Source organism: Micromonospora sp. NPDC051006, assembly GCF_044456245.1.
GTDB lineage: Bacteria > Actinomycetota > Actinomycetes > Mycobacteriales > Micromonosporaceae > Micromonospora.
Genome location: NZ_JBITFP010000031.1, coordinates 4,454 through 62,124 on the forward strand (window position 1 = coordinate 4,454; position 57,671 = coordinate 62,124).

The window sequence follows — 57,671 nt, forward strand, 5'->3', positions numbered from 1 at the left end:
GCGCCCCCCCCCCCCCCCCCCCCCGGCCCCGCGCCCCGCCCCCCCCCCCCCCCCCCCCCCCCCCCCCCCCCCCCCCCGCCCAGGTCACTTGCGGTTGGCGAAGGCCTCGTAGGCCCGGATCACCTCGTCGGTGGGCCCGTCCATCCGCAGCACGCCCGATTCCAGCCAGATCGTCCGTTCGCAGGTGTCCCGCACCGAGGAGAGCTGGTGGCTGACCAGGAACACCGTCCCGGCGCCCTCGCGCAGCTCGCGCACCCGCTGCTCGCTGCGCTTGCGGAAACCCTTGTCGCCGGTGGCGAGCGCCTCGTCGATCAGCAGCACGTCGTGCTTCTTCGCCGCGGCGATCGAGAAGCGCAGCCGGGCGGCCATGCCCGAGGAGTACGTGCGCATCGGCAGCGAGGCGAAGTCGCCCCGCTCGTTGATCCCGGAGAACTCGATGATCCCCGGGGCCTCCCGCTGCACCTCGGCCGGGGACATCCCCATCGCCAGGCAGCCCAACGTCACGTTGCGCTCGCCGGAGAGGTCGTTGAGCAACGCCGCGTTCACCCCGAGCAGCGAGGGCTGGCCCTGGGTGAAGACCGCGCCCCGGTTCACCGGCAGCAGGCCGGCGATGGCCCGCAGCAGCGTCGACTTGCCCGAGCCGTTGCTGCCGATCAGGCCGATCGCCTCGCCCCGGTACGCGGTGAAGCTGACCCCCTTCACCGCGTGCACCTCCCGGATCTCCGGCGCCGCGGTACGGGTGACCAGCCGGCGCAGCGCCGCCACCGGACTGGTGCCGCCGCCCGCGCCCTTGTGCACCCGGTAGATCACATGCGCGTCGTCCACCACCACCGTGGGGATCTGCTCCCGCACCTGGGGCAGCGTCACCGTCGCGTCGTTCGACGCCTCGTACTGGTCAACCACGGCCGTACTCCTGTTCGCCGCGCCAGAAGTAGAGGTAACCCCCGACGCCCATCACGATCGCCCAGCCCGTGGCGACCAGCCAGAGCTGGGGCAGGGACGAGTTGAGCACCGGCGCCTCCTCCAGCAACGCCACCCGGGCCAGCTCGATGTAGACCAGCATCGGGTTGAACTCGACCAGCCGAGTGGCCCAGCCGGGCAGGTTCTCCTCGAAGAGGGTGACGCTGTAGAGCACGCCGGAGCCGTACATCCAGGCGCGCAGCACGAAGGGCATGACCTGCCGCAGGTCGGCCAGCTTCGCGCCCATCCGGGCCACCGCCATGGTGAGCCCGGCGTTGAAGACCGTCTGGAGCAGGATCGCCGGCACCAGCAACAGCCAGGCGAAGGTGATCGGCTCGCCGGTCACCAGCACGATCGCGATCAGCACCACCAGCGAGCCGAGCAGCTGCTGGAACTGGGTGACCGTGACCGCCAGCGGCAGGCTGGCCCGGGGGAAGTGCAGCGCCCGGATCAGCCCCAGGTTGCCGCTGATCGCCGTCGTGCCGTTCTGCGCCGCGGTCTGGGTGAAGTTGAAGATGAACAGCCCGGTGCAGAGGTACGCGATGAAGTTCGGGATGCTCTTCTGCTCCAGCACCAGGCCGAAGATCAGGTAGTAGACCGCCGCGTTGGTCAGTGGGGTGAGCACCTGCCAGAGCTGCCCCAGCTTGGCGTTGCTGAACGAGGCGACCAGCTTCGCGTTCGCGTACGTGGCGATGAAGTGCCGGTAGTGCCAGAGTCGCCGGCTGTACTCGCCCAGGGACGGCGGCTCGTCGGCGACCCGCAGTCCGTAGCGGGCGGCCAGCTGCGCCTGGGTGAGGCCGGAGTCGGGATCGGCCAGCGCGGTGTTGGCCATGGATTTGGCGCTCCGATCTTTCGGTTCAACGGGATGCGCGCGACGATGGTGTCGGACGTGGCCGCGTGCGGGGGAGCGCCGCCTCGTCGCTGCGTGGACACTAGTCCGAAACACGTCGGGACGCAACCGTACCGTCGTTGCGCTACTCTGGTCGCCGTGACGTGCGGAAAGAGTCCCAGGTGACGACCGAGAAGAGGCGCGCGCCGGCCGGCGCGGCGGTGCTCCGCGACGACATCACCACGGCCATCCGCCGCGCGTTGATGCAGGAGCTGGCCGCGGTCGGCTACGGCCGGCTCTCCATCGAGGCGGTGGCCCGCCGGGCCGGCGTGAGCAAGACCGCGATCTACCGGCGGTGGAGTTCGAAGCCCGACCTGGTGCTGGAGATCGTCGCCGCGGCGGCCCAGGGCAAGGTGCCGGCGCTGGACACCGGCAGTCTCCGCGGCGACCTCGCGCTGCTCCTGCAGGTGGTGTCTCGCGCGCTGCGCCACCCGCTGGCCTCGCAGATCATCCCCGACCTGCTCGCCGAAGCCGCCCGCAACCCCACCATCGACAAGACCCTCCAGCAGGTGCTCCGGGCCCGCCAGCAGGAGATCGGCGGCCAGTTGGTCCGCCGGGCCGTGCAGCGCGGCGAGTTGCCCGCCGACGCCGACCCGGAGGTCGCCGTCGACCTGATCGTCGGGCCGCTCTACTGGCGGCTCGCCGTGGCGCGCACCGCACTCACCGACAGCTACCTGGACAACCTGGTCGAGGCGGTCGCCGTCGGTCTCGGCGCGAAGAGCGGTGTGCCGCACCAGCGGGAGACTGCGGTGGGGACGTGAATTTCCGGTTGCCGGCCGGCCGCCGCAGGACGAACACGCGCGGACGGAACCGGTAGGCTGCACCCGCCCATCCGGACACCCTCCGTGTCGATGCCAGGGAAGTCCGACCCTGAGCGCCTACGGAACGACGACAAGGACGGCTCGTGACGCAAGTCAAGGACGCTGTTGTGACGCCCGCGTCGGCAGAGCCCGGAACGGGCCCGAGCGCCGTGCAGCGGCAGGGTCTGACCCGACTGGTCAGTGCCGGGATCGCGGCCGCACCGGCCCTGCTCACCGACGCCGCGGTGCTGGCCTTCGCGCTCTGGACGGTGCTCTACCACGCCGCCTTCATCTTCAGCCTGGCCCCGTCGGTGACCTTCAAGATCTGGCTGGTCGGCTGCGTGCTGGTGGCCGGCGTGGCGCTGCTGCGGGCCCGCCGCCGGGCGGCGTCCGCCGCCGCCCCGGCCGCCGACTCGCCGGCCACCGCGTCGCCGGCCCCCCTCCCGCGCCGCTGGCTGGCCGTGGTGCTCATCGCCGCGGCCGTCGCCGCGGTCACCGCCGGGCTGGCCGGCGTCAGCGCCGGCGACGGCATCTCCTGGTGGATCCCGGCGGCGGCCGGCGCGGTCGCCGCGGTCGGCGGCATGCTGCTGCTGCGCCGCTCCTGGCTGGCCACCCCGCAGCCGGTCCCGGCCGCCCCCGCGCCCACCGCGCTCCAGTCGACGTACGCGCTGGTCATCTCCGGACTGGTCGCGATCTCCTCGTTCTTCCTGGCCCGCAACACCCCCGACGACGTCTACTACGTCGGCAAGTCGGTCTGGGTCGCCGAGCGTGACATCGTGCCGCTGCGGGACTTCCTCTTCACCGAGAACGTCGCGCACGCGATGGGCTCCCAGCCGCCGATCGCCTCGATCGAGGTGTTCGCCGGCGCGCTCGCCCGGGTCATCGGCATCCACGCCGCCTCGGCCACCTGGTACGTGCTGCTGCCGATCATGGCGGTGCTCGCGATCCTGGCGCTCTGGCGGCTGGTGCACCGGTGGGCGCCGCGCCGGCCGATGCTCGCCTTCACGGTGGCGGTCGCCTTCCTCTACCTGGTCGCCGGTGGCGACGCCGCGCTCGGGACCTTCCACCTGCCCCGGCTCTACGAGGGCAAGGGCATGTTCGTCTCGGCGGTCATCCCGCTGATGTGGCTCTACCTGACCGAGTGGTTCGACACCCGGTCGCGCCGCAGCCTGCTGCTCGTCGTGGCGCTCTCGATCACCGCGGTCGGCCTCACCACCACCGCCGCCATCATCCTGCCGATGCTGGCCGGGGCCGGCGCCTTCGCCATGCTGCTGGTCGGTCGCTGGAAGGACGCGTTGATCGCCGGCGCCGCCGCGGTGGCGTACCCGGTCGGCTCGGTGGTCGTCTCCCAACTGGTGTTCCCCGCCGTGGCCGCCACCGGCGCGGACGCCGCCTTCTTCGACGCCGAGTACACCTACCGGCGCACGCTGATGGTCGGCGTGGTCGGGGTGGTCTGCGGCCTGGCGCTCTGGTGCGGCCCCCTGCTGGCCCGGCGACGGACCCCCGCGCTGCTCGCGGCCGGCGCCACCCTGGCGCTCAGCGTGCTGCTCATCCCGGGCGTGCTCGAGGCGTTGAGCGCGGTGAGCGGTATCTCCGTGGTGCTCTGGCGGGTGCCGTGGCTGCTCGCCCTGCCGACGCTGATCGGGTTGCTCTGCACGGTCGACGTGCCCGCGCCGGCGCGGGCGCTGCGTCGGGTGGCGAGCGTCGGCATCGCCGCCGCGATGGTCGCCTCGTTCGCCCTCTTCGCCACCCCGATGTGGTCGCCGCAGAGCTGGGTGGAGGTGCACGACCGGCCCACCTGGAAGCTGCCGCAGCAGCGACAGGGGATCGCCTTCTGGATCAAGGACCTCGACCGACCGGACGGGCTGGTCCTCGCCCCGTCGGTGATCATGCGGACCTCGCTCGTCGTCACCAGCCGGGTCCGGGTCGTCCTGCCCCGCGACTTCTACCTGGTCGAGTACGACCTGAACTCCGATTTCGCCAAGGACCGGCTGCTGCTGTCGCGGTTCGCCGACGGGCGGACGCAGCCCACCCGGGCCGAGCTGGAGCCGGCGCTGCAGCGGCTGGATGTCGGGACCATCTGTGTCTACAACGGCAACACCTACGCCCGGGAGATGGCTCCGCAGCTCGGCTACACGGAGTTCGCCAAGCGTCGGGCGCCAGGGGCGGTGACCTGCTTCCGGCGCGACGGCTGAGTTCGGCTCGCCGCCTCCGGCCACACTGGAGGCGGCGTTGGCCGTCTTTGACCGGTATGGGGCGGGATACCCGAGCGACGCCCGGCTGTCCCTTCGCGTTAAGGTCGCAGTCACCTGCGGGCGGCTCGTGATCGATCAGAAACGGGCCCGTCGTCGATCTTCTAGGGGAGCGTACTCGTTGTTCGGCACGTTGACAGGACGGATCGGGGTGGCCGCTCGCGGCGCGCTGCTGGTGCTGTCCTACCTGGTCATGCTCGTTGCCGGCGCCCTGGGCTGGGTCGCCGTCTTCGCCGTCGCCGGGCTGGCCGCCGTCCTCGGCGAGTTCGCCCTGGCCCGCTGGTCGCCGGCGTCGGCGACACTGCTGGAGAAGGTCGGCCTGCACGGGTCGTACCGGCAGCTGACCCGGGACCTCGCGGCCGTGCTGCTGGTGACCGTGGAGGTGGCGCTCAGCGGCGCCGAGTTGACGCTGCTGCTGTTGCTGCCCGCAGCGGTCTGGGTGATCTCGGTCTTCGCCGGCGCCCTCTCCACGATGATCGACCGACGTAACCCGGTCTCGGCGCTGGTCCGCAACATCGAGCTGGGTCCGATGAAGTCGGCCCCCCGCCCGCCGGCCTGGGCCGCGGCCGTCGCCGGTGACCGGATGCCCCTGATGAACGTGCTGCTGGTGCCGGCCGCGGTGGCCGCCGCCGTGCAGGACGAGGTGACCCCGTTCTTCGTCGCGGGTGCGGTGGCGCTGGCCGCCACCGCGCTCGTCGGCGCCGTCGTCGCGCTCACCTGGCTGCGCGGCCGGGGCACCGGGCAGGGTCCGCTGCTGCCCGCCGTGCAGCGCTGGCTGGACACGTACCGCCCCGAGGTGGCGCTCTACTTCGCCGGGCCGGCCAAGGACGTCTACCAGGCGAACATGTGGCTCGCCCCGACCGAGGCGCTCGGCCAGCACGCGGTGGTGCTGATGCGCAGCCGGGAGGCCTTCTTTGAGCTCGCCGACACCCGACTGCCGGTGATCTGCGTACCGGCCGGGGTGGACTTCATGAACCTCGAGCTGGGCAGCGTGCGGGCGGCGCTCTACGCCGCGAACGTCGGCGCGAACATCCACATGCTCCGGGAGCCGGGCATGAAGCACGTCTTCGTCGGTCACGGCGACAGCGACAAGCAGGCCAGCGTCAACCCCTACAGCAAGGTGTACGACGAGGTCTGGGTCGCCGGCCTCGCCGGCCGTGAGCGGTACGCGCGGGCCGGGGTGGGTGTGCTCGACGCCGACATCGTCGAGATCGGACGCCCGCAGCTCGCCGGTGTGCACACCTTCGGCGCCGAGTCGATCGACCGGCAGTTCACCGTGCTCTACGCGCCCACCTGGGAGGGTTGGCTCGACGACGACCCGTACCACACCTCGCTGGTGCTGATGGGCGAGCGGATCGTCAAGGGACTGCTGGCCACCACGCCGGGGGTCCGGCTCATCTACAAGCCGCACCCGCTGACCGGCTCCCGGTCCAAGGAGGCCAAGGCGGTGCACGACCGGATCGTGGAGCGGATCCGGGCCGCCGGTGGGGACACCGACGCGAGCTCGCTGGACGGTACCCGGCACCTCGTGGTGACCGGCCGCGTGCCGGCGCTCTTCGACTGCTTCAACCAGACCGACCTGCTGATCAGCGACGTGTCCAGTGTGGTCTCGGACTTCGTGCAGAGCCAGCGGCCGTACGTGGTGGCCAACCCGGGCGGGCTGCCGGAGGACGAGTTCCGCCGGGAGTACCCGACCTCGCGGGCGGCGTACCTGCTCTCGGTGGACTGCGGCGAGCTGGAGAAGATCGTCGCGGTGACCCGGGCCGGGGACGACCCGATGACCGAGGCCCGCCGGGAGCTGAAGACCTACCTGCTGGGCCCGGCCGAGGCCAACCCGATGGACCGTTTCCAGGAGGAGATCGCCCGCCTCTGCCGCTGATCCGACCGTCCGGCGGTGGTCAGCCCAGCAGGGCGGCCACCGCCTCGGCGACCGGGGTGTCCACCGGCAGCGCCGCGGCCGCGACCACGGCGGCCACCGGCAGTGGGCCGTACAGGTGCGGAAAGAGCTGCCCGCCGCGCGACGGCTCCCAGCGCAGCCGATCCCCGAGCCGCTCTGGGTCCACGGTGAGCAGGGTGAGCCCGGTGGCCCCGGCGAAATGCCGTCGGGCCGTCTCCACCACCTGGTCGGCGCCGGAGAGGTGGATGAAGCCGTCCTGGCGGTCCACGGCCGAGCCAACCAGGTGTCCGGCCGCCCGGGCGTCGTCCCACTCGGTGGTCGGCAGCAGTTTGTAGATCACCTCGGCAGCGTACGTGGGGTCCGGGCGTGGGCGGGCCGGCGCGGGCCGCTCCGGACGGTTTCGGCGGTACCGGCCCGGCCGTCCGCCCCGGGCCGGCATGCTCACAGGTGGAGCGGGTCGCGGAGGGATGGGCGATGGCGAGCTACGACGACGACTGGACCGACAGCCAGCGCGCGCTGTACGACGAGTGCTACCAGGCCGGCGGTGACTGGGCCGAGGATCCCGACACCCCCTCGGACGACGTGCAGCACGTGATCAACCTGGCCGAGGCGGACGACGACACTCTCGGCGACTCCGAGATCGACTTCCCGCCCCTGGTCGACGCGGTCACCCAGGCCACCGGGGAGAACGTCACGAGCGTCCCGGTCAGCCACGAGGACCCGGCCTTCCGGGGCTTCGTGGACGGCGTCCGGGACGCCACCGCGGAAGACGTCTTCGGCCTCTGACCGAGCAGGGCACCCGCCCCGCGCCGACCACCCGGCCGGCCGCACCCGGACCGGCTTGCGTCGGTCCGCGCTGTCCCGGCCCCAGTTCCCGGCTTCCCGCGCCGGCTTCCCCCGGTGCCGGCTCCGGCCGTCGGGGCAGGGCCGACCCGGGCGCGAGCCCGGGGACGAGCAGGGCCGTGCGGCAAAGGGCGAGCAGAGGCCGACCCAGGGGCGAGGGAGGCACCGACCGAGGGTGCGGCAGAGGACGACCGGCGGCGTGGCAGCGGGCGAGCAGGGCCCTGCCCGGGAGGGCGGCGGCGGGCGGATGCGGTGGTCGGGCTCCTGCGGCAGGTCAGCCTCAGCCGGGCGGCCCTCCCGCCGGGGCCGCGCTTCTGCCACCATTCGCAGGACGACGGTTCGACGGATGGGGGGCACGGGTGCGGATCCTGCTGGTCGAGGACGACCGTCGGGTGGCCGCCGCGCTGTTGTCCGCGCTCACCCGGCGCGGCTACGAGGTCGAGCACGCCGCCACCGTCGGGGCGGCGCTCTCCGCCGCCCCGTGCGACCTGGTGCTGCTCGACCTGACCCTGCCCGACGGGGACGGCACCGACCTGTGCCGGGAGCTGCGCCGGCGCAGCAGCCAGCTGGGCATCATCGCGGTCACCGCGCGGGGCGAGGAGCGGGACCGGGTGCTCGGCCTGCGACTCGGCGCGGACGACTACGTGGTGAAGCCCTTCTCGATGGTGGAGCTGCAGGCCCGCATCGAGGCGGTGCTGCGCCGCGCCGCGCACGCCGTGCCGGAGCGGAACCTGATCGAGGCCGGCCCGGTCCGGATCGACGTCTCGGCCCGTACGGTCACGGTCAACGGCCGCGCGGTGGCGCTCACCCGCAAGGAGTTCGACGTCCTGGTCTCGCTGGCCCGCCAGCCCGGGGTGGCGGTGCCCCGGGACCGCATCCTGCTCGACGCCTGGGGCACCACCTGGACCGACCGGCACACCGTCGAGGTGCACGTCGGGTCGCTGCGAGGCAAACTGGGCGACCCCGGCCTGGTGGAGACCGTGCGCGGCGTCGGCTACCGGCTGCGGAGCGAGTGAGGAGGGGCCGGTGCGTCGTCGGCTCGTGATCAGCTATCTGCTCCTGATGGTGCTGGTCCTCATCGCGCTGGAGACCCCGCTCGCGCTCACCCTGGCGACCCGGGAGACCGATCGGGTACGCGCCGACCGGCTCGCCGACGCCACCCGGTTCGCCTCGCTCGCCGGGCCGGCGCTGCGTGGCGGCAGCCCCGGCCCACTCGACAGCGAGCTGCGCAGCTACGACGAGCTGTACGGCATCGGCGCGGCGGTGGTCGACCGGGACCGGCGCACCGTGGTGTCGTCGGCGAGCTGGCAGCGCGCTGTGGGCACCACCGAGGCGCAGGCCGCCGCCCTGGCCGGCCAGCAGTCCAGCGGCCCGGAGTCGGTGTGGCCCTGGGTGGACGGGCCGATCGTGGTGGCGGTACCGATCAACGACGGCGGTGAGGTGCTCGGCGCGGTCGTCACCGTCACCCCGGCTGCCGCGGTACGCCGCACGGTCACCACCTGGTGGCTGCTGCTCGCCGGGATCGGCCTGCTGGTCGTACTGGCCTGCGTGCTGACCGCGTTCGGGCTGGCCGGTTGGGTGCTACGCCCGGTCACCGAGCTGGACGCGGTCACCCACGAGATCGCCGAGGGCGACCGTGGCGCGCGGGTGCAGCACCAGCTCGGGCCGCCCGAGCTGCGCCGGCTGGCGGCCAGCTTCAACAACATGGCCGACGTGGTCTCCGACGTGATGGACCGGCAGCGCGCGTTCGTCGCGCACGCCAGCCATCAGCTGCGCAACCCGTTGACCGCGCTGCGGCTACGGGTGGAGGAGTTGGGCCCCAGCCTGACCGACCCGCAGGGGCGGACCGAGCACCGGCTGGCCCTGGAGGAGACCGACCGCCTCGCGTTGGTGCTCGACGCGCTGCTCACCCTCGCCCGGGCCGAACGGGAGGAGAACGAGCGGGTCACCGTCGACGCCGCCGAGGCGGCCGAGTCGAGGGTGGCCGCCTGGCAGCCGTTGGCCCGGCACCGGTCGGTCACGCTTCGACTGGTCACCTCCGGCGCACCGACGTACGCCTGGACCGTGCCGACCGCCGTGGACCAGGCCCTCGACGCCCTGATCGACAACGCGGTCAAGTTCAGCGGCGCCGGCGGGGAGGTCACGGTGACCGTCGCCCGCCGCGATGGCGGGGTCGCCCTGGAGGTACGCGACACCGGCCCCGGGATGACCGAGAGCCAGTTGGGGCAGGCGACCGAGCGGTTCTGGCGGGCGCCGGACGCGCAGAACGTGGACGGCGCGGGACTGGGGCTGACCATCGCCGCGGTGCTGGTCGACGCCTCCGACGGGCGGCTGACCATGCGTCCGGGCGAGCCGCGGGGCCTGGTCGCCGGCCTCTGGTTCCCGGCGCCCGACGAGCCGGCCGCCGGGCCCGACGAGCCGGTGACCGGGGACGACGAGCCGAGGTGCGGTTCCGGTGGGCCGGGGGCTGGAGTCGGCGGAGCGGGCTCGGGGGCCGACGAGGCGGACCCACCCGCGCCGGACCGGCTGCCGGCCGCCGCCGGTTAGGGCTTAGCCGCCCGGTACCAGGCGGCGGCGCCGGGATGCAGCGGCAACGGCGAGGTGGCGATCGCCGAGCGCGGGCTCATCCGTCCGGCCGCCGGGTGCGCCTCGGCCAGCTCCGAGCGGCGCTCCATCAGCAGCCGGGTGACGTTGCGGACCAGCGACTCCGGCAGGCCGGCGCGGACGATCAGGAAGTTCGGGTCGGCGACGGTGGTGACCGGCGCGACCCCGTACACCGAGCGGGGGATGTCGCGGGAGACGTAGACCTCGCCGTAGCGGGCCCTCAGCGGCTCGGTCCACGCGCCGAGGTCGATGATCCGGGTGGGGCTGCCGCCGGCCAGGTCCGCGATGCCCCGCACCGGCAGCCCACCGGAGAAGAAGAACGCGTCGATCCGGCCGCCGCGCAGCGCGGCCACCGAGTCGTCCAGGTTGAGCCGGGCCCGACGGACCCCGCCGTCGCCCAGGCCGGCCACGTCCAGCAGGCGGGTCGCGGTGATCTCGGTGCCGGAGCCGGGCGCGCCCAGGGACACCCGCCGACCGCGCAGGTCGTCGACCGTGTGCACCGGCCCGGCGCCGGAGGTGACCAGGTGCAGTTGGTCGTCGTAGACCCGGGCGATCGCGGCGACCCGCGGGTCCGCGTCGAGGCGGGCCGGGAGCACGTCGGCCTGGGTGAAGCCCAGCTCCGCCTCGCCGGCGGCGACCAGGCGGACGTTCTCCGCCGAGGCGGGGGTGACCACGACGCTGGCCCGGACCCCGGGCAGTTCCCGATTGAGGATGGCGGCCAACGACTCACCGAAGGCGTGGTAGACCGCGGTCGGGCTGCCCGTGGCGATGCGGATCTGCACCGGATCGCGGGGGGCCTCCCGGCAGCCGGTCAGGCCGAGGCCCGCCGTCAGCAGCACGGCCAGCAGTGCCGCGGGCGGGGCGGCGCGCCACCGGACGGGCCCGGGCCGGGTAGGACTCACGCGGAGCACTCTGCGCCGGACAGGTGCCCGGCCGCAACCCCCGCGTCGGTCGATCAGGCCGGCTCGCCGGCCCGGGCGGGGGCCAGCGTGCTGCGGTGCAGGATCAGGGCCCGGTCCGGGCCGTCGGCCACGCTGACCAGGAAGCAGCCGGTGCCCGGCCGCAGCGTGGCCGAGACACCGAGCAGGGTGGCGCTGCGGATCAGTACGGCGGCGAGTTCCCGGTCGGTGAGCCGGACGCCCAGGATGTGCCGGCGGACGTGTCGCCCACCGGCCAGCAGCGCCGACCGCCAGGCCGCCTCGGCGAGCCGGGGCACCCAGACCCGGCGGGCGGTGGACGCGCCGGGCACCGGCGCGGCGAGCAGCTCCCGGCGCCCCTGCCGCCAGCCGACCTCCAGCAGACGCGCGTAGCCCACCCGGTGTTCCCGCCGTACCCGGAGGCGGTGCACCTCGTAGCGCCGGCGCAGCCCGCCGACCGAAACCTCGTGTTCGACGGGGACGTCCAGCCGCTCCAGCAGTTGCCGCATCCGCTGCGCGGCGTCCTCGCGGTTGAACTCCACCACGGGTGCCGGGTAGTGCGTCGCGCCGCGCTGCGGTCGCAGCTCGGCCGGGCGGGGCATGCAGCGCAGCAGGCAGGCGGCCTCGAAGGCGTCGCCCAGGGTCAACCAGTCCAGCGGGGGCGGCATCGGCGGGCGGTCGGGCCGGTCGAGCAGGGCGGGTTCAGGGGCCAACGGTCGCTCCCTTGTCGGAGTCGGGGTGCCCCTACCGTGACGGGTAAGCCCGACGGGCGAAACCGATCCGGCCCAGCCTTGAGGAAATCTTGCGGCTGCCTCAGAGCTCGGTGACCACCACGTCGACCTGGCGTGGCCGCCCGGCCGGCGCCGGCTGCTCCACGACGGTGTACTTCAGCTCCCGTAGCGCGTCGAGCAGCTGCTCGGCGGTGCGCGGTCGGGCCCCGGCGAGCAGCAGGTCGCGGACCAGTCGCCCCTTGGTCGCCTTGTTGAAGTGGCTCACCACGGAGCGGACGGGAACCCCGTCAACCTCCCGCTCGTGCAGCACCCGGACGGTCACCGTCCGGGCCGCCAGCTCGCCGCGCGGGGCCCAGGTGGCCGCGTACGCGCCGGAGCGCAGATCCAGCACCGGCCGGTCGCCCGCCGCCGCGGCCATCGCCGGGGCCAGCGCCCGCCGCCAGTGCGCCGACAGCGCGCCCGGGCCGGGCAGCTTCGCGCCGATGGGGCAGCGGTAGGGCGGGATCCGGTCGGTGAGCCGGACCGCGCCCCAGAGCCCGGAGCTGATCAGGATCGACCGGCGGGCCGCCCGCTCCGCGGCCGGTGGCAGCGAGCCGAGGTCCAGCGCCTCGTAGAGCACCCCGGTGTAGATCCGCGCGGCCGGCGCGGTGGCCGCCACGGGCAGCCGGGCGTTGCGTCGCAGCTCGTTCCGCTGGCCCTCGCTGAGCCCGAGCGCCGCCCGGGCCGCCGCCTCGTCCGGCCCGCCGCAGAGCGTGACCAGCGCGGCCAGCACCTCCTCGCGGGCCGGGTTCAGCTCCGGCAGGGCGAGCCGGGACAGGTCCAGCCGCCGGCCGGTGCCGGCGTCGGCCTTCCCCTCCGACGGCGGCAGCAGGATGAGCACCGGTGAAATCTACCGCCACGGCCGCACGGGGATCTCCGGGTGGTACACGCGGTAACCGCCGATCTCGCGTACCGGGGTGGCGTCGAGGCGGTCGCCGAGCAGCCGGCGCAGCCGGAACTCCGCCACCGAATCGATCTCCACCACGTAGCCGGGCCGGTCGGCCCGCCCCACCTGCCGCCAGTACGGCGGGTACCGGTTCTGCCCCGGGCTGAGGTTGTCGGCGAGCACCCCGCAGACCACCTCCTCAGCCGTGTTGAAGACCAGCCGGTTGCAGGTCCAGTAGTCCCCGTACACCTCGCGTGGCCCGTCGGCGCGCAGCGCGGCGGCCAGCTTCCGGGCCCCCCGCTCCTCCTCCCGCGCCGCCGCGACGCCGGTGCCCACGAAGAGCACGGTCGCCGCCACGGCGGTCGCGGCCAGTCCCGCCAGCAGCGCGGTCGCCACCGCGCCGGCCAGCCGGCCGAGCGCGCCCACCGTCCCCCGCCAGCAGGCGACCGCCGCCAGCCAGAGCGGCCACAGCACCGCCGGTAGCGAGATCTGGAGCACCGACAGGTAGCGCGCGTTGCTCAGCGGCTCGGTGGCGGCCAGCGGACTGCGCACGTACGACAGCAGGGTGAGCGCCGCGCCGGCGACCAGCGCGAGGTGGGTCACCGGGCCGATCCGCCGCTCGGACGGCCCGCCCGCGGCGCGTCGGTACGCGACCAGCGCGAGCGCCGCCGCGACCACCAGCAGCAGCGGGTAGAGCACCCCGAACCACTCCTGCCACCTCGCGCAGCCGTCGACGGGGCAGAGCCCGGTGGCCAGCGGCACCCCTTCCAGCAGCCCGCCCCGCACCCGCGGCGGCCACCCCGGCACCGGGCCTTCACCGCTGCTGATCCGTCTCAGCACCGACAGCGAGTCCTCCCCGGGCGGGGCGTAGAGGTTGTCCCGGATCATCGGGGCTACCCCCACGACGAAGCCGGCCAGCAACAGCGCCCCGGCCCAGCCGAGCAGCTCCCGGCGGGCCGCGTAGACCAGCAGCAGCCCGGCCACCGCGAGGTACGGCACGATCAGCCAGTCGGACCACACGGACACCCCGGCCAGCAGGCCGAAGAGCCCGACGGCCAGCCGGCGGCGGCGGATCGTGCCGGCCGCCAACCCCACCGCGATCAGCAGCATCAGCAGCACCGCCGCCTTCACCTCGGGCCGGCCGCCGACCACCGTCAGCTGGTCCCGGACCACCCGCTCCGGGCCGACCGTGAGCAGGCCGACCACGAGCGTGGCGAACCACGGCGAGCAGATCCGCCGGATGAGCCGGTAGATCAGGTAGAGGAAGAGCGCGTAGAGCACGAGCATCGGCAGCCGCAGCACCGGCCAGCTCGGCCCGGCCACCGCGATCAGCGGCGCGGCCAGGTACGACTCCAGCATCCCCATGTAGCGCTGGCCGTAGAGGAAGACCGGATGCGACCGGCCCTGCGCGATGTGCAGCGCGGCCAGCCCGAAGGTGGCCTCGTCGCTGTTCGACGCCGGCACCGTCAACAGGGTCAGGACCAGCCGGTAGCCGACCCCGGCCAGCCCGAGCAGGAGTGCGACCAGCGCCGGCCGGTCGAGCCGCGGACGCCACCGCCCACGGTGCTGCACTGGTTGCGACACGACCACGCCCCCGTCGTCGTCCCGACCGGAGTGTTTCACGGCCTCGGGGGCGGCCGGGGTCGATCGGGGCAGACGGCCCGCGAAGATCGCCTCGCATGGCCGTGGCCGCGTTGGTGTGGCAGGGTGGCAGCGTGTCACCCACTCCCGCCGGCCAGCTGGCCGTCCCGCGCCTGCACCGTGCGGCGCGGATCGAGGACGCCGTGCACCAGCTCGTCGAGCGCCGCCTGCGGCGCACCGGCTGGCGGATCAACATCGTCGCCTACACCGGCTACGGTTCGCCCGGCTGGGTGCGGGTGATGTGCCGGGTGTTGCTGGGCCGCCCCGACACCCGGCAGCGGGGCCGGCTGGAGAAGGTCCGTGGCTGGCGCAGCTTCACCACCCTGCCCGCCAAGTACGTCACGGTGTACATCGAGGCCGGCGGGGTGCGGCACGAGGCGCAGGCGGACCGCAGCGGCTTCGTCGACACCATGGTCAAGGCCGACCTGCCGCCCGGCTGGGGCACCGTCCGGCTGACCGTGTCGGACGCCGAACCGGTCGACGCGCCGGTGCGCATCCTCGACCCGGACGTCCGCTTCGGCATCCTCTCCGACATCGACGACACGGTGATGGTCACGGCGCTGCCCCGGCCGCTGCTCGCCGCGTGGAACACCTTCGTCCTCGACGAGCACGCCCGCGCCGCGGTGCCCGGCATGGCGGTGCTCTACGAGCGGCTGGTCACCGCCCACCCGGGCGCCCCGGTCTTCTACCTCTCCACCGGCGCCTGGAACGTGGCGCCGACGTTGACCCGGTTCCTGTCCCGGCACCTCTACCCGGCCGGGCCGCTGCTGCTGACCGACTGGGGCCCGACCGCCGACCGGTGGTTCCGCAGCGGTCGGGAACACAAGCGGGCCACCCTGGCCCGGCTGGCCCGGGAGTTCCCCGACGTGCGCTGGCTGCTGGTCGGCGACGACGGCCAGCACGACCAGGAGATCTACCGGGAGTTCGCCGCCGCGAACCCGGACAACGTCGCCGGGGTGGCGATCCGTCGCCTCTCACCGACCCAGTCGGTCCTGGCCGGTAGCCTGCCCGGCCCGCACGACCTGCCGTCAGCGGTGGGGCAGAAGTGGCTCTCCGCGCCGGACGGGGCGGGCCTGTGGCAGCTGCTCCGCGACGCCGGCCTGGTCTGACCTGGGCCGAGGGCGCGCGGGCGGCGGCTCGGGCCACGCCGCCCGCGCGGCTCAGTCGCGGCGGAGCCAGACGACGCCGAGCGGCGGCACCTGCAGCGCGGCGGAGGCCACCATGCCGTGCCACGGCACGTCCTCGGCGTGCACCTCACCCAGGTTGCCCACCCCCGACCCGCCGTAGTGGTGCGCGTCGGTGTTGAGCACCTCCTGCCAGGCGCCACCGGCGGGCAGGCCGATCCGGTAGTCGTGCAGCGGCAGGGCGGAGAAGTTCGCCACGCAGACCAGCGTCGAGCCGTCCGGGGCGATCCGGACGAACGACACCGCGTTGTTGGCGACGTCGTCGCCGGCGATCCAGCGGAACCCGGCCGGCTCGGTGTCCTGCGCCCAGAGCGCCGGGGTGGCCCGGTAGGTCCGGTTCAGGTCGGCGACGAGGCGCTGCACGCCGGCCCGCGCCGGGTCGTGCAGCAGGTACCAGTCGAGCCCGCGCTCCTCGCTCCACTCCCGGTCGTCGGCCAGCTCGCAGCCCATGAAGAGCAGCTGCTTGCCCGGGTGCGCCCACATGTACGCCAGCAACGCCCGCACGTTCGCCAGCCGCTGCCAGGTGTCGCCGGGCATCTTCGCGGCCAGCGAGCCCTTGCCGTGCACCACCTCGTCGTGGCTGATCGGCAGCACGTAGTTCTCGCTCCACGCGTACGCCAGGGAGAAGGTGAGCTGGTGGTGGTGGTGCTGGCGGTAGACCGGGTCCTTCGAGGTGTAGAGCAGGGTGTCGTGCATCCAGCCCATGTTCCACTTGAAGCCGAAACCCAGCCCGCCGGCGGAGGTGGGGCGGGTGACCCCCGGCCAGGCGGTGGACTCCTCGGCCACCATCACCACCCCCGGGTGGTGCTTGTAGACGGTCGCGTTCGCCTCCTGCATGAAGGCGATCGCCTCCAGGTTCTCCCGACCGCCGTACCGGTTGGGGGCCCACTGGCCGTCCTGCCGCGAGTAGTCCAGGTAGAGCATCGAGGCGACCGCGTCCACCCGCAGCCCGTCGACGTGGAACTGCTCGCACCAGTAGAGCGCGTTCGCCACCAGGAAGTTGCGCACCTCGAGGCGGCCGAAGTCGAAGACGTACGTACCCCAGTCGGGGTGTTCGCCGCGGCGCGGGTCGGGGTGCTCGTAGAGCGGGGTGCCGTCGAAGCGGGCCAGCGCCCACTCGTCCTTCGGGAAGTGCGCCGGCACCCAGTCCAGGATCACCCCGATGCCGGCGCCGTGCAGCCGGTCGACGAGGTGCCGGAAGTCGTCCGGGTCGCCGAAACGGGAGGTGGGGGCGAAGTAGCCGGTGACCTGGTAGCCCCAGGACCCGCCGAAGGGGTGCTCCATCACCGGCAGGAACTCCACGTGGGTGAAGCCCAGCTCGGTCACGTACTCGGTGAGCTGCTCGGCCAGCTCCCGGTAGCCGAGCCCCGGCCGCCACGAGCCGAGGTGCACCTCGTAGACGCTCATCGGCTTCTGGTGCGGCTGGCGCCGGGCCCGCCGCTCCAGCCAGTCCGCGTCGGACCACTCGTAGCGGGAGTGATGCACCACCGAGGCGGTGGCCGGCGGCACCTCGGCGTACGCGGCGAGCGGGTCGGCCTTGTCCCGCCAGCGGCCGTCCGCGCCGAGCACCCGGTACTTGTACCGGGCGCCGACCCGGGCGTTCGGTACGAAGATCTCCCACACCCCGGTCGAGCCGAGCGAGCGCATCGGCCAGCCGTCGTCCGGCGCCCAGCCGGTGAAGTCGCCGACCACCCGCACACCGCGCGCGTTCGGCGCCCAGACGGCGAACGCCACCCCCTCGTCGAAGACCCGGGCGCCGAGCGCCTCCCAGAGCCGCTCGTGCCGGCCCTCGCCGATCAGGTGCAGGTCCAGCTCGCCCAGGGTGGGCGGGTAGCGGTACGGGTCGTCGTGCACGACGCCGTCCGCCTCGATCCGGTAGTCGAGCGCGGTGCCCGGCACCACGGTCTCGAAGATCCCGACGTCGTGCACCCGCTTCATCGGGTGGCGCTCACCGTCGACCAGTGCGGCGACGTCGCCGGCGCCCCGGCGCAGGGTGCGGATGGTGGTCCGGCCGTCGGCGGGGTGCGCGCCGAGCACCGCGTGCGGGTCGTGGATCTCACCGGCGATCAGCTGGTCCATCGGGCGTCGTCCTTCTGGGCGGGAGCGGTCGGGGCGGTGCCGCCGGAGAGGTCGTCGGGGACGGCTTCGACGGTGAGCTCCGCCGGGCCGGTCGGGGCGGGCTCCGGCACCTCGGGCGGGACCGGGCGGCGCACGGTGAGCACGTGCGCGGGCTGCAGGTACGGGTCGAGCCGCACCGCGTTGCGCTGCCCCCAGTCGTAGCTGGTCCCGGTCAGCTCGTCGTGCACGGTGAACCGCTCGTGCCAGTCGAAGCCGAGAGCTGGCATGTCCAGCGTCGTGTTGCCCCACTGCACGGTCCGCGAGTCGAACGAGCAGACCACGATGACCGTGTTGCCCGTCTCCGGGTCGCGTTTGGACCAGCAGAGCAGCGCCGGGTTGTCGATGTCGTGGAAGCGCAGGTTGCGCAGCCGGTGCAGGGCCGGGTTCTTCCGCCGGACCCGGTTGAGGTCGGCGATGAACGGGGCCAGCGAGCGCCCCCGCGCCTCGGCATCGGCCCAGTCCCGGGGACGCAGCTCGAACTTCTCGTTGTCCAGGTACTCCTCGGCGCCGGGGCGGGCCACGTGCTCGAAGAGTTCGTAGCCGGCGTACATGCCCCAGGAGGGGGAGAGCAGCGCGGCCAGCACCGCCCGGATCTTGAACATCGGCGGGCCGCCGTGCTGCAACGACTCGTGCAGGATGTCCGGGGTGTTCGGCCAGAAGTTCGGTCGCATGTAGTCGGCCGCGACGACGAGTTCCTCGCAGTACTCGCGCATCTCGGCCGCGGACGTACGCCAGGTGAAGTAGGTGTACGACTGACTGAAGCCGATCTTGCCGAGGCCGTGCATGATGGCCGGCCGGGTGAACGCCTCGGCCAGGAAGAGCACGTCCGGGTCGACCTGCTTGACCTCCCCGATCAACCAGTGCCAGAAGTCGAGCGGCTTGGTGTGCGGATTGTCCACCCGGAAGATGCGGATGCCCTCGCCGACCCAGTGCAGCACCACCCGGAGGATCTCGGCCCGGATGCCTTCCGGGTCGTTGTCGAAGTTCAGCGGGTAGATGTCCTGGTACTTCTTCGGCGGGTTCTCCGCGTACGCGATGCTGCCGTCGGCCCGGGTGGTGAACCACTCGGGATGCTCGCTCACCCAGGGGTGGTCGGGCGCGCACTGCAACGCCAGGTCCATCGCCACCTCCAGGCCCTGCTCGGCGGCGGCGGCGATGAAGTTCCGGAAGTCGCGCGCCGTACCCAGGTCGGGGTGGATGGCGTCGTGCCCGCCCTCGGCGGCGCCGATCGCCCACGGCGAGCCGACGTCGTCCGGCCCGGCGGTGAGCGAGTTGTTGCGGCCCTTGCGGTTGGCCCGGCCGATCGGGTGGATCGGCGGCAGGTAGAGCACGTCGAAGCCCATCGCGGCGACACCCGGGAGCCGGTCCGTGGCGGTGGCGAAGGTGCCGGAGCGGGCCGGCGCGTCGACCGTGGCCGGCACGGCGCCCTCGGAGCGGGGGAAGAACTCGTACCAGGCGGAGAAGAGGGCCCGCTCCCGGTCCACCCAGAGCCGGTGCTCGTCGCCGGTGGTGACCAGCTCCCGCACCGGGTGCGCCCAGAGCAGCTCGGCCAGCTCCAGCGCCGGCGTGACCCGACGCGGCAGCGGGCGGGCGGTGTCGCGCAGCGCGGCGGCTGCCGCGGCCACCCGGTCCCGCTCGGCGGCCGGCACCAGCGTGGTCGCGGCGTCGAGCACCCGCGCGCCCTCGGCCAGGTCGTTGGCCAGCTCCGCCGGCCCCTGACCGGCCGCGACCTTCTTGGTCACCGCGTTCTGCCAGGTGAGGTACGGGTCGGCGAACGCCTCGACGTGGAACGTCCAGGCGCCCACCGCGTCCGGCCGGATGCCGGCGTGCCAGCGGTCCTGCCCGGGCTCGCCAGGGCGCATCCGGGTGAACGGCCGGGCGGCGCCGTCCGGGCCGCGCCAGACCACGTTGCAGCCCAGCGCGTCGTGGCCCTCGCGATAGGCCCGGGCCGCGACCGGCACCCACTCACCGACCACCGCCTTGGCGGGGTAGCGGCCGCACGAGACGACGGGGGAGACGTCTTCGATCGGGAACCGTCCAGTCACCCCGCCAACCTACTGCGTGTGATCCGCTTCCGCGCGGCTCAGCCGGCCGCTCCCACCGACCGGTAGACCTCCAGGGTCCGCGCCGCGATCGCGTCCCAGGAGAAGTGCTCGACCGCCCGGCGCCGGCCGGCCAGACCGAACTCGGTGATCCGTTTCGGGTCGGCCAGCAGCTCGTTCATCCGCGCGGCCAGGTCGGCGACGAAACGCTGCGGGTCCAGCGGCCGGCCGGACCCGTCGCCGGCCTGTTCGATCGGAACCAGCAGGCCGGTCTCGCCGTCGGCGACCACCTCCGGGATGCCGCCGGTGGCGGTCGCCACCACCGCCGTCTCGCAGGCCATCGCCTCCAGGTTGACGATGCCCATCGGCTCGTAGACCGAGGGGCAGGCGAAGAGCGTGGCGTGCGTGAGCACCTGGATCACCTCGTGCTTGGGCAGCATCTCGGCCACCCAGACGACCCCGGAGCGGTTCGCCCGCAGCTCGGCGACCAGACCCTCCACCTCCGCGGCGATCTCCGCGGTGTCCGGCGCGCCGGCGAGCAGCACCAGCTGGGTGTCCGTCGGCAGCTCGCGCGCGGCGCGCAGCAGGTAGGGCAGACCCTTCTGCCGGGTGATCCGGCCCACGTAGACCACGCTGGGCAGCGCCGGGTCGATGCCGAGCCGGTCCAGCACGTCGGTGCCCGGATCCGGCGCGTACTGCCGGGTGTCGATGCCGTTGTAGACCACCCGGACCCGGTCCGGGTTCACCGCCGGGTACGCGGTCAGCACGTCACGCCGCATCCCCTCACTGACCGCGATGACCGCGTCGGCGGACTCCACCGCCGTCCGCTCGCACCACGAGGAGAGCTCGTAGCCACCGCCGAGCTGCTCGGCCTTCCACGGCCGCAGCGGCTCCAGGCTGTGCGCGGTGACCACGTGCGGCACCCCGTAGAGCAGCTTCGCGGTGTGCCCGGCCAGGTTGGCGTACCAGGTGTGGCTGTGCACCACGTCGGTGCCCGCGCAGCCGGCGGCCATCTCCAGGTCCACACCCATCGTGCGCAGCGCGGCGTTCGCGCCGGTCAACCCCGGCGGTTCGGCGTACGCGGTGACCCCCGGCTCGCTGCGGGGCGCTCCGAAGCAGTGCACCCGGACGTCGGTGAGCCGACGCAGCTCCCGGGCCAGGTACTCCACGTGCACCCCGGCTCCGCCGTAGACCTCCGGCGGGTACTCGCGGGTGAGCAGATCGACGCGGAGCTGTCCGGTGGCCGGGGAGGAGTCGGTCATGCCCGCACCCTAGTGCAGAAGTGTGCCCGTACGAGTGGTGAAGTCGGACGGCTATGGATAGCGTCTGAGCATGGCTGCCAAGGTGCTCGCGATCGTCCTGGCCGGCGGAGAGGGCAAGCGCCTGATGCCGCTGACCACGGACCGGGCCAAGCCGGCCGTCCCGTTCGGCGGGATGTACCGCATGGTCGATTTCGTCCTCTCCAACCTGGCCAACGCCGGCTATCTCAAGATCGTCGTGCTGACTCAGTACAAGTCGCATTCACTGGACCGGCACATCACCAAGACGTGGCGGATGTCGACGCTGCTGGGCAACTACGTCACCCCGGTGCCGGCGCAGCAGCGCCGGGGACCGTGGTGGTTCGCCGGCTCGGCCGACGCCATCTACCAGAGCTTCAACCTGATCAACGACGAGCAGCCTGACTACGTGATCGTCTTCGGCGCCGACCACATCTACCGGATGGACCCCCGGCAGATGGTGGAGGACCACATCGCCTCCGGCGCGGCGGTGACGGTCGCCGGCATCCGGCAGCCGCTGTCGACGGCCGACCAGTTCGGCGTCATCGAGGTGGGCGAGGACGGCCGGCGGATCCGGGCGTTCCGCGAGAAGCCCACCGACGCGGTCGGCCTGCCCGACGCGCCGGACGAGATCTACGCCTCGATGGGCAACTACGTCTTCACCACCAAGGCGCTCTGCGAGGCGGTGGAGCGCGACGCGGCCGACAAGACCAGCAAGCACGACATGGGCGGCAGCATCATCCCGATGCTGGTCGAGCGGGGCGAGGCGAACGTCTACGACTTCCGCGACAACGAGGTGCCGGGCAGCACCGACCGCGACCGCGGCTACTGGCGCGACGTCGGGACGCTCGACTCGTTCTACGACGCGCACATGGATCTGATCAACGTGCACCCGGTCTTCAATCTCTACAACTTCGACTGGCCGATCTACACCGAGCAGCCGCCCTGGCCGCCGGCGAAGTTCGTGCACCAGTGGGGGGAGCGGGTCGGCCGGGCGGTCGGCTCGATGGTCTCGCCCGGCGCGGTGATCTCCGGCTCGCTGGTGGAGAACTCCGTCGTCTCGCCCAAGGTCAAGGTGCACTCCTGGGCGCACGTCGACGGCGCGGTACTCATGGAGGGCGTCGAGATCGGCCGGCACGCGGTTGTCCGTCGGGCCATCCTGGACAAGAACGTCTTCGTTCCGGAGGGCGCCGAGATCGGCGTCGACCTGGAGAAGGACCGGCAGCGCTACACCGTCTCCGACAACGGCATCGTGGTGATCGGCAAGGGTCAGCGCGTCGAGCCCTGACCGTTTCGAAATTCCCGAGGAGGACCCCGCAGTGACCCACGCCCGTGCCGGCCAGCCGGCCGAGCCCGCCGACTTGGTCGACGTGCCCCGGCTGGTGACCGCCTACTACGCCGAGCACCCCGATCCGCAGGACCCGGCGCAGCAGGTCTCCTTCGGCACCTCCGGCCACCGGGGGTCGAGCCTGCGCGGTGCGTTCAACTCCGACCACATCGTCGCGGTCACCCAGGCGCTCTGCGACTACCGGCGGGAGCACGGCGTCGACGGCCCGCTCTTCCTGGGCCGGGACACCCACGCGCTCTCCACCCCGGCCACCGTCGACGCGCTAGAGGTGCTCGCCGCCAACGAGGTGACCGTGCTGGTGGACAGCCGGGACGGCTACACCCCCACCCCGGCGCTGTCGCACGCCATCCTCACCCACAACCGGGGTCGGACCAGCGGGCTCGCCGACGGCATCGTGATCACCCCGTCGCACAACCCGCCGGACGACGGCGGGTTCAAGTACAACCCCACCCACGGCGGGCCGGCCGACACCGACGTGACGAAGTGGATCCAGGACCGGGCGAACGCCATCCTCGTCGGCGGGCTCGCCGAGGTCCGGCGCGTCCCGTACGCCCGGGCCCGCGCCGCCGAGACCACCGGGACGTACGACTTCCTCGCCAGCTACGTCGACGACCTGCCGGCGGTGCTCGACCTCGACGCGGTGCGCGCCGCCGGGGTCCGGATCGGCGCCGACCCGCTCGGCGGGGCGAGCGTGGCCTACTGGGGCGAGATCGCCGAGCGGCACCGCCTCGACCTCACCGTGATCAACCCTACCGTCGACCCGACCTGGCGGTTCATGACCCTCGACGGCGACGGCAAGATCCGGATGGACTGCTCGTCGCCGAACGCGATGGCCTCGCTGATCGCCGCCCGCGCCGACTACCAGGTCTCCACCGGCAACGACGCGGACGCCGACCGGCACGGCATCGTCACCCCCGACGGCGGGCTGATGAACCCGAACCACTACCTGGCCGTGGCGATCGGGCACCTGTTCCGGACCAGGTCGCAGTGGGGTCCGGCGGCGGCGGTCGGCAAGACCCTGGTCTCCTCGTCGATGATCGACCGGGTCGCCACCGACCTGGGCCGCCCGCTGCTGGAGGTGCCGGTCGGCTTCAAGTGGTTCGTGCCCGGGCTGCTCGAGGGCGCGGTCGGCTTCGGTGGCGAGGAGAGCGCCGGCGCCTCGTTCCTGCGTCGCGACGGGGGCACCTGGACCACCGACAAGGACGGCATCCTGCTCTGCCTGCTCGCCTCGGAGATCATCGCGACCACCGGCCGGACGCCCAGCGAGCACTGGACCGAGCTGGCCGAGCGCTTCGGCGCCCCGGCCTACGCCCGCATCGACGCCCCGGCGACCCGGGAGGAGAAGGCGGTGCTCGGCAAACTCTCCCCGGAGCAGGTGACCGCCACCGAGCTGGCGGGGGAGCGGATCACCGCCACCCTCACCACCGCTCCCGGCAACGGCGCGCCGATCGGCGGGCTCAAGGTGACCACTGAGTCCGGCTGGTTCGCGGCGCGCCCGTCCGGCACGGAGGACGTCTACAAGATCTACGCCGAGTCGTTCCAGGGGCCGGAGCACCTGACCCGGATCCAGCAGGAGGCGAAGGACCTCGTCGCCGAGGTGCTCAAGCAGGCCTGAGCGACGCGCGCCGCCGGCCTCCGCGCCGGCGGCGCCGGGCTCCGCCTCGCGCCGGCGGCGCCGGCCTGCCCGAAGCCTGTCGAACTGCTCCAGATTTGAACCGCGGCTCAGCGGGGTGGGGGCAGTTCCCGCCGGTTGAGCTGCTCGCGCAGCCCCTCCGGCAGCAGTTCGCGCAGCTGCTCCGGGAGCAGCGGCAGATCCAGCAGGCTGAGCTTGAGCTGGTTGCGCTCCTGGTAGCGGCGCGGGTCGAGGCGGACCACCAGCCCGGCCTCGCGGCGAAAGCTGACATCCAGGGTCCCCTCGGTCGCCGCCTCCCGGATCACCACGCCGTCCATCTCCACGGCGACCGGCGCGGAGTCCGGCTCCAGCTCCAGACGGATCTTCTCGTCGGGAGAGAGCACCACCGAGCGCGAGATGCCCGCCATCGGCGCGGACGGGGTGACCACCACCGCCTGCGCTGCCGGCGAGACCAACGGGCCGCCGGCGGCATAGCTGTACGCGGTCGAGCCGGTCGGGGTGCTGATCACCAGCGCGTCGCAGCGGTAGTAGCCGTAGCGCTGCCCGTTCACCGCCAGGGTGGCGTTGACGAAGCCGGCACCGGGATGGCGGACCAGCGCGACGTCGTTGAAGGCCACGATGTCGTCGCCGCAGACGTCGCAGACCAGGCAGCTGTGCGCCTCCACCGTGAAGTCGTGGTTGCTCAGCCGGTCCAGGGCCGCCGGCAGCTCCGGCGGCTCCACCTCGACCAGGAAGCCGAGCCGACCCAGGTGTACGCCGAGCACCGGCTTGGGATCACGGACCACCATCCGGAGCGCGCCGAGCATGGTGCCGTCCCCGCCGATGCTGATCAACGCGCTGACCCGCCGGGGCAGCTCGTCCTCGGGTAGCGCCTCGACACTCGCCGGCACCCGGTGCCGGTCCGCCGAGCGCACGGCGAGGCCCTTGCGGTGCCGGGCGGCCCAGTCGGCGATGATCCCGACGATCTCGGTGACGTCCCGCGTCGGGTGCAGCACCAGCCCGAGCAGGGTGCGGTTCATGTCTACAGCTCACCACATCCGGACGGGACCGGACGGGCGTACCGGCAGGTGCGCCGGCGGGCCGTGGAGCGCTGCCATCCGGAGCGGTCGTCGCCGCCACGGAGAGCCCGCGCCGTGCGGGTCCGTGACCTGTCCGTGATGTCCTCGTTGCGTACAGGTGAGCACATGCAAGCGGGACGTCGAGGGGGCGTCGTGACGCGCCCTGCCGGTGGGGTGTTGTCCAGTCCGGAGGGAACCGCCCGGGTGGGCGGTTTGGTGCGCCGAGGCCCTCGTTCTCCTTGGATGCCGGACCAGGGCCGGCACCGGGTAGGAGTCGCGGTCGGGCGGGGCCCAAACGGCGCCCGCCTGCGGGACTACTTTGCCGCAGTGCTGCGGCGTTATCCGGTGAGCGCCGTCGTCTTGGCGCCATACGCCGTGCTGATCGTGCCGACCGCGGTGGTTAACGACAACCCGGAGACCGGCTTCATCCTGCGCGTGCTCGCCCTGGCTCTGGCGGGAACCCTGACCCTGGAGACGTTCGCGCTCCTCGCGGCACGCCCGTCGCCTGGATGGCCGCAGGCGTTGCGGCGGGCCAACTCTCGATCTCCCCACATCTATCTGATCGCTCGGCTGGTGACGGTGGTCAGCATCGTCGCCGACCTCGCCGGTGCGTACGCCGGGCGGGGCACCATTGTGAGCCAGTTGGCCAGCGAGGGCTCCTCGTCGTCATTGGCGAGCCTCACGTCGCTGGTCGTCGGTTGGAAGTTCCTTGCCTTCGGGCTGCTCCTGGCGAGCTTCCTCGGCGGCCGGACCGGGCGCCGCGGCGTCTATGCCTGGACCCTCGCTCTGGTCGGCGCCCAAATTGCCGTTGCCTCGTTCACCGCGATCCTGGCCCCGATGCTCGGGTACCTCTTCTTCGTGGCGAGCGTCGGGGCGCTCTGCGGCCTGTTCCGCGCTCGTCTGCTGGTGGTCGTGGCCGTGGTGCTCTTCCTCGCCTGGCCGACCATGTTCGCGCTGCGCAACGATCTGCGCGAGAACCGCGGAGTTGCGGTCGCCCAGGAGAGTACGGCGACGGAACGGCTCCGGGTCGACATACAACTAGCTCAGGTGGCCGCCGTTGACGTGCCGGTCGACCTGCATCAGCCCAAGCTGGCGGAGTACGCCCGATATGGTCTCCTGCCCCGGCTGGTCGATCCGGACCGTCCACCGATCACCACCGGCTCGGACATCAACCAGTACCTTGGTGGCGGCGCCAACTCGTCATACAACTTCCTCGCGCTCGGCAACATCTACTTCTTCAGTGGCCCGGTTGGGGTGGTGGTCTTCCACGCCTGCTGGTCGCTCGTCGCGTTGGTTCTGTTGCGATGGCGGAGGGCACCCGGCCCGGCTCGGCTCTCCGTGCTCTGCTTCGCGATGGGTGGTCCACTGCTCTGGTCAAGCACCTACCCCGACACCATGATCGCCTTCATCCAGTACACAGTCTCGGCGTTGCCGGTGTTCGCGATGCTGTTTGCGACCCGGTCTGCCAAGGAGCCGGACGCCCGGCAGCGCAGGCATCTCGACCCAAGCAGGATGCCGGCCTGGCCGGCGCGATGACACCCGGGCTGCGTGCCCGGTCCGGCTTCCGGGCCCTGATAAGGCGGATCACCAGCGGACGGGCGTCCCGTGCCTTGGTCGTCGGTGGCCTATCCAGTGCGGGTAATCTCCTGCTCTCGGTGACCGTCGCCCGCCACGAGACGGTCGCCGGCGTCGGCTGGTTCGCACTCGCTTTCTCGGCGTACATCCTGGCCTCCGGCCTGACCAGGGCGGTGGTCACGGACTCCGTCCTCGCCGCCGCACCGGCGACCGCCGTGGCGCGGGACGGGTCGGCCCGAGCGCTCACGGTTGGCGGGCTCGCCGCGGTCCCCGTGCTGGCGGCGGGGCTCGCCACCGGTTCGCATTATCTGCTCGTCTCCGCTCTGGCCCTACCCGGCCTCGTGCTCTACGACTACACCAAGGCGGTCAGCCTGGGTATCGGCAGGCCGAGGCTGGCCTGCGTTCAGGAGCTGCTGTGGGCCGGCCTGACCCTGCTGGCCGCACTGCTGGGGCTGCTTGGGGTGGTCGGCCCGCTGGTGGTGTTTGCGATCTGGGCGGGCTCCGGAGTCCTGCTCGGCGGCGCCACGACGTGGTACCAGGGCCACAACATGAGGCCGGCGTGGCGGCTCGGTCGGGCGGAGACGAGACTCGCGGCGAGCTTCGGTACGCAGTTCCTCGTCACCACCGGGTCGGCTCACCTTGCGTTGACCGCGGTCGCCGCTGGCTCGGGCGCCGCTGTGGTCGGCGCTCTCAGTGCGGGGCGTACCGTCCTCGGACCGGTAAACCTGCTGTTGAGCACCGCCGGAGCTCTGATCATCCCCTACCTGGCTCGGTCGCTGGAGAAGCCCCCTGGGGTCAAGATCCGAGCCGCCGCGCGAGTGACGGCACTGGTCGTCGGTGGCGCAACCCCGCTTGCCGCGGCGGTCGTACTGCTGCCCGAAGAGGCCGGCCTACGGTTGTTGGGGCCGAACTGGGAGAGTGCTGACCCCCTGCTGCCGCTGCTGGCGCTGGAGAGCCTGCTGACCGTCGCGGCAACGGTCGGCTTCGCCGGACACCGAGTCGAACGCGCGGGTTCCCGCGCGCTGCTCTTCGGCACGTTGCTGGGACTGACGCGGGTGCCCGCGGTGCTGGCCGGTGCGCTCCTGTTTGGCGCCCGGGGTGCCGCCGTCGTGATGGTGGTGATGGCGCTCGCAAGCGCGGTGGTCTGGGGGTGCAGCTATGTAGTGTTGCTGCGACGAGGCCAGACCGCCCTCCGGCCCGTGCCGCAGCCGATCTGACCGCTCGCAGCCTGGCCGCTATCTCGCTCAGGCGAGCGTGTCGAGAGCTGCCCGTACCCGCTCGACGATCACTTTAAGGTCGGTGTCCGTGAGGTCGGCGTACGTGGGTAGGTTGATCCCGCGCCGACCCAGATCGGTGGAGACCGGCTGGCCGCTGCTGTCCTCGCCGTATGCGGGCAGCGCTGAGACCGGCACGAAGAAGGGCCGTGTCTCCACCCCGAGTCGACCGAGCGCCTCGGCGAGCCGATCCCGCGCCGTGTCGTCGCCCGCCACCAGGAAGGATGCCATCCAGGGGGCCCGCTGCACCGCCGACGCGATCGGCTGGCGCTGCAGTGGCGAATCCGCCAGCTCGCGTTCGTAAGTGCTAATCACCTGCTCACGCCGAGCAATGATGTCGTCAGCGCGGGTCAGTTGGGCAGAGAGCAGCGCGGCCGCGAGGTTGGTCATCCGATAGTTGAAGCCGATCACCGGAAACCAGTATCGGCGTTGGGGATCCATCCCCTGGTTGCGCAGCAGCCGCATGCGGTCGGCGAGGGCGCGGTCGGAAGTGGTGACGCAGCCCCCCTCGCCACAGGTGATCACCTTGTTGCCGAAGAAGGAGAAGGTGCTGGCGTCGGCCAACGAGCCGGTCGGCTGGCCGTTCAGGTATGCACCGAACGACTCGGCCGCATCAGCGACCAGCAGCAGACTGTGCCGGGAACAGATTTCCCGCAGCGCCGGATAGTCGGCGGGGTGGCCGTAGAGGTCCACGGCGATCACCGCGCGGGTCCGCGGGCCCACCGACGCCTGCACCTGCTCCGGGTCGATGCACCAGGTGTCGGGATGCACGTCCACGAACACGGGCCGCGCGCCGCAGTAGGCGACCGCGTTGGCCGTCGCTACGTAGGTCAGGGCCGGGATGATCACCTCGTCGCCCGGACCGATCCCGGCCGCCGCGAGCACCAGATGCAACGCCACAGTGCCGTTGCTGGTGGCGACGGTGTCCGTCACGTCGCAGCGGGCGCCGAACTCCTCCTCAAAACGGCGCAGGTACGGTCCCTGCGACGAAATCCAGCCGCTGCGTAGCGCCTCGAGCAGATGGCGCTCCTCAAGCGCCGAAAGGCTCGGACTGGCCACCGGGTACCGCTTCGCGTCACTCATTCTGGCTCCCCGCTGCCGACAGGGTCGGAAATGAAGGTTGATCGTGGGACCGGGCCCGGCGTGTCGGCCGCGACCCACTCCAGCACCGCGTCGTAGTCGCGGGCGGTGTCGACCCAGGTGCGTCCGGCCAGCCGGTGTCCGGCGCGCACCGAGGCCGCGGCGTAATGCTCTCGATCGGCGAGGACCCGCCGTACCGCGTTGGCCAGCGACACCGGGTCGGTGGGCGAGAACATGCCCGCCTCGCCGTCAACGAATTCCAGCTGCGCACGCAGTGGTTCGACGTCCGCGCAGATCAGCGGCAGTCCCCAACTGAACGCCTCGAAGGCGGGGCCGCTTGCCGCCTCCCACAGCGACGGCATGACCATCGCGGCGGCGCGAGCGTACAGCGTGTGCAGCTGAGTGGTGGAGACGTAGCCGGGGAAGCTGACCCGCCCCCGCAGCTCCGGCTCGGCGGCTCGCGCGAGCAGGCGTTGCGCCTCGGGCTGAAGTAATGGGCCGGGGCAGACCAACCGGAACTCGGGTAGGAGGGCCATCGCCTCCAGCAGAGTCCGATGGTTCTTGTGCGGACCGGTTGACGATGGGTACACCAGCAGGTCGGGCTCCGGCGCGGCGAGTGACCTGTCCGGAGCCGCCTGGAAGGTCGGCGGGGGAATCAACACTGTCTTGTCCCGTGCCCCGGGGAAAGCGTTGCACACCTGCCGATAGGGGTGTGGCCAGGACACCACGACGGCGTCGGCGCGAGCCACGTTGTCACCGATGACCGCCGCGTAGCCCGCCGAGCCGAAATCGGGGTGCAGGTGCCGAAGGTCGTGCACGACCACGACATTGCGGCCGCGCCCGATCGGCACGCAGTGAAACGGGTGCAGCGTCACGTCCGCGTCGTCCGGAGCGGAGGCCCGGGCGCGCTGCCGGATCATGTTGATCACTCGACGCATGGCCAGCGACGAGTGCACCCGCCGCGGGGTGCAGCGGCGCAGCAGGTCGCCTACCGGGTTGTCGGTACGCAACGCCAGGGCGGCTTCGGACCAGTCGAGTCGGGTGTCGGGAACCAACTGACGCCAACTGTCCACGGTGCCCTTCAGGGCGGTCACCGCCAGTTCATGCCCGGTGCCCTCGGCCAGGCCGTTGAGCAGACCGGTGGTGAACGTCGCGACCCCCGCCGAGTGCCCGGGGCGGATCGGGGTGGCGTCGACCCGGAGCCTCATCGATCGACCCGGACGAGCCGGCCCATCCGCTCGTCCTCAAGCAGCTGACGGTCCGCGTCCACCATGACCCGTACAAGATCCGCAAAGAGTGTCTTGGGAGCCCAGCCGAGCAACTGCCGCGCTTTGCGGCAGTCGCCGATGAGCGCGTCCACCTCGGCCGGTCGGAAGTAGATCGGGTCGGTCACCACGTACTGCTGCCAGTCCAGGCCGACGTGGTCAAACGCGGCCGCGACGAACTCACGCACCGTGTGCCCCTCGCCGGTGGCCACGACGTAGTCATCGGGCTTGTCCTGTTGGAGGGCCAACCACATGGCCTCAACGTATTCCGGCGCGTAGCCCCAGTCCCGGACCGCGTCGAGGTTGCCGAGATAGAGCTTGTCCTGAATCCCCGCCTCGATTCGGGCGACCGCTCGGGTGATCTTGCGGGTTACGAAGTTCTCCCCGCGTCGCGGGCTCTCGTGGTTGAACAGGATGCCGTTGGCGCAGTACATGCCATAGGACTCGCGGTAGTTCACCGCGGACCAGTAGGCATAGACCTTGGCGCAGGCGTACGGGCTGCGTGGGTGGAACGGGGTGCCCTCATGCTGTGGCGGCGGAGTGGAGCCGAACATCTCCGACGACGATGCCTGGTAGAACCGGCAGTCGATGCCGGCCACCCGGCTGGCCTCGAGCATCCGGATCGCGCCGACGCCGGTGACGTCCGCGGTGTATCCAGGGATGTCAAAGGAAACCCGCACGTGGCTCTGCGCACCGAGGTTGTAGACCTCGTCGGGGCGGATGTCGCGCAGCAGCGAGGTCAGTGAGCCAGGATCCGCGAGGTCGCTGTAGTGCAGGAACAGGCGCGCGTCCGGGTGGCGCGGGTGGACGTCCAGTTGATCGATGCGCTCGGTGTTGAAGCTGGACGAACGTCGTTTGATCCCGTGCACCGTGTAACCCTTGTTGAGCAGGAGCTCCGACAGGTAGCTGCCGTCCTGGCCGGTGATCCCGGTGATCAGTGCTACTCGTCCCATGCTGTGCCTCTCATAACTGGAATTTGACTCGGCTCCGGGGCGTCGTCCCGGACCTCTTCCGGGCGCAACTCCCTGGCCGGAACCCCGACGACGACGGCGCCAGCGGGTACGTCCCGGATGACGACGGCGCCGGCGCCGACCGTTGCTCCGGCCCCGATCGAGATTCCGTCGATGACCGTTGCTCCGGCCCCGACGGTCACGCCCGCCTCGATCCGAGTGCGCCCGGCTACGGTGCAGCCGGGCAGGAGAGTGACGAAGTCGCCGAGCGTCGAGTCATGCCCAACGCTGGCTTTCGTGCCGATGTGGACGTGTCGACCGAGCGTGACGTCCGTGGTGATGACCGCGGCCGGCCACAGCACGGTGCCCTCGCCGAACAGGTTCCGGGGGCCGGATGTCGCCGCCGGGTGTACCAGCGAGCCAGCTCGTCGGCCGTGTTGGCGGGCGGTCCGGTCCAGCCGCGCACGGATCCGACTGGAGCCGATTCCGATCACGTACCGCACATCGCCCGGGGCCTGCGCCAGCCAGTGGTCGTCTCCAAGCCATGGCACCGGCAGACGATCACCATCGGCTGGTCGGGGGCCGATGCAGCCGAGTACGCGGTGCCCGGCGAGCAGCTCGGCGATCGAGACCACTTCACGTGCGTGCCCGGAGGTACCGAGCACGACGAGATCTATGCTGCGGTCGCCGGCTGGGGGCATCGTGGTTGGGTGGCTGTTTCTGATCCCCATGTCTTCCTTATACCGGATGTAAACTGGGCGCAATGGACATTCATGTTGTTGCCCGGTTTAATATGGATAATCGGCCGGTTCGTGCGAACGCTCAGAGGAAGTCGAGGATCACGTCTGCGATCCGCTCACCAGCTCGTCCGTCCCACAGTGGCGGCGTAGCCGACCGGGTCGGACGCGGAGTTTCAAGAGCTGCTTGCACCGCTGCTGCCAAACCGGCTCGGTCGACCAGTCGATTCGTGCCGTGGGTGATGGTCACCGGTCGTTCGGTGTCTGGTCGGAGGGTGAGGCACGGGATGCCGAGCATGGTGGTCTCCTCCTGCACACCGCCCGAGTCGGTGATCACCACCGCTGCACCCCGCACCAGGCTCAGAAACTCCACATATCCCATCGGTTCGACCACCTGGATTCGGGGGTGGTCGAACATCCCAGCAGCCGCGAGGCTGGCCCGTCCTCGGGGATGGACCGGCATGACGACCGGCAGTTGATCTGCCGCCCCATGCACTGCTTTGGTCAACTCGGCGGCGTCGCCAGCGTCGTCCACATTGCCCGGACGGTGCAGGGTGGCGACGAGGTAGCGCTCGGGCAGCCGCAGCGCCGCGCGGACCCGCACCACATCGAACCGGTCAAGGTTCGCGAGGAGAGTGTCGATCATGGGATTGCCGACGAAATGAATCCGTTCCGAGGGCACGCCCTCACTACCGAGGTGCGCTACCGCGTCCGGGCTTGTGGCGAAGAGCAGGTCCGCCAGCCGGTCGGTCACCAGTCGGTTGATCTCCTCCGGCATCGTGCGATTGAAACTGCGCAAGCCGGCCTCGACGTGCGCGAACGGAATCCCCAGCTTGGCGGCAACGAGCGCGCCGGCCAGGGTGGAGTTGACGTCGCCGTAGACCACGACGAGGCGAGGAGGATCGTGCAGCAGGAGGCGTTCGAGCCCCCTCATGATCGCGCCGGTCTGGACGGCATGAGTGCCAGAGCCCACACCGAGATTGACGTCCGGCTCTGACAGGCCGAGTTGCCGGAAGAAAACCTCCGACATCCGCTCGTCGTAGTGCTGGCCGGTGTGCACCAACCGTTGGTCGACGCCGTGCTCCCGCAGTGAGTGGACGACGGGTGAGGCTTTCGGGAAGTTGGGCCGGGCACCGGTGACGTGCAGGACTCGGACCGACATGACATTCTCCTCGCTGTTGGCTCAGCCGTCAGGTGCCGATCAGGCGCTTCTGCAGCGGCAGCGTCTCGATCTCCCAGACGAACTCCGTGCGCCCGACGTGGTGGCAGTGCTGGGCGTGCGCCCGCACGGCCGGAAGGTCGGCGGCCAGGTCGATCAGGATGTCCCGGATCGGGCCGACTTCGACGGGACAGGTCCAACCCAACCGATGACGCGCGACCAGGGCGCGGTTCTCGGCGAGGTTTCCGGCGATCACCGGCCGGCCGGCCACCACGCCCTCGAAGATCTTGTTCGAAAGCGAGTCGTTGGCCGCGTCGACGGCCTCGTAGAGAGCGGTGCCGACATGAGCGCGCTGGTAGCAGGCGGCCACCTGATCGGCGGCGCAGGCTTCCTCCAGAGCGATGTACGCGCCGGCCTCCGCAGCGTCGATCCGCTCGCGGAGTGTCTGCCGGTACTCCCTGCCTGCCGGTCCGGTGATGGTCAGCTGAACCGGAGCTCCCGCCGTCCGCGCGGCGACCACCGCATCGATCAGCACCTCGACACCCCGCCCCGGATAGAGGCTGCCGACGCAAGCGACGCGCAGAGCGGGTCCTTCGGGCGGGGGTGTGAAGTCCGGGGCGAAAGACGCCAGCGGCACGTTGCGGACCACGAGCACGTCCTTGACCCCGAGTTCGCCAAACCGTGCGGCGTGGCTGTCGCACACCGCCACGACGGTGAAGGCGTGCCGACGCGCGGCTCGACGGATCATCCATGGCTCAAGGCGGGAGAACCAGGTGGCCAGGGAGCCCTTGGTGCGGATGCCGCCGGGAAGTTCGCGGCTACTGATGATCACCTCGCTGCCCCACCGCCGGCGGTGACGGATGCCGAGCCAGAAGAGCGCCACGTGGCCGACGAGGATCGTCCGGGCTGGTGTGCTCAGGACTCGCCGTCGCAGCCGCCAGAGCGCGGGCAGGTACCCCAGCAGTAGGTTGCGGACGGAGGCGGTGAGGTTCCGGCGGTCGTCGATCTCGCTCACGGGCAGCTGCTCGACCTCGACTCCGTCGATCTCGGTGCGACCTGGGCTGTCACTCATGCCCAGTCGACCGACTCGGGCCAGCGTGATCGCGCGGATTTCGCCCGGGCGGCCTGGCGCGACCATGGCGGCGATCTTGCGCGTCCGGGTCGAGTAGCGGAACGGAGCCAGATCGCACAGAAGCAGAGTGGTGCGGGTGGTCGTGGTCATCGTGTCTCTCTGGTCCCCGTCGGCGGGTGGTGGCCGGCTGAAGCCCGGAAACCGGGCGCGCTCGTCGTGGACGTCGGGCTGCCAGAGGCTCAACGAGGAATTGGGGGTCACGTCACGTGCTGTGACTTTTAGGCCACTGAACGCGCTGTTCGGCCGAGCGGCGGGTCACCCAAGCGCACGGCATCTCCCTGAACGGGTCCCGGCGACTCTCGAGGTGTAAAAGAGTGGCCGCGCTGGTCATCCGAACTCCTGTCGGCACGGTTCCTGGCCGCCTTAGCGCCAGCGGATCGGTGGTTTGACCGGATTCTCCGTTTCTCCGCCCCCGGCGACTCGTTGCCCGAGTGGGTGGCTGGTACCCGGACCTTCTGCGGGCGCGGCCGACCGCCCCTCAGCGACGAACGGAGTTTCAGTGACTTCAATGACGACCGGGCGCCGGGTGATGATTACCGGAGGCACCGGGTCTTTTGGGCAGACGATGGTGCGTCGGCTCCTCGACCGGGGAGTCGGCGAGGTGCGGGTGCTCAGCCGGGACGAGGCCAAGCAGGACGCCATGCGTCGGCTGCTCGGCGACGAGCGGGTCCGCTACTACGTCGGCGATGTGCGGGACTACGACTCGGTGCTCAAGGCCAGCCGAGGCATCGACTACATCTTCCACGCGGCCGCCCTCAAGCAGGTGCCCTCCTGCGAGTTCTTTCCGCTCGAGGCGGTCCGGACGAACGTGCTGGGCAGCAGCAACGTCGTCGAGGCAGCGGAGCGCAACGGGGTCGGTTCGGTGGTGGTGCTCAGCACCGACAAGGCCGTCTATCCGGTGAACGCGATGGGCATGAGCAAGGCGATGATGGAGAAGGTCGCCCAGGCGCACGCCCGGAACAACCCGAACAGCGCCACCACGGTCTCCTGCGTCCGGTACGGCAACGTCATGTACTCGCGCGGATCGGTGATTCCGCTCTTCATCGAGCAGATCAAGGCGGGTCGGGCGCCCACGGTGACCGACCCGGGGATGACCCGGTTCCTGATGTCGCTGGCCGACTCGGTTGAGCTGGTCGAGCACGCCTTCCAGCACGCCCGGCCCGGCGACATCTTCATCCGCAAGGCCGCCGCCTGCACCGTCGGTGACCTGGCCGAGGCGGTCTGCCAGCTCTTCGACGTGCCCGCCAAGCTCGACGTGATCGGCGTACGGCACGGCGAGAAGCAGGACGAGACGCTGGCCAGCCGCGAGGAGCTCGCCCAGGCCGAGGACTTCGGCGACTTCCTCCGGGTGCCACTCGACGGCCGCAACCTCAACTATGCGCTCTACGTCTCGGAGGGCGACCTCGGCGACGGGCCTGCCGAGGACTTCAACTCGGCGAACGCGCCGCGGCTCGGCGTACCCGAGATCATCGAGCTGTTGAAGACGCTGCCCGAGGTCCGCGCGGAGCTGGCCCTGCGGGATCCGGTGCTGGCGTGCTGAAGCTGGCCGTCACCGGCGCCGGCGGTTTTCTCGGCTGGCACGTCCGGGTGCTGCTGCGCGCGCTCGGCTGGCCGGAGCCGACCGTGCTCACCCGCGCCGACCTCGCCGACCCCGGCGTGATCGCCGCGAAGGTAAACGGGTTCGACCAGGTGCTGCACCTGGCCGGCGTGAACCGGGGGGAGCCGGCGGACGTCGCCGCCGGAAACGTCCAGCTCGCCGCGCAGCTCGCCGCCGGGCTGAAGCACTGCGCGAGCCCGCCGGCGCGGGTGGTCTACGCCAACTCGGTGCAGGCCGGCAACGGCACCCCGTACGGCGACGCCAAGGCCACCGCCGCCCGGGTGCTGGCGGACTCCGGCGTCGGCCTCGACGACGTGTTGCTGCCGAACCTCTACGGCGAACACGGCCGGCCCTACTACAACTCGGCGGTGGCGACCTTCTGCCGATTGCTCGCCGAGGGTGGACGGCCCGAGGTGCACGCCGACCGGGAGCTGAGCCTGGTGCACGTGACCGACGCCGCCGCCCGGCTCATCGGCATGCCCGCGGGCGGGTCGTGGGACCCGGCCATGCCGGCGCTGCGGATCGGTGTCCAGGCCCTGGCCGACCGGCTCACCGGGATGGCCGCGACGTACCGGACGGGGGAGATCCCGCCCCTGTCGGAGCGGCACGACGTGCGGCTGTTCAACACCTACCGCTCGCACTGCTTTCCGGCGCACTATCCGCTGCCGTTGCCTCGCCGGGCGGACGCCCGTGGTGAGCTGGTCGAGACGGTCAAGGCGCACGGCGGCGCCGGCCAGACCTTCTGCTCCAGCACGGTTCCCGGGATCACCCGTGGCGAGCACTTCCACCTGGCGAAGGTGGAGCGGTTCGTGGTCTTGCGTGGCTCGGCCGAGATCAGCCTTCGCCGGGTTGGCGATGCCGAGGTGGTGCGCTTCCCGGTGCGCGGCGACGAGCCGGTGCTCGTGGACATGCCCACGATGTGGGTGCACAAGCTGGTGAACACCGGCCCGAACGAGCTGGTGACGATGTTCTGGACCAACGAACTCTTCGACCCGGATCGACCGGACACCTGGCCCGAGCCGGTGGAGGCGGCCCGGCCGGCGCCGGTGGCGGTCGGCGCGTGAAGATCGGTCTGGTCAGCCAGTGGTATCCCCCGGAGGGGGTCTTCATTCCGGGCAACCTCGCCGACCAACTGGCCGACCGTGGTCACGAGGTCCGGGTGCTCACCACCTTCCCCAGCTACCCGCACGGCCGCATTTTTCCCGGGTGGCGGCAACGCTGGCGGCACCGGGAGAGCGATGGACCGGTCGAGATCCGGCGGGTGCCCGCCTATCCCAGTCATGACACCTCGGCCGCGCGGCGGGCCCTGAGCCACCTCTCCTTCGGCGCCAGCAGCGCGGCCGGGGTGCGGTGGCTCGCCGGCGTCGACGTCACGTACGTCTACCATCCGCCACCCACCTCCATCGCCGCCGCGGCGCTGCTGCACGCCGTCCGGCGGACGCCGATCGTGCTGCACGTCCAGGACCTGTGGCCCGAGTCGGTGGTGCACTCCGGGATGGCGCCCCCGGGACGGAAGGGGCGCGCCCTGGGAAGTGCGCTCGGCGGGCTGATGCGCCGCACGTACCGGATGGCGGACGCGGTGGTGGCGATCTCGCCCGCGATGGCCGAGCGGGTCGTGGCGCGCGGCGCTGACCCGGCCCGGGTACGGGTGGTCTGGAACTGGACCGACGACGCGCTGTTCCGGCCGGTGCCGGTCACCGCGGCGGCCCGCGCGGTGCTCGGTCACCGCGGCCGCCCCACCGTGATGTTCGCCGGCAACATCGGTCTGCTGCAGGGAATCGAGACGGCCGTGCGGGCGGCCGCCGCCGTCCGGGACCGGGTCGACGTCGTGCTGGTCGGCTCGGGCGCCGGCGAGGACGCCGCCCGCCGGCTCGCCGACGAGTTCGGCGCCGACAACGTGCGGTTCGTCGGCCGGCGTCCGGCCGAGCAGATGGCCGACCTGTACGCCGCAGCGGAGTGGCAACTGATCTGCCTGCGCGACGTGCCGGCCCTGCGCGCCGCCGTCCCGTCGAAGCTGCAGGCCGCGCTGGCCTGCGGTGTGCCGGTGATCGCGTCGGTGGCGGGCGACACCGCGAACCTGGTCCGGTCGACCGGAGTCGGCCTCGTCTGCCCGCCCGAGGACTGGCAGTCCCTCGCCGACCGGTTCGCGGAGGCGGCCGCCCAGCCGACCCTCGCCCGGGAGGAGATGGGCCGCCGGGCTCGACAGGTCTATCAGGAGCGGATGTCGCTGCGCGCGGGCGTCGACCAGTTCGAGGACATCCTGAGCAAAGTGGCAGCAGAGAGAGGACGGGCATGACCCGGATCATGACGGTGGTCGGCACCCGACCCGAAATCATCCGGCTCTCCCGGGTGATCGCCCGGCTCGACGACACGGTGGACCACGTCCTGGTGCACACAGGACAGAACTGGGACAGCACCCTCTCCGACGTCTTCTTCACCGAGCTGCGGCTGCGCCAGCCGGACCGCTTCCTACGGGTCGACACCTCCTCGCTCGGCCGGGTGTTGGGCGGCGTGCTGGTCGGCATGGAGGCGGCGATCGCCGACCTGCGCCCGGACGCGCTGCTGGTGCTCGGCGACACCAACAGCTGTATCGCGGCGCTGATGGCCCGGCGGATGCGGGTGCCGGTCTACCACATGGAGGCCGGCAACCGGTGTTTCGACCTCAACGTGCCGGAGGAGACCAACCGCCGGCTGGTCGACCACGTCGCCGACTTCAACCTGGTCTACACCGAGCACGCTCGGCGCAACCTGCTGGCCGAAGGGCTGCACCCGCGCCGGATCCTGCACACCGGCTCGCCGATGCGGGAGGTGCTGGAGCACTACCGTGCCGAGATAACCGCGTCGCCGATCCTGCGGCAACTCGAACTCGAACCGGGGCGCTACTTCATGGTCAGCGCGCACCGCGAGGAGAACGTGGACCAGCCGGCCCGGCTGCGGCAGCTGCTGGACTGCCTCCGGGCGGTTCACGACCGCTGGGGCTACCCGGTGCTGGTCTCCACCCATCCCCGCACCCGTAAGCGGCTGGAGGCGTTGGCGCCGGACGCCGCCGCTTTGGAAGGCATCGCCTTCCACGAGCCGTTCGGCCTGATCGACTACGTCCACCTGCAGACGAAGGCGTACTGCACGCTGTCGGACAGCGGGACGATCAGCGAAGAAGCGGCCATTCTCGGTTTCCCCGCGGTCACCCTGCGGGAGTCGATCGAGCGGCCGGAGGCGCTGGACGCCGGGGGCATCATCATGACCGGGCTGGACCCGGCGGGCGTGGTCGAGGCCGTCCAGGTCACCGTGGACCAGGTCGCCGCGCAGGGCGTGCCCTGTCCGGTCGACTACCAGGTCCCGGACACCTCCCGACGGGTGGTCGACTTCGTCCTCTCCACCGTCCGCCGGCACCACGACTGGGCGGGTATCCGCCGCTGATCCGCGTCGAACGAGGCCGGCGACCGCAACCGCGGTCGCCGGCCTCGACGTCTCTCCCGATACCGGTTCCCGCTCGTCGGCCGGGAACGGGATGAGGAAAAGGGGGCACCGCGCGCGGTGCCCCCTTTCCGACTGCTCCGCCCCCGTGGGGAGCGGGTGGGTCAGCGCGACGACAGCGGCACGCCCAGCGGACCGTGCAGCATCGGCCCGACCGGCTGGGCGGAGAGCAGCGCGAGCTGCTCGACGATCTTCGCCGGGTCGTCGTACGGGTCGAGCCCGCTGGCCTCCATCGGGTCGAGCGCCGGCACGGCCACGTGGGACACCAGGGGGTGGAACGGTCGGGTGTCGATCTCGCCGGTGCCGAGCAGGTCCTCGTGCAGCTTCTCGCCGGGCCGTAGGCCGGTGTAGACGATCGGCACGGAGCTGGACGCGTGCTCGGCCATCTGGCGGGCCAGGTCGTCGATGCGGACGGGCTCGCCCATGTCGAGCACCAGAGCCTCTCCGTCGCGCCCGATCTCGGCGGCCTGGAGCACCAGGTGGACGGCCTCCTGGACGGTCATCAGGTAGCGGGTGACCTCCGGATGGGTGACGGTCAGCGGCTTGCCGTCCTCGATCTGCCGCTGGAACGCCGTCACCACCGAGCCGCGGCTGCTCAGCACGTTGCCGAACCGGACGCTGAGGAAGGTCCCGGGGAACCGGGACGCGGCGTGCGCGGTCAACCGTTCGGTGATCCGCTTCGAGTAGCCGAGGACGCTGATCGGGTCCGCTGCCTTGTCGGTGGAGATGTTGACGAACTTGGCCACGTCCTGGCAGGCGTCCAGCACCGACAGGGTGCCCCAGACGTTGGTCTTGACCGCCTCGCCCGGGTGTCGTTGCAGCAGGGTCAGGTGTTTCAGCGCCGCGGCGTGGAAGATGATCTCCGGGCGGCGCTCCCGGATGATCCGCCGGATCTCCTCGTCGTCCCGCAGGTCGGCGAGGATCAGCTCGGGACCGTCCAGCAGGGCCCGTCCGGCGAGCGACATCTGCAGGCTGTGCAGGGCGGACTCGTCCCGGTCCAGCATCATCAGCTCACCCGGGTCCGCCTTCATCACCTGCCGGCAGAGTTCGGAGCCGATGGAGCCGCCGGCGCCGGTGACCAGGATCCGTCGGCCGGTCAGGCTGTTCGTGCTCAACGGCAGGTCACCGACCACCTGGCGACGGCCGAGCAGGTCGCTGATCTGCACGTCGCGGACGTCGGTGACGGTGATCCGATGATCGACCAGGTCCCGGACCGGGGGCAGCACCTTGAACGCCGCGCCGGCCTGGAGCGTCGCCTCGCGGATCTGTCGGATCAGCGCGGCGTCGGCGTTCGCCACCGAGAAGATGACCGCGCTGGCCCCGGTACGCCGGACCGCGGCGGCCACGTCGTGCCGTCCGCCGAGCACGCGTACCCTGCCGACGCGCAGGTCACGCTTGTCCGGGTCGTCGTCGAGCGCGCCGACCGGCAGGTACCGGCCGCGCGGGTCGCTGAGCAGGGCGCGCAGCAGCCCCTGGCCGGCGTCACCCATCCCGAACAGCAGCACGGGCGTGGACGACCGGACGTCGGGCCGCATGGCGAGATCGTGCCGGTGCCGGTAGGCGAACCGGGCGCCGAGCATGAACAGCAGGGCCAGCGCGCCGCCGACCAGCGGGGTGCTCGCCGGTACCGGCCGGTCGCCGGAGGGCAGCAGGCCGAGCAGGACGATCGCCGCCGTCATGATGGTGGTACCGGCGACGCCCTGGACCTCCTGAAGGCTGCCCAGCGGGTGCCGTCCGGAGTAGAGCCGGCGCAGCGCCGCCACCGCCACGTGCACGATCGCCGCGACCGCGCCGATCGCCGCGGCCCGGCCCAGCTGGCCCGGGGGAAGCTGGAACTCGAACCGGGTCCACACGGCCGCGACGAAACCGCCGATCCAGGCGGTGGTGTCGGTGGCGAGGAAGCCGGTGGTGCGGCGACGGGCCCTGGCCCGTCGCGTCCGCCGGTCCGCTTGTGCCGTCATCTCGGGGTGCTGCGGCATGTATTTGGCTCCCTGTTCCGTCTTTCGACCACTTCCGCCACGCGGCAGAAGGAGCTCTACGCTCTTTGTCCTTGTTACAGGCTCTTACGGCACCGGTGGGCGTTTTCGGGCTTGATGAGTCGAATATCCTGCCTGTCCTGGTTGGTGCGGACGGGCTACCCGGCGGCCCTCAACGGGCCGGTACGCCCTTGACGACCACCTGATCGGGCACATCCCGAACGACGCAGGCACCGGCGCCGACGGTGCTGTCGCGCCCGATCCGCAAGCCCTGAAGGACGGCCGCGGTGGTGCCGATGAGGACACCCTCGGCGAGGTGACAGTCACCGGAGACGGCGGCGAGCGGGTTGACCGAGACGAAGTCGGCGAGGGTGCTGTCGTGGCCGACCGTGGCGTTCTGGTTGAGATGTACGTGCCGCCCGAGAGTGACGTTCGTGGTGACCCGGGCCCCCGCGAAGGCCACGAACCCCGGCCCGTGCTCCGTGTCCGGCCCGATCGTGGCGTCCGGGTGGACCAGGCTCGCCGCCGGGACGCCGTACCCGTCGGTTCGCCGCCCGACCGCTCGGCGAATTCGCGGGTCTCCGATGCCGACGACGTGATGCACGCCCGGCGGGGCATCGCGCAACCAGGCCACGTCGCCGAGGTACGGCACGTCGAGTCGCTGCAACCGCTTGAGGTTCTCCTCGGTGGGTCGGTCGTCGACAACACCGAGCAGCTGCCAGTGCGGCTGTAGGACGGCCTCGTTGACCGCCCGGGCGATGGTCAGCACCTCCCGGCCGTGTCCACCGCAGCCGACCACCACAAGTCCCGTGGTCACGCTGCCGGGCCTCCCGCCCCGAGGGTGAGGAACTCGTCGATCGCGGCGAGTACCCGGCCGACCTGGGGCTCGCTCAGCGCGCTTCCGCTGGGCAGGGTGAGCCCGTCGGCGAACAGCCGCTCCGCGGCGCCGGTGAGCAGGCTCTCGGCTCCGGCGTGGACGGGTTGCAGGTGCATCGGTTTCCACACCGGTCTGGTCTCGATGTCCCGCTCGCTCAGGTGGGCTGCGAGGTCGTCCGCCCGCCAGCCGCACCGCTCCCGCTCGACGGTGATGACGGTGAGCCAGCAGTTCGACCCGGTGTCCTCGGCGCCGAGCAGCCGGACGCCCGGCACCGGAGCGAAGAGCTTGGCGTAGCGGTCGCGCAACTGGCGGCGCCGGGCGATCATGCCGTCCAGTCGTACCAGCTGGGCCCGGCCCAGCGCGGCCAGCAGGTTGCTGAGTCGGTAGTTGTAGCCGGTCTCGCGGTGTTCGTAGTGCGGCGTCGGCTCCCGGGCCTGGGTGGAGAGGTGACGGGCCCGAGCCAGCAGAGCGGCGTCGTCCGAGACGAGCATGCCGCCACCGGAGGTGGTCATGATCTTGTTGCCGTTGAAGGAGAGCGCGCCGACGCGCCCGAAGGAGCCGGCGGCCCGTCCCTGGTAGCTGGCACCGAGTGCCTCCGCGGCATCCTCCACCAGGGGAACTTCGGCGTCGACGCAGAGCGGTACCAAGGCGTCGTAGTCGGCGCAGCTGCCGAACATGTCCACCGGGACGACCGCGCCGACCCGCTCGCCGCGCGATCGCAGCCGCTCTATCAGCGCGGCCACGAGCTGCACGTCCACGTTGCCGGTCTGCGGGTCGCAGTCGACGAAGACCGGTCGCGCGCCGATGTAGCGGACCGCGTTGGCGGTCGCGACGAAGGTGAGTGTGGGCACGAGGACCACGTCGCCAGGCCCGACCCCGACGCCGAGCAGAGCGAGGTGCAGGGCGGCGGTGCCGGAGCTGACCGCCAGGGCTCCCGTGGTGCCGACCCGCTCGGCGATCTCGCGTTCGAACGCCTGCAGGTCCGGGCCGGCTGGCGCCACCCAGCCCGAGCGGAGCGCGGCGATCAGGTACGACTCCTCGAGCGGCCCGACGTCGGGCGGGGAGAGCAGGACTCGCCGGCTCGCCGGTCCGGCCCCCTGCAAGGTCGTCATGCCGGGGTCCGATCCCGCTGTGACAGTGCCGTGCGGTGCGGCGTACCCAGGAACTCCGGGGCGGTGGCCGAGCCCGCCGCGTTGATCCCGTCGCGGCGCAGCACGGTATGCACGGTCGCGAGGAGGATCGACAGGTCGAGGCGGGGGCTGCAGCTGTCCACGTACCGCACGTCGAGGTCCAGCTTCTGCTCCCAACTCAGACTGTTGCGCCCGCGCACCTGGGCCAGCCCGGTGACGCCGGGTCGTACCTCGTGCCGGCGGGCCTGCCAGGGCGAGTAGCGATCGAGGTACTCGGGCAGCAACGGGCGGGGGCCCACCAGGCTCATGTCGCCGCGCAGCACGTTCCAGAGCGTGGGCAGCTCGTCGAGGCTGGTGGCGCGCAGCCAGCGCCCGAGTGGGGTCAGTCGTGCGTCGTCGCCGACCAGGCCGCGGCTGGGGTTGGGCGGTCGCATGGTCCGGAACTTGACGACCTCGAAGGGCTGGCCGTGCAGGCCGATGCGGCACTGGCGGAACAGCACCGGGCGGCCGAGGCCCACGGCGACCAGGACCGCCACCACCGCCAGCACCGGCGTGACGAGCACCAGCAGTACGACCGCCACCGTCACGTCGACGATCCGCTTACCCCGATCGGGGCGGATCTGCCGTGGGGGGCGACCGGGGGTGTTCACGAGCGCAGCAGGTACCGGCACCGTTCCGACCTCCGAGGTAATGCGACAAAAAGTTCTTTAAGTGTTCTATCAGGCATAGACGCCGCAGCAGCTCCGAATGCTCACAGTCGGGCTGCTTCCTCCCGATCAACCACGAAACTCCGCACACGGACACGGCTCCACCGCCGAACCTTGTGCGGTCCGCGCAGATCAGCGCCCGAGCGGTACAGTCGCGACGGCCGGACGGGCAAGGGGAGAACCGCCGGTCGGGCGAGGGGGACGTGTGCTGCACCTGAGGGTGATCGCTCCGGCGGACCAGTCGGCGGCGGTGACCGAGCTGCTGACCGCCGAGCCCGGGGTCACCCACCTGGTGGTGCTGCCCGGCGCCGCCCGCCAGCCCCCGGGCGACCTCATCCAGTGCGACGTCGTCCGGGAAAGCGCCGACAGCGTGCTGCACGGCCTGCAACAGCTCGGCGTGGAGGCGCGCGGGGGTGTCGCCGCCGACGACGTCGAGCTGACCATCTCCGCGGCGGCCGACCGGGCGGCGGAGGAGGCGCCCGGCAGCGGCGCCGACGCGGTGGTGTGGGACGAGATCGCGGCCAAGACCGGCGAGCAGACCGAGCTTTCCGGCACCTACCTGGTGCTGATCATCGTCGCCACCATGATCGCTGGCATCGGCGTCCTGCTCGACCAGCCGATCCTCATCGTCGGCGCGATGGTGGTCGGCCCCGAGTTCGGGCCGCTCGCGGCGCTCTGCGTCGGGCTGCTACGCCGGCGAGTGGGCACCGTCCTGCGGTCGGTGCAGGCCCTGGTGGTGGGCTTCCTGGCCGCCATGGTGGCCACCGTGCTGAGCACCTGGGCGCTGACCGCGGTCGGCCTCGTCAGCCGGGAGATGCTGCTGGCGGAACGGCCGCTGACCGACTTCATCTGGCGGCCGGACGCGCTCTCCTGGGTGGTCGGCCTGCTGGCCGGGGTCGCCGGCATGCTCTCGCTCACCTCGAAGAAGTCCGGCAGCCTGGTCGGGGTGCTGATCTCGGTCACCACCGTGCCGGCCGCCGCGAACGTCGCCGTCGCCGGCGCCTACGGGGTCTGGGACGAGGCGGGCGGCTCGGCGCTCCAGCTTGTGATCAACATTGTCGCGATCGTGCTCGCCGGGCTGCTCACCCTGCTCGTGCAGCAGTTCTGGTGGTGGAACGTCAGCCGTCGGAACCGGCGTCGAGCCGGCGGGTGAGCAGCGTCCGCAGCGGGATCGACTCCCCGTCCCGGCCGCCCTCGCCGACGATCAGCGGCGGTGGGCTCGGTTCGGCCTCCGCGCCGAACAGCCGGGCTCGCAGGCTGCCCGGCACGGTCAGCAGGAAGAACCGGCCGTCCACGTCGACCGCCCGGCTGCGCGCCTGGTCCACGTACCAGCCGGTCAGCCCGGTCCGGTACCGACCGCGACCGTCGTAGGAGCGCGCGACCAGCCGGGTCGGGCGCAGCCCTCGCCGGTTGGCCTCGGCCACGAACCAGGTCACGATCTCCGCGGCCTCCGCGTGCGCGGTCGCCCGCCGTCGGGCGTCGGCCTCCGCATGGGCCCGCACCGCCCGCCGCTGCCGCTCCGGCCAGTCCAGGCCGTCGTCCTCACCCACGCCCCGACGGTACGCCGCTCAGCCCGGCCCCGATGATCCACCCGCACCCGCACCCGCACCCGCCGTTACGCCGCTCTCGCGCCGGCCGGCTCACCCCGCTTCCGCGGGATCTCGTGCTGCTAGGGCAAGGCAGACAACGGACGATCGGCGTCGGCCTACGGCGCGGCTCGGAAGGGCGGCCTGGTGGGTGTCCAAATCTGGGGCAGGTCGACAGCACGCGGCCCGACCCGTCGGGCAGCCTCGACGGCCGGCCGACGGGTCGGGTCGGTTGGTCAGATCGGGTTGCCCGAGGGTCAGGCCAGGCCGGCGCGGCGCAGCGCTTCGGCCATCGCGTCGTTGGCCGGCGGGGTCGCGCCGCCACGGCCCTGTCGGGCCCCGCCCCGGTCACCCTGACCGCCGCGCCCGTCACCGCCCTGGCCACGGCCGCCCTGGCCGCCGCGTCCGGCGCCGCGCTGACCCGCGCGCCCGCCACGGTCCTGGCCGCCGCCGCGACGGTCGGCGTCGGCGTCGGGCTCGTCCTCGAGCCGCAGGGTCAGCGAGATCCGCTTACGCGGTACGTCGACGTCGAGCACCTTGACCTTGACCACGTCACCGGACTTCACCACCTCGCGCGGGTCCTTGACGAAGGTCCGCGACATCGCCGACACGTGCACCAGGCCGTCCTGGTGCACCCCGACGTCGACGAAGGCGCCGAAGGCGGCCACGTTGGTCACCACGCCCTCCAGCACCATGCCCGGGGTCAGGTCGCCGATCTTCTCCACGCCCTCGACGAAGGTCGCGGTGCGGAACTCCGGCCGCGGGTCTCGGCCCGGCTTCTCCAGCTCGCTGAGGATGTCGGTGACGGTGGGCAGGCCGAACGTGTCGTCGACGAAGTCGGTCGCCCGCAGCCCGCGCAGGATCGCCGACCTGCCGATCAGTGAGCGCAGGTCCTGCCCGGTGCTGGCAAGGATGCGCCGCACCACCGGGTACGCCTCGGGGTGCACGCTGGAGGAGTCCAGCGGGTCGTCGCCGCCGGGGATGCGCAGGAAGCCCGCGCACTGCTCGAACGCCTTCGGGCCGAGCCGGGCCACCTTTTTCAGCTCCGCGCGGGTGCGGAACGGGCCGTTGGCGTCGCGGTGCAGCACGATGTTCTCGGCCAGCCCGGCTCCGATGCCGGAGACCCGGGTCAGCAGCGGGGCCGACGCGGTGTTGACGTCCACCCCGACCCCGTTGACGCAGTCCTCGACCACCGCGTCGAGCGAGCGGGAGAGCTTCACCTCGGACAGGTCGTGCTGGTACTGCCCGACGCCGATCGACCGCGGGTCGATCTTGACCAGCTCGGCGAGCGGGTCCTGGAGCCGGCGGGCGATGGAGACCGCGCCGCGCAGCGACACGTCCAGCCCGGGCAGCTCCTGCGAGGCGTACGCGGAGGCGGAGTAGACCGACGCCCCGGCCTCGGAGACCACCACCTTGGTCAGGTTCAGCTGCGGGTGCCGCTTGATCAGTTCACCGGCGAGCTTGTCGGTCTCCCGGGAGGCGGTGCCGTTGCCGATGGCGATCAGCTCCACCCCGTGCGCCCCGGCCAACCGGGACAGGGTCTCGATCGAGGCGTCCCACTGCCGGCGCGGCTCGTGCGGATAGATGGTGTCGGTGGCGACCACCTTGCCGGTGCCGTCCACCACGGCCACCTTCACCCCGGTGCGCAGACCCGGGTCGAGCCCCATCGTCGGCCGGGCGCCGGCCGGGGCGGCGAGCAGCAGGTCGCGCAGGTTGGTGGCGAAGACCCGCACCGCCTCCTCCTCGGCCGCCTGCCAGAGCCGCATCCGCAGGTCCGCGCCGAGGTGGATGAGGATCCGGGTGCGCCAGGCCCAGCGCACCGTGTCGGCCAGCCACCGGTCACCCGGCCGGCCCTGGTCGCTGATCCCGAACCGGCCGGCGATCACCGCCTCGTACCGGCTCGGGCCGGTCGGCGCCGCGTCGGCCTCGCCGCTCTCCTCCGGCTCCATGGTCAGGTCGAGCATGCCCTCCTTCTCGCCCCGGAACATCGCCAGGATGCGGTGCGACGGGAGCTTGGCGTACGGCTCGGCGAAGTCGAAGTAGTCGGCGAACTTCGCCCCGGCCGACTCCTGCCCGTCGCGTACCCGGGACACCAACCGGCCCCGTGACCACATCTGCTCGCGCAGCGTGCCGATCAGGTCGGCGTCCTCGGCGAAACGCTCGATGAGGATGGCCCGGGCGCCGTCCAGCGCGGCGGCCGGGTCGGCGACCCCCTTCTCCGGGTCGACGTAGCCGGCGGCCACGGCCCGCGGCTCCTGCGCCGGATCGTCGAGCAGCGACTCGGCCAGCGGCGCCAGCCCGGCCTCGCGGGCGATCTGCGCCCGGGTCCGCCGCTTCGGCTTGTACGGCAGGTAGATGTCCTCCAGCCGGGACTTCGAGTCGGCCGCCATGATCTGGGCTTCCAGCGCCTCGTCGAGCTTGCCCTGGCCACGGATCGACTCCAGCACCGCCGCCCGCCGCTCGTCCAGCTCGCGCAGGTAGCGCAGCCGCTCCTCGAGGGTACGAAGCTGGGTGTCGTCGAGCAGGCCGGTGGCCTCCTTGCGGTAGCGGGCGATGAACGGCACGGTCGCGCCGCCGTCGAGCAGCTCCACGGCCGCCCGCACCTGACGCTCGGCCACGCCGAGCTCCTCGGCGATCCGCTGATGAACAGAGAGGGTCACGATCTCGATCCGCCTTCGGGAGTGGTTTCCGCCCAGCATTCTGCCGCGCTAGCGTGGCGATCATGGAACCACCTGTGGAGCCGCGCGCTCGGCGGCTCTTCGGCGGCAGCGCCCGGGCCCTCGGTGACCTCGCCGCCAGCCCGTTCCGGGCCGACCGGGACCGGATCGTCGGCTCGCCCTTCTTCGCCCGGCTCGGCGGGGTCACCCAGGTGATCAGCCCGGTCGGATCCGGCCTGCTGGTGCACAACCGGCTCACCCACAGCCTGAAGGTAGCCCAGGTCGCCCGGGCGATCGCCGAACGGCTCACCGCCGACGGGCGCCAGCGTGACCTGCTGGAGAAGCTCGGCGGCTGCGACCCGGACGTGGTGGAGGCGGCGGCGCTCGCCCACGACCTCGGGCATCCGCCCTTCGGGCATCTCGGCGAGCGGGTGCTGGACCGGCTGGCCCGGCAGCGGCTCGGTCTCACCGACGGCTTCGAGGGCAACGCCCAGTCGTACCGGATCGTCACCAGCACCGAGATCCGCGGCGCGGCCACCACCGGGCTGGACCTCACCGCGGCGGTGCGTGCCGCGATGCTGAAATATCCGTGGACCCGGCTCGACCACCCGGATCCGCATCCCCGGCTGCTGGACCCGCCGCCGCGCGGGGCCACCCCGCCGCCGGACGACCCGGAGAGCGGCTCGTCGAAGTTCGGCGCGTACCGGACCGAGGTCGACGACCTGCGCCAGGCCCGCGAGCCGTTCGTCGGCCGGATCGCCGACTGGCAGCAGACCGTCGAGGCCTCCGTGATGGACACCGCCGACGACATCGCGTACGCCATCCACGACGTGGAGGACTTCTACCGGGTCGGGGTGCTCCAGCAGGGGGCGGTGGCCGCCGAGCTGATGGCCTGGCAGCGGGAGGGCGGGCACTTCCGTGCGATCACCGACGCCGCGCTGGGCACCTCGGCCCGGCGGCCCGGCGCGGCGATCGAACGGCTGCGCCGGCAACTGCACCGCAAGGACGCCTGGGTGGCCGACGACGAGGCGTTCGCCGCCGCCGTCGAGCACGTCCGGGAGGAGCTGGTGGACGGCCTGCTCGCCATGCCGTTCGACGGTTCGATCGAGGCCGAGCAGTACGTGGCCCGCTTCTCCGCGCGCTGGTCGACCCGGTTCGTCGAGGCGATCAGGGTCAGCGACCAGCCGTCGGTGCGCTCCGGCCACGTGCTGCTCGCCCCGGCGCAGTGGCACGAGGTGCAGGTGCTCAAGTTCGTCCACCACCGGTTCGTGCTGGCCCGCCCGGACCTGGCCCTGCACCAGCGTGGGCAGGCCCGGCTGCTGGGCACCCTGGTGGAGGCGCTCTGGGAGTGGCTGCTCGACCCGGAGGAGGAGTCGCGGCTGCCGCGGCGGCTGCACGACCTGGTCGAGCTGGCCGAGGCGGAGCTGCACCCGCGCACCGCGGACCGGATCGGCCGGGCCCGTGGTCGGGCGATCATCGACTTCGTCGCGCAGCTCACCGACAACCAGGCGGTGGCGTTGCTGGACGCGCTCTCCGGCCGCGGCGGCGCGCTCTGGACCGACGCGTTCGTGCTCTGAGCGCCGCTGCCGCCCGGGTCAGGCGACCGACTGCCACCAGCCGTCGACCGCCGGCGGGTCGTCCACCACCACCCGCTCGCCGGGCCGTGGCACGGCCAGCCGGACGTCGCGCGCCTTCGTCTCGGCCCAGAGCCGGTCCACCGGCTCCGACCAGTCGTGCAGGGCGAGGTTGAACGTCGCCCAGTGCACCGGGATCAGCAACCCGCCGCGCAGGTCGAGGTGGGCGGTGACCGCCTCCTCCGGGTACATGTGGATGCTCGGCCAGGCCCGGTCGTACGCGCCGATCTGCACCAGCGTCGCGTCGAACGGGCCGTGCTCGGCGCCTATGGCGGCGTAGCCGGCGAAGTAGCCGGAGTCTCCGGTGTAGAAGACCTTGCGGTGCGCCCCGGCGACCACCCACGAACTCCAGAGCGTGCCGTCGCGGCGCAGCCCCCGACCGGAGAAGTGCTGCGCCGCGGTCGCGGTGATCTCGAGGCCGCCCACCCGGTGGCTCTCCGACCAGTCCAGCTCGATGATCCGCTCGGCCGGCACGCCCCACCGGTCGAGGTGCGCGCCGACACCCAGCGGCACCACGAACGGGGCGGACTGGCTGGCCAGCAGCTCCCGCACGGTGGGCAGGTCGAGGTGGTCGTAGTGGTCGTGGGAGATCAGGATCGCGTCCAGCGCGGGCAGTTCGTCGAGGCGGACCGGCGGCTCGTGCAGCCGGCGGGGACCGACCAGCGCGGACGGTGAGCAGCGCTCGCTCCACACCGGGTCGAGCAGAACCCGGCGGCCCTCGATCTCGATCAGGGCCGAGGCGTGGCCGTACCAGATGATGTTCAGTTCCCGGCTCTGGTCGGTGCCGCCGGGCGCGTCGGCCGGCCGCAGCAGCGGCACTGCCGCGCTCGGGCGGCGCTTCTGCTTGCCGAAGACCAGCTCCCAGAGCAGGTTGCGGCCCGGCTCGGGGACCATCGTCCGGGTGCTGGCCGGGTTGTGGAAGGCGCCGTCGCGGAACCGTGGCGACCGGGCCGCCCGCTCGGCCCGGGCCCCGGCCAGCCGGCCACCCAACGCCAGCGGCACGTCGCGGGCCACCCAGGCCAACCCGGCCAGCGCGGCCACGCCGACGAGTCCTCCCAGCCGCCGGCCGAGGGCCCGCTCGAACTGCGGTCGTTCCGCTGGTGCGCCCATGGTTGTCCCTTCCAGCCGTCTCCCGCAGTACACCGTAGCCACCGAGCGCCGCCACGCTCCAGCGAACCCGGTGCGCGGCGGCGCCCGGCCGCGGACGCGCTGCTCAGCCGCCGTTGCTCGGTCGCTGAGTGGTCAACCGCAGGCGCGGGCCGGCACCGGCGAGCCGGGCGGTCGCGGTCAGGAAGAACCGGCCGAGCCGGGCCCGGGCCTGCACGGCCGGGTGGGTGGCGCCGAAGTCGTCCGGGTCGGCCTGCCCGTCGGCGAAGAGCGCGTAGGTCAGCAGCGGGGCGCCCGCCGGGTCGAAGATCACCCCGGCCTCGTGCCGCGCGCTGTCGAACCAGCCCGCCTTGGTGGCGACCCGCGCCCGCTCGGCCGACGACATGACCCGCCGGATGCCGTCGGTGTAGGCGATGGGGGAGCGCAGCAGGTTGAGCAGGAACGTCGTGGCGGTGGGGGAGAGCAGGGCGCCGGCCACCAGCGCCCGCAGCAGGTCGTGGGTCTCCCGGGGGGTGCTGGTGCCGAGGAAGAACCGGTTCGGGTTGGCGACCGGCTGGACCTGGGTGTTCGGGAAGCCCTTCGCCACCAGGATGGCGTTCAGCTCGAGGGCCGGGCAGACCAGGCCGCAGAGCCGGACGGCGGTGTCGTCGGAGACGGTGAGCAGGGCGGCCAGCGCGTGCCCGAGGGTGACGGAGCTGGGGTAGGCGCCGTCGAGGCTGAAGATGCCGTCCCCGCCGGGCACCACGATCGACTCGGTGACGTCGAGCCGCTGGTCGAGGGCGAGCAGACCCCGGTCGACCTTGTCGAGCACGGCGACGGCAACGGCGATCTTGTTGACGCTGTACGCCTCGAGGCGCTGGTCGGGGGAGTCCGCCACGGCCACGACCGGCGCGCCGGCGGCGTCGGTCACGCTGACGTACGCCTGCCAGTTCCCGCCGGCCTGCGTCGTCGCCCGCTCGTAGGCCCGGGCCACCCGGGCGGCCACCAGCTGGGCGGTGGCGGCCGGAGCGGCGTCGGTGTCCACCGCGTCGGCGTCCACCGCGGCGGCGGCCGGTGAGGTGGTGCCCAGTACGGTGCCGGCGGTGGCCACCGTGCCGAAACCGAGCGCGGTCCTGCGGTTCACCCGGATAGTCAATCGTCTCTCCCGTCGTGGTGCGCCGGAGTTGTCTCCGGCCCACCACCCTAGGCGAACCGATAGATCCCGGTGATCCCGTGGACGCCTCACCACAGGCGTTGCCACAACCGGGAACCGAGCGTTCCGGGCAGCCCGACGGCGACCCGCAGCAGGTGGGCGGGGTCGGGCAGCCAGCCTCCGCTCACCGCCTCGCTGGCCGGGTCGGGGACGAAGAGCACCCCGTCGTGCGGGGCCACCGGCCGGTCGCTCAGCCCGAGCCGGCGCATCAACGGCCCGACCAGGGCGTCGTAGAGTCCTGGCAGCACGGTGAAGCCGACCCGCATCAGCGGATTGAGCCGGCCCACCGAGACCTCCCGGCGCGGCCGGTCGGCGCAGCCCACGATTGCTCGGGCCACCCGCTGCGGGGTGGTGATCGGTGGCGGTGGCCGGCCGACGTGGCCCAGGTGGTTCGCCGCGCGCTGGTACACCGGGGTGTCCACGCTGCCCGGGTTGACCAGGCAGACGTGGATGTCCGGGGAGTCCCGCAGCTCCTGCTGGAGCACCCGGGTCAGCCCGGCCAGCCCCCACTTCGCCGCCACGTAGGCGCTCAGGTAGGGCGCGGTGATGTGCCCGAGCACCGACCCGGTGAGGATCAGGGTGCCCGCCCCGGTGGCCCGGAAGTGCCGCAACGCGACCCGTGCGGCCTCGGCGGCGGCCAGCAGGTCGGTCCGGACCACCTGCTCGAAGATCTGTCCGGGCAGCTCGTCGAAGCGCCCGTACGCGGTGACCGCGGCGGCGTGCACCCAGACGTCGATCCGGCCGAAGCGGTCGACGGCCGCGTCGGCGAGCGCCTGCAACGTGCCGGGGGTGGTGACGTCGGTCGGCACGGTGAGCACCTCGGCGGCGGCCGCGCACTCCGTTCGTACCTCGGCGAGGGTCTGCGGGGCGCGGGCGGCGAGGACCAGACGGTCGCCGCGCCCGGCGAATGCCCGGGCCGCCGCCCGCCCGATGCCGCTGGTGGCGCCGACGACCACCACCACCCGGCTCACGGCGCGAGCACGACCTTCACGCACCCGTCGCGCTTCTGCTGGAACATCTCGTACGCCTCCGGCGCCCGCTGCAGCGGCAGCCGGTGGGTGTGCAGGTCCTCGACGCCCAGCGGGTCGTCGTCGCCGCTGAGCAGCGGCATGATCTCGTCGACCCATTGGCGAACGTGGCACTGGCCCATCCGCAGCTGGATGCCCCGATCGAACATCTCCATCAGCGGCATCGGATTCTGCTCACCGCCGTAGACCCCGGAGATCGAGACGGTGCCGCCCCGGCGGACGGCCTTCACCGCGGCGTGCAGCACGCTGAGCCGGTCCACCCCGCCCCGGTCGATCACCGGGCGGGCCAGCCGGTCCGGCAGCAGCCCGGCGGCGGTGTGGGCGAGCTTGCCGGCGGGCGCCCCGTGCGCCTCCATGCCGACCGCGTCGATCACCGCGTCCGGGCCGCGCCCGTCCACCAGGTCGATCAGGGCGCCCGGCACGTCGTCGAGTTCCCGGACGTCGAGCACCTCCACGCCGTACCGGCGGGCCAGCTCGAGTCGCTCCGGGACGAGGTCCAGGCCGATCACCCGGCCGGCGCCGAGGTGCCGGCCGACCCGGGCGCAGAACTGCCCGACCGGGCCGAGTCCGAAGACGGCGAGGGTGCCGCCGGGCGGGGTGTCCGCGTACCTCACCGCCTGCCAGGCGGTGGGAAGGATGTCGGAGAGGTAGAGCCAGCGCTCGTCCGGGCCGTTCTGCGGGACGGTGATCGGGCCGAAGTCGGCGTGCGGCACCCGCAGGAACTCGGCCTGCCCGCCGGGGACCGAGCCGTAGAGGGAGGTGTAGCCGAAGAGCGCCGCGCCCTTGCCCTCGCTGCGCACCTGGGTCGTCTCGCACTGGGCGTAGAGCTGCCGGCGGCACATCCAGCAGTTTCCGCAGGCGATGTTGAACGGCACCACCACCCGGTCGCCCGGCTTCAGCCTGCTCACCCCGGAGCCGACCTCCTCGACGATGCCCATCGGCTCGTGCCCGAGCACCTCGCCCGGCTTCAGGTACGGCCCGAGCACCTCGTAGAGGTGCAGGTCGGAGCCGCAGATGGCGGTCGAGGTGATGCGCACGATCGCGTCGGTGGGCTCCTCGATCCGAGGGTCGGGCACGTCCTCCACCCGCACGTCCCGTTTGCCCTGCCACGTCAAAGCCTTCATGCCCGCGTCCTCCCCTGGAAGTCCTCCTCGGGGCTGCTACCCGGGTTGAGGGACTTGAACCGGAAGTACCCGCAGGTGCTGCCGATCGGCCTCGGGTGGGGGCAGGTCGGCAGGGCCGGCGGGATCCTCGCCGGGCGGGCGGCCGAGGGCCGTCAGGTCAGCGCGGGGGCGGCGTCGCGCGCCGGACCCGCAGACGGGCACGGGCCGCCGCCTCCCGGGCGGGAGGGCGGCGGCCCGTGGTGCGCAGTGACCGTCAGGAGCCGGGGGTGTTGTCGCCCCGCTTGGTGGTGGTGGCCGCGAGGAAGTCCCGGTTGAGCCGGCCGATGGTGTTCAGCGGGATGCCCTTCGGGCAGGCCACCGTGCACTCACCGGCGTTGGTGCAACCGCCGAAGCCGGACTCGTCGTGCGCGTCGACCATGCCGATCACCCGGGTGTACCGCTCGGGCTGGCCCTGCGGCAGCAGCGAGAGCTGGGTGAGCTTGGCGGCGGTGAAGAGCATGCCGGAGCCGTTCGGGCAGGCCGCCACGCAGGCGCCGCAGCCGATGCAGGCCGCCGACTCGAAGGCGGCGTCCGCGTTGGCCTTGGCGACCGGGGTGGAGTGCGCCTCGGGCGCGCTGCCGGTCGGCGCGGTGATGTAGCCGCCCGCAGCGATGATCTTGTCGAAGGCGCCCCGGTTGACCACCAGGTCCTTGATGACCGGGAAGGCCCGGGCCCGCCAGGGCTCGATGTCGATCGTGTCGCCGTCGGAGAACTGCCGCATGTGCAGCTGGCAGGCGGTGGTGCCGCGCTGCGGCCCGTGCGCGTTGCCGTTGATCATCATGCCGCACATGCCGCAGATGCCCTCGCGGCAGTCGTGGTCGAACGCCACCGGGTCCTCGCCGGCGAGGATCAGCCGCTCGTTGAGCACGTCGAGCATCTCCAGGAACGACATGTCCGGGGAGACGTCGTCGACCTGGTAGGTCACCATCCGACCCTTGTCCTCGGGGCCGGTCTGGCGCCAGATGCGCAGGGTCAGGTTCACTTGTAGCTCCGCTGCGTGGGGTGGACGTATTCGAACTTCAGGTCTTCCTTGTGCAGCACCGAGGGCTCACCCGTGGCGGTGAACTCCCACGCGGCGACGTACGCGAACCGGTCGTCGTCGCGCTGGGCCTCGCCGTCGGAGGTCTGGTGCTCGGCCCGGAAGTGGCCGCCGCAGGACTCCTCGCGGTGCAGGGCGTCGATGCACATCAGCTCGGCCAGCTCGAAGAAGTCGGCCACCCGGCCGGCCTTCTCCAGCGACTGGTTGAGCCCCTCACCGTCGCCGACCACCCGGACCCGCTGCCAGAACTGCTCGCGCAGCGCCCGGATCTCGGCGATCGCCTTGCGCAGCCCGGCGTCGCTGCGCTCCATGCCGCAGTGCTCCCACATGATCTGGCCGAGCTCGCGGTGGAACGAGTCCACCGTCCGGTCGCCGTTGACCGCGAGCAGCCGCTGGATCCGGTCCTCGACGTCGGCGCGCGCCTCGACCGCCGCCGGGTGGCTGGCGTCGACCTTCTCCAACGGGCCCGAGGCCAGGTAGTTGGCGATGGTGGTGGGCAGCACGAAGTAGCCGTCGGCCAGGCCCTGCATCAGCGCGGACGCGCCGAGCCGGTTGGCGCCGTGGTCGGAGAAGTTGGCCTCGCCGATCACGAACAGGCCCGGGATGCTCGACTGGAGGTCGTAGTCGACCCAGAGCCCACCCATCGTGTAGTGCACCGCGGGGTAGATCCGCATCGGCACCTCGTACGGGTCCTCGCCGGTGATCCGCTCGTACATCTCGAAGAGGTTGCCGTACTTGGCCTCGATGGCCTTGCGGCCCAGCCGGTTGATGGCGTCGGCGAAGTCGAGGTAGACGCCGAGCTTGGTCGGCCCGACGCCCCGGCCCTCGTCGCAGACGTTCTTCGCGGCGCGGGAGGCGATGTCGCGGGGGACCAGGTTGCCGAAGGAGGGGTAGATCCGCTCCAGGTAGTAGTCCCGCTCGTCCTCGGGGATGTCGCGGGGGCTGCGGTCGTCGCCCTTGGCCTTCGGCACCCAGACCCGGCCGTCGTTGCGCAGCGACTCGCTCATCAGGGTCAGCTTCGACTGGTGGTCGCCGGAGACCGGGATGCAGGTCGGGTGGATCTGGGTGTAGCACGGGTTGGCGAAGTACGCGCCCTTGCGGTGCGCCCGCCAGGTGGCGGTGACGTTGCAGCCCTTGGCGTTGGTGGAGAGGTAGAAGACGTTGCCGTAGCCGCCGGAGGCGAGCACCACGGCATCGGCCATCTCGGTGCTGATCTCGCCGGTGACCAGGTCGCGGACCACGATGCCCCGGGCCTTGCCGTCCACCACGACCAGCTCGAGCATCTCGTGCCGGGCGTTCATCTCCACGTTGCCGAGGCCGATCTGCCGCTCCAGCGCCTGGTACGCGCCGAGCAGCAGCTGCTGGCCCGTCTGGCCCCGGGCGTAGAAGGTGCGCTGCACCTGGGCGCCACCGAAGGAGCGGGTGTCGAGCAGGCCGCCGTACTCGCGGGCGAACGGCACGCCCTGCGCCACGCATTGGTCGATGATGTTGACCGAGACCTCGGCGAGCCGGTGCACGTTCGACTCGCGGGAGCGGAAGTCACCGCCCTTGACGGTGTCGTAGAAGAGCCGGTGCACCGAGTCGCCGTCGTTGCGGTAGTTCTTCGCCGCGTTGATGCCGCCCTGCGCAGCGATCGAGTGCGCCCGGCGCGGGCTGTCCTGGTAGCAGTAGGACTTGACGTGGTAGCCCTGCTCGGCCAGCGTGGCCGCGGCCGAGCCGCCGGCCAGACCGGTGCCGACCACGATCACCGTCATCTTCCGGCGGTTGGCCGGGTTGACCAGCTTGGCCTCGAAGCGCCGGGTGGACCAGCGCTGCTCGATCGGGCCGTCGGGAGCCTTGGCGTCGGCGATCGGGTCGCCCTCGGTGTAGAGATCCATGTTCAGGCCACCAATCCGGTGAGTACGGCGAACGGGACCACCAGGAAGCCGGCGCAGAGCGCGACGGCGAAGACCAACGCGGCGGTGCGGGCCCGGCGCTCACCCTGCGGGGTCTGCTGCCCCAGGCTGCGGAACGCGCTGAACGCCCCGTGCCGCAGGTGGAAGCCCAGCGCGACGATCGCCAGGGTGTAGAAGAGCGTGACGTACCAGCGCTCCGGCGCGAAGTCGGCGACGACGTTGGCGTACGGCCTGGTCGGGTCGCCGACCGGGTTCAGGTGACCGGTGGTCAGGTCCAGCAGGTGGTAGATGACGAAGAGCAGGATGATCACCCCACCC

The 57,671-nt window shown here is 72.1% G+C and carries 46 protein-coding genes and 1 pseudogene (1 of these 47 cut by a window edge); 17 read left to right on the forward strand and 30 right to left on the reverse strand.

The window, feature by feature from the left end:
* Window positions 1-84 precede the first annotated feature (84 nt).
* Both ACIBBA_RS30575 and ACIBBA_RS30580 read right to left on the reverse strand, forming a co-directional pair.
* The gene (locus ACIBBA_RS30575; protein WP_396702010.1) at window positions 85-867 is read right to left on the reverse strand and encodes an ABC transporter ATP-binding protein; all 783 of its coding nucleotides are present in this window, start codon (window positions 865-867) and stop codon (window positions 85-87) included.
* A 28-nt stretch (window positions 868-895) separates the two neighbouring features.
* Window positions 896-1,792, reverse strand: coding sequence for an ABC transporter permease (locus ACIBBA_RS30580; RefSeq protein ID WP_350873136.1), 897 nt, complete (start codon window positions 1,790-1,792; stop codon window positions 896-898).
* 218 nt (window positions 1,793-2,010) lie between these two features.
* On the opposite strand from ACIBBA_RS30580, the gene ACIBBA_RS30585 reads away from it, so the two are divergent.
* The 3 genes from ACIBBA_RS30585 (at window position 2,011) to ACIBBA_RS30595 (ending at window position 6,780) form a co-directional block, all read left to right on the forward strand.
* Entirely contained in the window at window positions 2,011-2,610 is a 600-nt protein-coding gene (locus tag ACIBBA_RS30585) for a TetR/AcrR family transcriptional regulator (protein ID WP_396702012.1), read from the forward strand.
* A gap of 143 nt (window positions 2,611-2,753) precedes the next feature.
* Window positions 2,754-4,844, forward strand: coding sequence for a DUF6077 domain-containing protein (locus ACIBBA_RS30590; RefSeq protein WP_396701917.1), 2,091 nt, complete (start codon window positions 2,754-2,756; stop codon window positions 4,842-4,844).
* Window positions 4,845-5,022: 178 nt separating this feature from the next.
* Entirely contained in the window at window positions 5,023-6,780 is a 1,758-nt protein-coding gene (locus tag ACIBBA_RS30595; protein ID WP_396701919.1) for a CDP-glycerol glycerophosphotransferase family protein, read from the forward strand.
* A 19-nt stretch (window positions 6,781-6,799) separates the two neighbouring features.
* Here ACIBBA_RS30595 and ACIBBA_RS30600 read toward each other — a convergent pair whose 3' ends face one another.
* Window positions 6,800-7,138, reverse strand: a complete 339-nt coding sequence (locus tag ACIBBA_RS30600) for a DUF952 domain-containing protein (protein ID WP_396701921.1) — start codon at window positions 7,136-7,138, stop codon at window positions 6,800-6,802.
* 134 nt (window positions 7,139-7,272) lie between these two features.
* Between ACIBBA_RS30600 and ACIBBA_RS30605 the strand changes: the two genes are divergently transcribed.
* From ACIBBA_RS30605 to ACIBBA_RS30615, 3 genes are all read left to right on the forward strand, one after another.
* Entirely contained in the window at window positions 7,273-7,584 is a 312-nt protein-coding gene (locus ACIBBA_RS30605; protein ID WP_357058105.1) for a hypothetical protein, read from the forward strand.
* 416 nt (window positions 7,585-8,000) lie between these two features.
* Entirely contained in the window at window positions 8,001-8,657 is a 657-nt protein-coding gene (locus tag ACIBBA_RS30610) for a response regulator transcription factor (RefSeq protein WP_396701924.1), read from the forward strand.
* Window positions 8,658-8,667: 10 nt separating this feature from the next.
* Window positions 8,668-10,188 (forward strand): ATP-binding protein, encoded by a 1,521-nt coding sequence (locus tag ACIBBA_RS30615; RefSeq protein ID WP_396701926.1) that lies wholly within the window; start codon window positions 8,668-8,670, stop codon window positions 10,186-10,188.
* Here ACIBBA_RS30615 and ACIBBA_RS30620 read toward each other — a convergent pair.
* From ACIBBA_RS30620 to ACIBBA_RS30635, 4 genes are all read right to left on the reverse strand, one after another.
* On the reverse strand, window positions 10,185-11,156 hold the full coding sequence (locus ACIBBA_RS30620; protein WP_396701928.1) for a TAXI family TRAP transporter solute-binding subunit: 972 nt from the start codon (window positions 11,154-11,156) through the stop codon (window positions 10,185-10,187). The genes ACIBBA_RS30615 and ACIBBA_RS30620 overlap by 4 nt on opposite strands.
* 44 nt (window positions 11,157-11,200) lie before the next feature.
* Window positions 11,201-11,830 (reverse strand): hypothetical protein, encoded by a 630-nt coding sequence (locus ACIBBA_RS30625; RefSeq protein WP_396702014.1) that lies wholly within the window; start codon window positions 11,828-11,830, stop codon window positions 11,201-11,203.
* A gap of 145 nt (window positions 11,831-11,975) precedes the next feature.
* Window positions 11,976-12,773 carry a peroxide stress protein YaaA gene (gene yaaA, locus ACIBBA_RS30630; protein WP_396701930.1) on the reverse strand — a complete coding sequence of 266 codons (798 nt, stop codon included), beginning with the start codon at window positions 12,771-12,773 and terminating at the stop codon, window positions 11,976-11,978.
* Between the two features lie 9 nt (window positions 12,774-12,782).
* Window positions 12,783-14,402: an ArnT family glycosyltransferase gene (locus tag ACIBBA_RS30635; protein ID WP_396701932.1), complete on the reverse strand. Its 1,620-nt coding sequence runs from the start codon at window positions 14,400-14,402 to the stop codon at window positions 12,783-12,785.
* A 131-nt stretch (window positions 14,403-14,533) separates the two neighbouring features.
* Here ACIBBA_RS30635 and ACIBBA_RS30640 point away from each other — a divergent pair, with 131 nt between their 5' ends.
* Entirely contained in the window at window positions 14,534-15,568 is a 1,035-nt protein-coding gene (locus ACIBBA_RS30640; protein ID WP_396701934.1) for an App1 family protein, read from the forward strand.
* Window positions 15,569-15,619: 51 nt separating this feature from the next.
* On the opposite strand, the gene glgB is transcribed toward ACIBBA_RS30640, so the two are convergent.
* The 3 genes from glgB to glgA are packed head-to-tail and all read right to left on the reverse strand — an operon-like array spanning window position 15,620 to window position 21,065.
* Window positions 15,620-17,722, reverse strand: coding sequence for a 1,4-alpha-glucan branching protein GlgB (gene glgB / locus ACIBBA_RS30645; protein ID WP_396701936.1), 2,103 nt, complete (start codon window positions 17,720-17,722; stop codon window positions 15,620-15,622).
* Entirely contained in the window at window positions 17,710-19,806 is a 2,097-nt protein-coding gene (locus ACIBBA_RS30650) for a maltotransferase domain-containing protein (RefSeq protein WP_396701938.1), read from the reverse strand. Before ACIBBA_RS30650 ends, glgB begins: the two co-directional genes overlap by 13 nt.
* A gap of 38 nt (window positions 19,807-19,844) precedes the next feature.
* Window positions 19,845-21,065 carry a glycogen synthase gene (glgA, locus tag ACIBBA_RS30655; protein ID WP_396701940.1) on the reverse strand — a complete coding sequence of 407 codons (1,221 nt, stop codon included), beginning with the start codon at window positions 21,063-21,065 and terminating at the stop codon, window positions 19,845-19,847.
* A gap of 70 nt (window positions 21,066-21,135) precedes the next feature.
* On the opposite strand from glgA, the gene glgC reads away from it, so the two are divergent.
* Window positions 21,136-22,368 (forward strand): glucose-1-phosphate adenylyltransferase, encoded by a 1,233-nt coding sequence (glgC, locus tag ACIBBA_RS30660; protein WP_396701942.1) that lies wholly within the window; start codon window positions 21,136-21,138, stop codon window positions 22,366-22,368.
* 31 nt (window positions 22,369-22,399) lie between these two features.
* A complete protein-coding gene (pgm, locus tag ACIBBA_RS30665; protein WP_396701944.1) occupies window positions 22,400-24,043 on the forward strand; it encodes a phosphoglucomutase (alpha-D-glucose-1,6-bisphosphate-dependent) in 1,644 nt (547 codons plus the stop codon).
* Window positions 24,044-24,150: 107 nt separating this feature from the next.
* On the opposite strand, the gene ACIBBA_RS30670 is transcribed toward pgm, so the two are convergent.
* Window positions 24,151-25,080 (reverse strand): NAD(+)/NADH kinase, encoded by a 930-nt coding sequence (locus ACIBBA_RS30670; RefSeq protein ID WP_396701946.1) that lies wholly within the window; start codon window positions 25,078-25,080, stop codon window positions 24,151-24,153.
* A gap of 384 nt (window positions 25,081-25,464) precedes the next feature.
* Here ACIBBA_RS30670 and ACIBBA_RS30675 point away from each other — a divergent pair, with 384 nt between their 5' ends.
* The gene (locus ACIBBA_RS30675; RefSeq protein WP_396701948.1) at window positions 25,465-26,655 is read left to right on the forward strand and encodes a hypothetical protein; all 1,191 of its coding nucleotides are present in this window, start codon (window positions 25,465-25,467) and stop codon (window positions 26,653-26,655) included.
* Between the two features lie 119 nt (window positions 26,656-26,774).
* Window positions 26,775-27,911 carry a hypothetical protein gene (locus ACIBBA_RS30680; RefSeq protein ID WP_396701950.1) on the forward strand — a complete coding sequence of 379 codons (1,137 nt, stop codon included), beginning with the start codon at window positions 26,775-26,777 and terminating at the stop codon, window positions 27,909-27,911.
* A 27-nt stretch (window positions 27,912-27,938) separates the two neighbouring features.
* Here the strand turns inward: ACIBBA_RS30680 and ACIBBA_RS30685 are convergent, their stop codons facing one another.
* From ACIBBA_RS30685 to ACIBBA_RS30710, 6 genes are all read right to left on the reverse strand, one after another.
* Complete coding sequence (locus tag ACIBBA_RS30685) at window positions 27,939-29,027, reverse strand: DegT/DnrJ/EryC1/StrS family aminotransferase (RefSeq protein ID WP_396701952.1); 1,089 nt, start codon at window positions 29,025-29,027, stop codon at window positions 27,939-27,941.
* A gap of 20 nt (window positions 29,028-29,047) precedes the next feature.
* Window positions 29,048-30,256: a glycosyltransferase gene (locus tag ACIBBA_RS30690; protein ID WP_396701954.1), complete on the reverse strand. Its 1,209-nt coding sequence runs from the start codon at window positions 30,254-30,256 to the stop codon at window positions 29,048-29,050.
* Window positions 30,253-31,266 carry a GDP-mannose 4,6-dehydratase gene (gene gmd, locus ACIBBA_RS30695; protein ID WP_396701956.1) on the reverse strand — a complete coding sequence of 338 codons (1,014 nt, stop codon included), beginning with the start codon at window positions 31,264-31,266 and terminating at the stop codon, window positions 30,253-30,255. Before gmd ends, ACIBBA_RS30690 begins: the two co-directional genes overlap by 4 nt.
* On the reverse strand, window positions 31,254-31,994 hold the full coding sequence (locus ACIBBA_RS30700; protein ID WP_396701959.1) for a NeuD/PglB/VioB family sugar acetyltransferase: 741 nt from the start codon (window positions 31,992-31,994) through the stop codon (window positions 31,254-31,256). The genes gmd and ACIBBA_RS30700 overlap by 13 nt, the downstream gene beginning before the upstream one ends.
* A 91-nt stretch (window positions 31,995-32,085) precedes the next feature.
* Window positions 32,086-33,162 (reverse strand): non-hydrolyzing UDP-N-acetylglucosamine 2-epimerase, encoded by a 1,077-nt coding sequence (wecB, locus tag ACIBBA_RS30705; RefSeq protein ID WP_396701961.1) that lies wholly within the window; start codon window positions 33,160-33,162, stop codon window positions 32,086-32,088.
* A 28-nt stretch (window positions 33,163-33,190) separates the two neighbouring features.
* Complete coding sequence (locus ACIBBA_RS30710; protein WP_396701963.1) at window positions 33,191-34,381, reverse strand: glycosyltransferase; 1,191 nt, start codon at window positions 34,379-34,381, stop codon at window positions 33,191-33,193.
* A gap of 439 nt (window positions 34,382-34,820) precedes the next feature.
* Here ACIBBA_RS30710 and ACIBBA_RS30715 point away from each other — a divergent pair, with 439 nt between their 5' ends.
* The 4 genes from ACIBBA_RS30715 to wecB (ACIBBA_RS30730) are packed head-to-tail and all read left to right on the forward strand — an operon-like array spanning window position 34,821 to window position 39,305.
* Window positions 34,821-35,831, forward strand: coding sequence for a polysaccharide biosynthesis protein (locus ACIBBA_RS30715; RefSeq protein ID WP_396702016.1), 1,011 nt, complete (start codon window positions 34,821-34,823; stop codon window positions 35,829-35,831).
* On the forward strand, window positions 35,825-36,952 hold the full coding sequence (locus ACIBBA_RS30720; RefSeq protein ID WP_396701965.1) for an NAD-dependent epimerase/dehydratase family protein: 1,128 nt from the start codon (window positions 35,825-35,827) through the stop codon (window positions 36,950-36,952). The genes ACIBBA_RS30715 and ACIBBA_RS30720 overlap by 7 nt, the downstream gene beginning before the upstream one ends.
* Window positions 36,949-38,184 (forward strand): glycosyltransferase family 4 protein, encoded by a 1,236-nt coding sequence (locus tag ACIBBA_RS30725; protein WP_396701967.1) that lies wholly within the window; start codon window positions 36,949-36,951, stop codon window positions 38,182-38,184. Before ACIBBA_RS30720 ends, ACIBBA_RS30725 begins: the two co-directional genes overlap by 4 nt.
* Window positions 38,181-39,305, forward strand: a complete 1,125-nt coding sequence (wecB, locus tag ACIBBA_RS30730; RefSeq protein ID WP_396701969.1) for a non-hydrolyzing UDP-N-acetylglucosamine 2-epimerase — start codon at window positions 38,181-38,183, stop codon at window positions 39,303-39,305. The genes ACIBBA_RS30725 and wecB (ACIBBA_RS30730) overlap by 4 nt, the downstream gene beginning before the upstream one ends.
* A 161-nt stretch (window positions 39,306-39,466) precedes the next feature.
* Here wecB (ACIBBA_RS30730) and ACIBBA_RS30735 read toward each other — a convergent pair whose 3' ends face one another.
* The 4 genes from ACIBBA_RS30735 to ACIBBA_RS30750 form a co-directional block, all read right to left on the reverse strand.
* Window positions 39,467-41,341, reverse strand: a complete 1,875-nt coding sequence (locus ACIBBA_RS30735; RefSeq protein WP_396701971.1) for a polysaccharide biosynthesis protein — start codon at window positions 41,339-41,341, stop codon at window positions 39,467-39,469.
* A gap of 169 nt (window positions 41,342-41,510) precedes the next feature.
* Window positions 41,511-42,155, reverse strand: a complete 645-nt coding sequence (locus tag ACIBBA_RS30740) for an acetyltransferase (RefSeq protein ID WP_396701973.1) — start codon at window positions 42,153-42,155, stop codon at window positions 41,511-41,513.
* Entirely contained in the window at window positions 42,152-43,327 is a 1,176-nt protein-coding gene (locus tag ACIBBA_RS30745) for a DegT/DnrJ/EryC1/StrS family aminotransferase (protein WP_396701975.1), read from the reverse strand. The genes ACIBBA_RS30740 and ACIBBA_RS30745 overlap by 4 nt, the downstream gene beginning before the upstream one ends.
* Window positions 43,324-44,016 (reverse strand): sugar transferase, encoded by a 693-nt coding sequence (locus ACIBBA_RS30750; protein WP_396701977.1) that lies wholly within the window; start codon window positions 44,014-44,016, stop codon window positions 43,324-43,326. The genes ACIBBA_RS30745 and ACIBBA_RS30750 overlap by 4 nt, the downstream gene beginning before the upstream one ends.
* A 241-nt stretch (window positions 44,017-44,257) precedes the next feature.
* Between ACIBBA_RS30750 and ACIBBA_RS30755 the strand changes: the two genes are divergently transcribed.
* Window positions 44,258-45,205: a DUF389 domain-containing protein gene (locus ACIBBA_RS30755; protein WP_396701979.1), complete on the forward strand. Its 948-nt coding sequence runs from the start codon at window positions 44,258-44,260 to the stop codon at window positions 45,203-45,205.
* Here ACIBBA_RS30755 and ACIBBA_RS30760 read toward each other — a convergent pair.
* Together ACIBBA_RS30760 and ACIBBA_RS30765 are read right to left on the reverse strand one after the other, a co-directional pair.
* The gene (locus tag ACIBBA_RS30760) at window positions 45,171-45,602 is read right to left on the reverse strand and encodes a hypothetical protein (RefSeq protein ID WP_396701981.1); all 432 of its coding nucleotides are present in this window, start codon (window positions 45,600-45,602) and stop codon (window positions 45,171-45,173) included. The genes ACIBBA_RS30755 and ACIBBA_RS30760 overlap by 35 nt on opposite strands.
* Before the next feature lie 293 nt (window positions 45,603-45,895).
* Window positions 45,896-48,362: pseudogene (locus ACIBBA_RS30765) on the reverse strand (Tex family protein).
* Between ACIBBA_RS30765 and ACIBBA_RS30770 the strand changes: the two are divergent.
* Window positions 48,361-49,872, forward strand: a complete 1,512-nt coding sequence (locus tag ACIBBA_RS30770) for a deoxyguanosinetriphosphate triphosphohydrolase family protein (RefSeq protein WP_396701983.1) — start codon at window positions 48,361-48,363, stop codon at window positions 49,870-49,872. The pseudogene ACIBBA_RS30765 and the gene ACIBBA_RS30770 overlap by 2 nt on opposite strands.
* An 18-nt stretch (window positions 49,873-49,890) precedes the next feature.
* On the opposite strand, the gene ACIBBA_RS30775 is transcribed toward ACIBBA_RS30770, so the two are convergent.
* The 7 genes from ACIBBA_RS30775 to ACIBBA_RS30805 all read right to left on the reverse strand — a co-directional run.
* Window positions 49,891-51,039 (reverse strand): MBL fold metallo-hydrolase, encoded by a 1,149-nt coding sequence (locus ACIBBA_RS30775; RefSeq protein WP_396701985.1) that lies wholly within the window; start codon window positions 51,037-51,039, stop codon window positions 49,891-49,893.
* 103 nt (window positions 51,040-51,142) lie between these two features.
* Window positions 51,143-52,159, reverse strand: a complete 1,017-nt coding sequence (locus tag ACIBBA_RS30780; RefSeq protein WP_396701986.1) for a serine hydrolase — start codon at window positions 52,157-52,159, stop codon at window positions 51,143-51,145.
* A gap of 98 nt (window positions 52,160-52,257) precedes the next feature.
* Window positions 52,258-53,199, reverse strand: a complete 942-nt coding sequence (locus tag ACIBBA_RS30785) for an SDR family NAD(P)-dependent oxidoreductase (RefSeq protein WP_396701988.1) — start codon at window positions 53,197-53,199, stop codon at window positions 52,258-52,260.
* Entirely contained in the window at window positions 53,196-54,380 is a 1,185-nt protein-coding gene (locus ACIBBA_RS30790) for a zinc-dependent alcohol dehydrogenase (protein WP_396701990.1), read from the reverse strand. The genes ACIBBA_RS30785 and ACIBBA_RS30790 overlap by 4 nt, the downstream gene beginning before the upstream one ends.
* A 253-nt stretch (window positions 54,381-54,633) precedes the next feature.
* A complete protein-coding gene (locus ACIBBA_RS30795) occupies window positions 54,634-55,401 on the reverse strand; it encodes a succinate dehydrogenase/fumarate reductase iron-sulfur subunit (protein WP_350873101.1) in 768 nt (255 codons plus the stop codon).
* Window positions 55,398-57,335 carry a fumarate reductase/succinate dehydrogenase flavoprotein subunit gene (locus ACIBBA_RS30800; RefSeq protein WP_357058030.1) on the reverse strand — a complete coding sequence of 646 codons (1,938 nt, stop codon included), beginning with the start codon at window positions 57,333-57,335 and terminating at the stop codon, window positions 55,398-55,400. Before ACIBBA_RS30800 ends, ACIBBA_RS30795 begins: the two co-directional genes overlap by 4 nt.
* A gap of 2 nt (window positions 57,336-57,337) precedes the next feature.
* Window positions 57,338-57,671, reverse strand: the 3' end of a protein-coding gene (locus ACIBBA_RS30805; protein WP_396701992.1) for a succinate dehydrogenase cytochrome b subunit. Its footprint extends 356 nt past the window's final position; the window shows 334 of its 690 coding nt (coding positions 357-690); its start codon lies off the right edge, out of view — the gene reads right to left on this strand; it ends in the stop codon at window positions 57,338-57,340.

Excerpts from the sequence above, each read along its gene's own strand:
- ACIBBA_RS30745 (WP_396701975.1), bottom strand. The coding sequence starts at position 43,327 with ATGACGACCTTGCAGGGGGCCGGACCGGCGAGCCGGCGAGTCCTGCTC.
- glgA (WP_396701940.1), bottom strand. The coding sequence starts at position 21,065 with ATGACCGACTCCTCCCCGGCCACCGGACAGCTCCGCGTCGATCTGCTC.
- ACIBBA_RS30800 (WP_357058030.1), bottom strand. The coding sequence starts at position 57,335 with ATGGATCTCTACACCGAGGGCGACCCGATCGCCGACGCCAAGGCTCCC.
- wecB (WP_396701961.1), bottom strand. The coding sequence starts at position 33,162 with ATGTCGGTCCGAGTCCTGCACGTCACCGGTGCCCGGCCCAACTTCCCG.
- glgC (WP_396701942.1), top strand. The coding sequence starts at position 21,136 with ATGGCTGCCAAGGTGCTCGCGATCGTCCTGGCCGGCGGAGAGGGCAAG.
- ACIBBA_RS30700 (WP_396701959.1), bottom strand. The coding sequence starts at position 31,994 with ATGGGGATCAGAAACAGCCACCCAACCACGATGCCCCCAGCCGGCGAC.
- ACIBBA_RS30690 (WP_396701954.1), bottom strand. The coding sequence starts at position 30,256 with ATGAGGCTCCGGGTCGACGCCACCCCGATCCGCCCCGGGCACTCGGCG.
- gmd (WP_396701956.1), bottom strand. The coding sequence starts at position 31,266 with ATGGGACGAGTAGCACTGATCACCGGGATCACCGGCCAGGACGGCAGC.
- ACIBBA_RS30715 (WP_396702016.1), top strand. The coding sequence starts at position 34,821 with ATGATTACCGGAGGCACCGGGTCTTTTGGGCAGACGATGGTGCGTCGG.
- ACIBBA_RS30625 (WP_396702014.1), bottom strand. The coding sequence starts at position 11,830 with ATGCCGCCCCCGCTGGACTGGTTGACCCTGGGCGACGCCTTCGAGGCC.
- ACIBBA_RS30735 (WP_396701971.1), bottom strand. The coding sequence starts at position 41,341 with ATGCCGCAGCACCCCGAGATGACGGCACAAGCGGACCGGCGGACGCGA.
- ACIBBA_RS30670 (WP_396701946.1), bottom strand. The coding sequence starts at position 25,080 with ATGAACCGCACCCTGCTCGGGCTGGTGCTGCACCCGACGCGGGACGTC.
- ACIBBA_RS30605 (WP_357058105.1), top strand. The coding sequence starts at position 7,273 with ATGGCGAGCTACGACGACGACTGGACCGACAGCCAGCGCGCGCTGTAC.
- ACIBBA_RS30580 (WP_350873136.1), bottom strand. The coding sequence starts at position 1,792 with ATGGCCAACACCGCGCTGGCCGATCCCGACTCCGGCCTCACCCAGGCG.
- glgB (WP_396701936.1), bottom strand. The coding sequence starts at position 17,722 with ATGGACCAGCTGATCGCCGGTGAGATCCACGACCCGCACGCGGTGCTC.
- ACIBBA_RS30710 (WP_396701963.1), bottom strand. The coding sequence starts at position 34,381 with ATGACCACGACCACCCGCACCACTCTGCTTCTGTGCGATCTGGCTCCG.
- ACIBBA_RS30775 (WP_396701985.1), bottom strand. The coding sequence starts at position 51,039 with ATGGGCGCACCAGCGGAACGACCGCAGTTCGAGCGGGCCCTCGGCCGG.
- ACIBBA_RS30770 (WP_396701983.1), top strand. The coding sequence starts at position 48,361 with ATGGAACCACCTGTGGAGCCGCGCGCTCGGCGGCTCTTCGGCGGCAGC.
- wecB (WP_396701969.1), top strand. The coding sequence starts at position 38,181 with ATGACCCGGATCATGACGGTGGTCGGCACCCGACCCGAAATCATCCGG.
- ACIBBA_RS30790 (WP_396701990.1), bottom strand. The coding sequence starts at position 54,380 with ATGAAGGCTTTGACGTGGCAGGGCAAACGGGACGTGCGGGTGGAGGAC.